General features: G+C 65.6%; 53 protein-coding genes and 1 pseudogene (1 of these 54 running past the window's edge). 23 read left to right on the top strand and 31 right to left on the bottom strand.

Features of this window, described 5'->3' with window-relative positions; translation table 11 throughout:
- Positions 1 to 152 carry the end of a mechanosensitive ion channel family protein gene (locus AC56LU_RS11820; protein WP_497175796.1) on the top strand. It extends 967 nt beyond the left edge of the window, so only the last 152 of its 1,119 coding nucleotides appear in the window; its start codon lies beyond the left edge, outside the window; the stop codon is at positions 150 to 152.
- 27 nt (positions 153 to 179) lie between these two features.
- Here the strand turns inward: AC56LU_RS11820 and AC56LU_RS11815 are convergent, their stop codons facing one another.
- From AC56LU_RS11815 to AC56LU_RS11780, 8 genes are all read right to left on the bottom strand, one after another.
- A complete protein-coding gene (locus AC56LU_RS11815; protein WP_497175795.1) occupies positions 180 to 599 on the bottom strand; it encodes a YgiW/YdeI family stress tolerance OB fold protein in 420 nt (139 codons plus the stop codon).
- A 69-nt stretch (positions 600 to 668) separates the two neighbouring features.
- Positions 669 to 1,643 (bottom strand): IS1595 family transposase, encoded by a 975-nt coding sequence (locus AC56LU_RS11810; protein WP_497175794.1) that lies wholly within the window; start codon positions 1,641 to 1,643, stop codon positions 669 to 671.
- 91 nt (positions 1,644 to 1,734) lie between these two features.
- Positions 1,735 to 3,096: an ATP-binding protein gene (locus AC56LU_RS11805; protein WP_497175793.1), complete on the bottom strand. Its 1,362-nt coding sequence runs from the start codon at positions 3,094 to 3,096 to the stop codon at positions 1,735 to 1,737.
- The gene (locus AC56LU_RS11800) at positions 3,089 to 3,751 is read right to left on the bottom strand and encodes a response regulator transcription factor (protein ID WP_497175792.1); all 663 of its coding nucleotides are present in this window, start codon (positions 3,749 to 3,751) and stop codon (positions 3,089 to 3,091) included. The genes AC56LU_RS11805 and AC56LU_RS11800 overlap by 8 nt, the downstream gene beginning before the upstream one ends.
- A gap of 52 nt (positions 3,752 to 3,803) precedes the next feature.
- Entirely contained in the window at positions 3,804 to 6,554 is a 2,751-nt protein-coding gene (locus AC56LU_RS11795; RefSeq protein ID WP_497175791.1) for a hybrid sensor histidine kinase/response regulator, read from the bottom strand.
- Positions 6,555 to 6,725: 171 nt separating this feature from the next.
- On the bottom strand, positions 6,726 to 7,568 hold the full coding sequence (locus tag AC56LU_RS11790; protein ID WP_497175790.1) for a metallophosphoesterase: 843 nt from the start codon (positions 7,566 to 7,568) through the stop codon (positions 6,726 to 6,728).
- Positions 7,569 to 7,581: 13 nt separating this feature from the next.
- Entirely contained in the window at positions 7,582 to 8,055 is a 474-nt protein-coding gene (locus AC56LU_RS11785) for an adenylyltransferase/cytidyltransferase family protein (RefSeq protein ID WP_497175789.1), read from the bottom strand.
- Positions 8,056 to 8,065: 10 nt separating this feature from the next.
- Positions 8,066 to 9,253 (bottom strand): PilT/PilU family type 4a pilus ATPase, encoded by a 1,188-nt coding sequence (locus AC56LU_RS11780; protein WP_497175788.1) that lies wholly within the window; start codon positions 9,251 to 9,253, stop codon positions 8,066 to 8,068.
- A gap of 149 nt (positions 9,254 to 9,402) precedes the next feature.
- Between AC56LU_RS11780 and AC56LU_RS11775 the strand changes: the two genes are divergently transcribed.
- The gene (locus AC56LU_RS11775) at positions 9,403 to 10,344 is read left to right on the top strand and encodes a hydrogen peroxide-inducible genes activator (RefSeq protein ID WP_497175787.1); all 942 of its coding nucleotides are present in this window, start codon (positions 9,403 to 9,405) and stop codon (positions 10,342 to 10,344) included.
- A gap of 132 nt (positions 10,345 to 10,476) precedes the next feature.
- On the opposite strand, the gene AC56LU_RS11770 is transcribed toward AC56LU_RS11775, so the two are convergent.
- Genes AC56LU_RS11770 through AC56LU_RS11760 form a run of 3 tightly spaced genes read right to left on the bottom strand, consistent with a single transcriptional unit; the run spans position 10,477 to position 13,144 of the window.
- On the bottom strand, positions 10,477 to 10,959 hold the full coding sequence (locus AC56LU_RS11770; RefSeq protein ID WP_497175786.1) for a YaiI/YqxD family protein: 483 nt from the start codon (positions 10,957 to 10,959) through the stop codon (positions 10,477 to 10,479).
- A 56-nt stretch (positions 10,960 to 11,015) separates the two neighbouring features.
- Positions 11,016 to 11,597: a PEP-CTERM sorting domain-containing protein gene (locus AC56LU_RS11765; RefSeq protein WP_497175785.1), complete on the bottom strand. Its 582-nt coding sequence runs from the start codon at positions 11,595 to 11,597 to the stop codon at positions 11,016 to 11,018.
- A 29-nt stretch (positions 11,598 to 11,626) separates the two neighbouring features.
- Positions 11,627 to 13,144: a PhoX family protein gene (locus AC56LU_RS11760; RefSeq protein ID WP_497175784.1), complete on the bottom strand. Its 1,518-nt coding sequence runs from the start codon at positions 13,142 to 13,144 to the stop codon at positions 11,627 to 11,629.
- Positions 13,145 to 13,327: 183 nt separating this feature from the next.
- Between AC56LU_RS11760 and ubiA the strand changes: the two genes are divergently transcribed.
- The 5 genes from ubiA to AC56LU_RS11735 all read left to right on the top strand — a co-directional run bounded on the left by ubiA (position 13,328) and on the right by AC56LU_RS11735 (position 17,515).
- On the top strand, positions 13,328 to 14,182 hold the full coding sequence (gene ubiA, locus AC56LU_RS11755; RefSeq protein WP_497175783.1) for a 4-hydroxybenzoate octaprenyltransferase: 855 nt from the start codon (positions 13,328 to 13,330) through the stop codon (positions 14,180 to 14,182).
- Positions 14,183 to 14,237: 55 nt separating this feature from the next.
- The gene (locus tag AC56LU_RS11750) at positions 14,238 to 14,558 is read left to right on the top strand and encodes an ElaB/YgaM/YqjD family protein (RefSeq protein WP_497175782.1); all 321 of its coding nucleotides are present in this window, start codon (positions 14,238 to 14,240) and stop codon (positions 14,556 to 14,558) included.
- Position 14,559: 1 nt separating this feature from the next.
- A complete protein-coding gene (locus AC56LU_RS11745) occupies positions 14,560 to 14,937 on the top strand; it encodes a phage holin family protein (protein WP_497175781.1) in 378 nt (125 codons plus the stop codon).
- Complete coding sequence (locus AC56LU_RS11740) at positions 14,927 to 15,229, top strand: hypothetical protein (RefSeq protein WP_497175780.1); 303 nt, start codon at positions 14,927 to 14,929, stop codon at positions 15,227 to 15,229. The genes AC56LU_RS11745 and AC56LU_RS11740 overlap by 11 nt, the downstream gene beginning before the upstream one ends.
- A gap of 198 nt (positions 15,230 to 15,427) precedes the next feature.
- Complete coding sequence (locus tag AC56LU_RS11735) at positions 15,428 to 17,515, top strand: putative bifunctional diguanylate cyclase/phosphodiesterase (RefSeq protein WP_497175779.1); 2,088 nt, start codon at positions 15,428 to 15,430, stop codon at positions 17,513 to 17,515.
- A 21-nt stretch (positions 17,516 to 17,536) separates the two neighbouring features.
- Here the strand turns inward: AC56LU_RS11735 and proC are convergent, their stop codons facing one another.
- Complete coding sequence (gene proC / locus AC56LU_RS11730) at positions 17,537 to 18,364, bottom strand: pyrroline-5-carboxylate reductase (protein ID WP_497175778.1); 828 nt, start codon at positions 18,362 to 18,364, stop codon at positions 17,537 to 17,539.
- A 10-nt stretch (positions 18,365 to 18,374) separates the two neighbouring features.
- Entirely contained in the window at positions 18,375 to 19,079 is a 705-nt protein-coding gene (locus AC56LU_RS11725) for a YggS family pyridoxal phosphate-dependent enzyme (protein WP_497175777.1), read from the bottom strand.
- Between the two features lie 59 nt (positions 19,080 to 19,138).
- Between AC56LU_RS11725 and AC56LU_RS11720 the strand changes: the two genes are divergently transcribed.
- The 5 genes from AC56LU_RS11720 to AC56LU_RS11700 all read left to right on the top strand — a co-directional run bounded on the left by AC56LU_RS11720 (position 19,139) and on the right by AC56LU_RS11700 (position 24,849).
- Positions 19,139 to 20,182 carry a type IV pilus twitching motility protein PilT gene (locus AC56LU_RS11720; protein ID WP_497175776.1) on the top strand — a complete coding sequence of 348 codons (1,044 nt, stop codon included), beginning with the start codon at positions 19,139 to 19,141 and terminating at the stop codon, positions 20,180 to 20,182.
- 7 nt (positions 20,183 to 20,189) lie between these two features.
- Positions 20,190 to 21,326, top strand: coding sequence for a PilT/PilU family type 4a pilus ATPase (locus AC56LU_RS11715; RefSeq protein ID WP_497175775.1), 1,137 nt, complete (start codon positions 20,190 to 20,192; stop codon positions 21,324 to 21,326).
- 94 nt (positions 21,327 to 21,420) lie between these two features.
- Positions 21,421 to 22,380, top strand: coding sequence for a MerR family transcriptional regulator (locus tag AC56LU_RS11710; RefSeq protein WP_497175774.1), 960 nt, complete (start codon positions 21,421 to 21,423; stop codon positions 22,378 to 22,380).
- 258 nt (positions 22,381 to 22,638) lie between these two features.
- Entirely contained in the window at positions 22,639 to 23,106 is a 468-nt protein-coding gene (locus AC56LU_RS11705) for a chemotaxis protein CheW (protein WP_497175773.1), read from the top strand.
- A 27-nt stretch (positions 23,107 to 23,133) separates the two neighbouring features.
- A complete protein-coding gene (locus tag AC56LU_RS11700; protein ID WP_497175772.1) occupies positions 23,134 to 24,849 on the top strand; it encodes a methyl-accepting chemotaxis protein in 1,716 nt (571 codons plus the stop codon).
- A 66-nt stretch (positions 24,850 to 24,915) separates the two neighbouring features.
- Here AC56LU_RS11700 and AC56LU_RS11695 read toward each other — a convergent pair whose 3' ends face one another.
- A complete protein-coding gene (locus AC56LU_RS11695; RefSeq protein ID WP_497175771.1) occupies positions 24,916 to 25,602 on the bottom strand; it encodes a pentapeptide repeat-containing protein in 687 nt (228 codons plus the stop codon).
- 75 nt (positions 25,603 to 25,677) lie between these two features.
- The gene (locus AC56LU_RS11690; RefSeq protein WP_497175770.1) at positions 25,678 to 28,008 is read right to left on the bottom strand and encodes a TonB-dependent receptor domain-containing protein; all 2,331 of its coding nucleotides are present in this window, start codon (positions 28,006 to 28,008) and stop codon (positions 25,678 to 25,680) included.
- A gap of 160 nt (positions 28,009 to 28,168) precedes the next feature.
- Here AC56LU_RS11690 and AC56LU_RS11685 point away from each other — a divergent pair, with 160 nt between their 5' ends.
- Complete coding sequence (locus tag AC56LU_RS11685; RefSeq protein WP_497175769.1) at positions 28,169 to 28,648, top strand: glutathione peroxidase; 480 nt, start codon at positions 28,169 to 28,171, stop codon at positions 28,646 to 28,648.
- A 134-nt stretch (positions 28,649 to 28,782) separates the two neighbouring features.
- Here the strand turns inward: AC56LU_RS11685 and AC56LU_RS11680 are convergent, their stop codons facing one another.
- The 5 genes from AC56LU_RS11680 to AC56LU_RS11660 form a co-directional block, all read right to left on the bottom strand.
- Positions 28,783 to 30,822 carry a glycoside hydrolase family 97 protein gene (locus tag AC56LU_RS11680; protein ID WP_497175768.1) on the bottom strand — a complete coding sequence of 680 codons (2,040 nt, stop codon included), beginning with the start codon at positions 30,820 to 30,822 and terminating at the stop codon, positions 28,783 to 28,785.
- 107 nt (positions 30,823 to 30,929) lie between these two features.
- A complete protein-coding gene (locus AC56LU_RS11675) occupies positions 30,930 to 31,244 on the bottom strand; it encodes a hypothetical protein (RefSeq protein WP_497175767.1) in 315 nt (104 codons plus the stop codon).
- A 40-nt stretch (positions 31,245 to 31,284) separates the two neighbouring features.
- Entirely contained in the window at positions 31,285 to 32,511 is a 1,227-nt protein-coding gene (gene glcF / locus AC56LU_RS11670) for a glycolate oxidase subunit GlcF (protein WP_497175766.1), read from the bottom strand.
- 1 nt (position 32,512) lies between these two features.
- A complete protein-coding gene (gene glcE / locus AC56LU_RS11665; RefSeq protein ID WP_497175765.1) occupies positions 32,513 to 33,556 on the bottom strand; it encodes a glycolate oxidase subunit GlcE in 1,044 nt (347 codons plus the stop codon).
- Between the two features lie 3 nt (positions 33,557 to 33,559).
- Positions 33,560 to 35,041, bottom strand: a complete 1,482-nt coding sequence (locus AC56LU_RS11660) for an FAD-linked oxidase C-terminal domain-containing protein (protein ID WP_497175764.1) — start codon at positions 35,039 to 35,041, stop codon at positions 33,560 to 33,562.
- A gap of 81 nt (positions 35,042 to 35,122) precedes the next feature.
- On the opposite strand from AC56LU_RS11660, the gene AC56LU_RS11655 reads away from it, so the two are divergent.
- Together AC56LU_RS11655 and AC56LU_RS11650 are read left to right on the top strand one after the other, a co-directional pair.
- Positions 35,123 to 35,677, top strand: a complete 555-nt coding sequence (locus AC56LU_RS11655) for a cob(I)yrinic acid a,c-diamide adenosyltransferase (RefSeq protein ID WP_497175763.1) — start codon at positions 35,123 to 35,125, stop codon at positions 35,675 to 35,677.
- Between the two features lie 10 nt (positions 35,678 to 35,687).
- Positions 35,688 to 36,383 carry a 2OG-Fe(II) oxygenase gene (locus AC56LU_RS11650; protein ID WP_497175762.1) on the top strand — a complete coding sequence of 232 codons (696 nt, stop codon included), beginning with the start codon at positions 35,688 to 35,690 and terminating at the stop codon, positions 36,381 to 36,383.
- Positions 36,384 to 36,493: 110 nt separating this feature from the next.
- Here the strand turns inward: AC56LU_RS11650 and dxs are convergent, their stop codons facing one another.
- From dxs to AC56LU_RS11635, 3 genes are read right to left on the bottom strand one after another with little or no spacing between them, the layout of a single operon-like run.
- Positions 36,494 to 38,365, bottom strand: coding sequence for a 1-deoxy-D-xylulose-5-phosphate synthase (dxs, locus tag AC56LU_RS11645; RefSeq protein WP_497175761.1), 1,872 nt, complete (start codon positions 38,363 to 38,365; stop codon positions 36,494 to 36,496).
- Entirely contained in the window at positions 38,366 to 39,247 is an 882-nt protein-coding gene (locus tag AC56LU_RS11640; RefSeq protein WP_497176011.1) for a polyprenyl synthetase family protein, read from the bottom strand.
- A gap of 26 nt (positions 39,248 to 39,273) precedes the next feature.
- On the bottom strand, positions 39,274 to 39,513 hold the full coding sequence (locus tag AC56LU_RS11635; protein ID WP_497175760.1) for an exodeoxyribonuclease VII small subunit: 240 nt from the start codon (positions 39,511 to 39,513) through the stop codon (positions 39,274 to 39,276).
- A 336-nt stretch (positions 39,514 to 39,849) separates the two neighbouring features.
- Between AC56LU_RS11635 and AC56LU_RS11630 the strand changes: the two genes are divergently transcribed.
- The 5 genes from AC56LU_RS11630 to AC56LU_RS11610 are packed head-to-tail and all read left to right on the top strand — an operon-like array spanning position 39,850 to position 43,754.
- Entirely contained in the window at positions 39,850 to 40,950 is a 1,101-nt protein-coding gene (locus tag AC56LU_RS11630; protein ID WP_497175759.1) for an aromatic ring-hydroxylating oxygenase subunit alpha, read from the top strand.
- 2 nt (positions 40,951 to 40,952) lie between these two features.
- Positions 40,953 to 41,873 carry a DMT family transporter gene (locus AC56LU_RS11625; protein ID WP_497175758.1) on the top strand — a complete coding sequence of 307 codons (921 nt, stop codon included), beginning with the start codon at positions 40,953 to 40,955 and terminating at the stop codon, positions 41,871 to 41,873.
- Positions 41,874 to 41,898: 25 nt separating this feature from the next.
- Positions 41,899 to 42,771 (top strand): sulfurtransferase, encoded by an 873-nt coding sequence (locus AC56LU_RS11620; RefSeq protein ID WP_497175757.1) that lies wholly within the window; start codon positions 41,899 to 41,901, stop codon positions 42,769 to 42,771.
- Between the two features lie 17 nt (positions 42,772 to 42,788).
- Positions 42,789 to 43,373, top strand: a complete 585-nt coding sequence (locus tag AC56LU_RS11615; RefSeq protein ID WP_497175756.1) for a DNA-binding protein — start codon at positions 42,789 to 42,791, stop codon at positions 43,371 to 43,373.
- Between the two features lie 6 nt (positions 43,374 to 43,379).
- Positions 43,380 to 43,754, top strand: coding sequence for a Fur family transcriptional regulator (locus AC56LU_RS11610; RefSeq protein ID WP_497175755.1), 375 nt, complete (start codon positions 43,380 to 43,382; stop codon positions 43,752 to 43,754).
- 127 nt (positions 43,755 to 43,881) lie between these two features.
- On the opposite strand, the gene AC56LU_RS11605 is transcribed toward AC56LU_RS11610, so the two are convergent.
- The 7 genes from AC56LU_RS11605 to polA form a co-directional block, all read right to left on the bottom strand.
- Positions 43,882 to 44,265 carry a MerC domain-containing protein gene (locus AC56LU_RS11605; protein WP_497175754.1) on the bottom strand — a complete coding sequence of 128 codons (384 nt, stop codon included), beginning with the start codon at positions 44,263 to 44,265 and terminating at the stop codon, positions 43,882 to 43,884.
- Positions 44,265 to 46,340 carry a TonB-dependent receptor domain-containing protein gene (locus tag AC56LU_RS11600; protein ID WP_497175753.1) on the bottom strand — a complete coding sequence of 692 codons (2,076 nt, stop codon included), beginning with the start codon at positions 46,338 to 46,340 and terminating at the stop codon, positions 44,265 to 44,267. Before AC56LU_RS11600 ends, AC56LU_RS11605 begins: the two co-directional genes overlap by 1 nt.
- A gap of 89 nt (positions 46,341 to 46,429) precedes the next feature.
- A complete protein-coding gene (locus AC56LU_RS11595) occupies positions 46,430 to 47,167 on the bottom strand; it encodes a ZIP family metal transporter (protein WP_497175752.1) in 738 nt (245 codons plus the stop codon).
- Positions 47,168 to 47,281: 114 nt separating this feature from the next.
- On the bottom strand, positions 47,282 to 48,163 hold the full coding sequence (locus tag AC56LU_RS11590) for a dienelactone hydrolase family protein (RefSeq protein ID WP_497175751.1): 882 nt from the start codon (positions 48,161 to 48,163) through the stop codon (positions 47,282 to 47,284).
- A gap of 71 nt (positions 48,164 to 48,234) precedes the next feature.
- Positions 48,235 to 48,984 carry a hypothetical protein gene (locus AC56LU_RS11585; protein WP_497175750.1) on the bottom strand — a complete coding sequence of 250 codons (750 nt, stop codon included), beginning with the start codon at positions 48,982 to 48,984 and terminating at the stop codon, positions 48,235 to 48,237.
- Positions 48,985 to 48,990: 6 nt separating this feature from the next.
- On the bottom strand, positions 48,991 to 49,977 hold the full coding sequence (locus AC56LU_RS11580; RefSeq protein ID WP_497175749.1) for an aldo/keto reductase: 987 nt from the start codon (positions 49,975 to 49,977) through the stop codon (positions 48,991 to 48,993).
- Between the two features lie 43 nt (positions 49,978 to 50,020).
- Positions 50,021 to 52,795, bottom strand: coding sequence for a DNA polymerase I (gene polA / locus AC56LU_RS11575; RefSeq protein ID WP_497175748.1), 2,775 nt, complete (start codon positions 52,793 to 52,795; stop codon positions 50,021 to 50,023).
- Between the two features lie 156 nt (positions 52,796 to 52,951).
- Here polA and AC56LU_RS11570 point away from each other — a divergent pair, with 156 nt between their 5' ends.
- The 3 genes from AC56LU_RS11570 to AC56LU_RS11560 are packed head-to-tail and all read left to right on the top strand — an operon-like array spanning position 52,952 to position 55,273.
- Positions 52,952 to 53,458, top strand: coding sequence for a hypothetical protein (locus AC56LU_RS11570; protein ID WP_497175747.1), 507 nt, complete (start codon positions 52,952 to 52,954; stop codon positions 53,456 to 53,458).
- 58 nt (positions 53,459 to 53,516) lie between these two features.
- Positions 53,517 to 54,476 (top strand): homoserine kinase, encoded by a 960-nt coding sequence (locus AC56LU_RS11565; protein ID WP_497175746.1) that lies wholly within the window; start codon positions 53,517 to 53,519, stop codon positions 54,474 to 54,476.
- A complete protein-coding gene (locus tag AC56LU_RS11560; protein ID WP_497175745.1) occupies positions 54,473 to 55,273 on the top strand; it encodes a BPSS1780 family membrane protein in 801 nt (266 codons plus the stop codon). Before AC56LU_RS11565 ends, AC56LU_RS11560 begins: the two co-directional genes overlap by 4 nt.
- Before the next feature lie 15 nt (positions 55,274 to 55,288).
- On the opposite strand, the pseudogene AC56LU_RS11555 reads toward AC56LU_RS11560, so the two are convergent.
- A pseudogene (locus tag AC56LU_RS11555) lies at positions 55,289 to 55,433 on the bottom strand (IS110 family transposase); the annotation flags it as partial.

The raw sequence follows: 55,433 nt of genomic DNA, 5'->3' as shown, positions 1-55,433 counted from the left end.
TGTTCGACCGCTTCGAGCAGGAAGGCATCGAGTTTGCCTACCCGACCCAGACCATCCACCTGGCCAACCCGGAAATCCGGCTGACGGGCCTGGAAGCGGCAAACCGACCGGCGGGCGTGCGCCACGCCGAAGGCCCCCACAGGGCGGCGTGATGCGGGCGCCGCCCGGGGCCAGGACGTTTATTTGCCGACGAGCTTGAGCTGCTTGACCTCGAAGCTCGCGTCGCCGAAGGTTTCCTTCTCGTATTCCCCGCTCAGCTCGACCAGCGTGTTCTGGTCGATGCTGCTGCCTGCCGGGAACAGCTTGGCGTCGATCTCGACCGTCAGCTTGCCGCTCTGGTCGGCGAACACGTAGTCTTCCCCGCCCTTGTGGCTGACCAGCCTGCCCTGCAGGCGCGCGTGCTGCTCGTCCTTGCCCTTGTCGAGTAAGTCCTTGGCCGTCATCAGCGGGACGCTCGATGGCCCGGTGTAGGCGCCGGGCGCTGCCTTGGCACTCGGCGCCGCTGTGCTCGGCCCCGTATAGCCGGCCGGCTGGCCGACGGCGAATGCCGATGCGGCCAGCAGGCCGGTGATGCAGGAAATGTGAAGAATGCGTTTCATGGTCGCTCCTGGTTGATGGGACACAGGCGCATTGGACCGGGCGAACATTAACCGTATCTTAAGGCGCTGTCACCGTTTTATGTTGATGACGTCGATTGCGATGCGCAGCCATTGTTCGACAGAAGTGGCCCTCTCTCCATCAAGTGCCCGATGCCAGCCCAGGTAGTTCGGCAGGTAGCGTGAAGCCACGCCATGAAACCGGAGCAGCCATTGGTGCAAGCGCTGGTGGTAGGCATTGACGCTCTGCACATGGATTGCGCCGGCAGCGCCGTGACGTACCCGCTGCCCTGCCCGCAGGTTGACCGCCTGGTGAGCGATGCCATGTTTGCGTGAAAATGCGCGGTAAGCCGCATTCGAATCGCTGACCAGGAGCACGTGATCATCCAACCTGGGCAACAGATGGCGCTCCAGTTGCGCCATTTTGAGAGCGCCGCGGCCGACCAGTGCACCGATCGTCTGCCTGCTGCGGTCGCGTGCCACCAGGATGCAGTCGAGTTCGTTCGAGATGCCGCGTTTTCTTGCACTGCCACCCCGTTTGCGCGGCGTCCGGTCCAGCTTGCGTGAACCCTTTTGCGATTCCAGGATGAACATCTCGTCGGCCTCGACAATGCCGTGCAGGCGCTGCGGCAGGTCGTGCTTGACCCGGTCGAGGAAACGGTGGCGCCAGCGAAAGGCGGTGTTGCGGTGAACGCCGGTGTCAACGGCGGCGGTGCGCACCGGCTTCGATTCGCGCAGCGCACTGAGATAATCGAGCCATTTCTCGCGCAGGCGCAGCCGCGCCAGCGGTGTGCCGCTCAGATCGTTGAAGGTGCGCCCGCAGTCACGGCAGCGGTAGCGCTGCAGGTTATTGGCCTGGCCATGGCGGTAATGGCGGGCGCTAGTGCAACGCGGGCAGCGGCGCGCCACTGCGCCGATTTGCCCGATGAGCGCGATTACCTGGTCGAGACCGGCGGCCGGATGCAGGGCGGCCAGTGTTTGCAGGCGCTGCGGCTGGTTGAGCGCAGGCAGTCGTGCGAACCATTTCTTGAAACTGGGTGCTTTCATGGCCGGCTCCCGTCGATGCAGACGGGTGTTCGACCGTTAAGGAGCTCAGCAGTTCAATCCTCATCCATAGCTAAAGGTGACAGCGCTTATCTTAAAGCTCGGTGGCAGGCCAGTCGAGCGTCACCCCCAGCCCGCGTCCGTCGAGGCCGGGACCGAAGCCGAGCGTCACGCCGTGCAGGTCGGCGATGCGCCGGACGATCGACAGGCCGAGCCCGCTTCCATCTGCCTCCTGCCCCAGCACGCGGAAAAACCGCTCGCTCAGGCGCCGCAGGCTGGCGGCATCGACGCCGGGGCCGTCGTCGCGCACGCTGATCCTGGCGCGCCCGCCGTGGCAGCGGGCCGCGAGCTCGACCCGGCTGCCGGCCGGGCAATAGCGCAGGGCATTGGCGAGCAAGTTGCGCAGCACGATGCCCAGCATCTGCGGGTCCGCGCGGACGCTCTCGATGTCGCTGCGCAGGCTCAGGGCGATGCCGCGCTGCGCCGCTTCGTCGGCATGCTCGGCCGCCAGCGCATCGAACAGGGGCCGCAGCGCGACCGGCTGGCCGGCCAGTTGCGCGCTGGCGAGCGGATCGAGGCGCGCCAGGGTGAGCAGGCTGTCGACCAGGGCCGTCAGGCGCGCCACATCCTGGCGCAGTTTCTGGAAAGGCGCCGCCAGCGCCGGATGCTGGCGTTGCAGCAGTTGCACGTGCATGTGCAGGCCCGCCAGCGGGGTGCGCAACTCATGGGCCGCATCGGCGGTGAAGCGGCGCTCGGCCTGCAGCGCCGCCTCCAGGCGCGCCAGTACACCGTTCAGGGCGCCGACGATCGGCAGCAGCTCGCGCGGCTGCCCGGTATCGGCCACCTGGGCCAGGTCGTCGGGCGTCTTGGCCGCGATCGCGGCGGCCGTGCGCCGCAGCGGCGCCAGCACGCGTCCGGTCAGCCACCAGCAGACCAGCGTCAATAGCAGCAGGAAGCCCAGCACCGGCAGCCACAGGGCTTCGCCCAGCTCTTCCAGGATATCGAAGCGCTTGTCGGCGCGCTGGCCCACCTGCACTTCGAAGCGGCGCGCCTCGTCGCGCACCACGAAGACGCGCCAATGGTCGCCATCCACGCGCAGGTCGGCGAAGCCGTGGTCGTCGTCGAAACCGCCGACGAAGGGCCGGGCCGGCGCGTCGGCGCTGCGCTGGACCACCTGGCCGCCGGCGACGACCTGGTATTGCATGTCGACCCGGCGCATCCCGTCGCCATCCGGCGGCGGCAGCGGCGCCAGCAGGCCGCGCGCATCGAGGTCGGTGGTGGCCCCCATCAGCATATAGGCCGACTCTTCGAGCGCGTCGTCGAACACCTCGCCGGTTTCGCGCCAGGCGATCGCGGTCAGCGTGGCGAGGCTGGCCAGCCACAGCACGGTACTGGCGGCCAGGATCGCGGCCAGCAGGCGCCGCCGCAGCGACCAGGCGCCGGCCGGGCTAGGCATCTTCCTTCATGCGGTAGCCGAGCCCGCGGACGGTGACGATGCTGTCGCTGCCGAATTTCTTGCGCAGGTTGTGGATGTAGACCTCGATGGCATTGCTCTCGACCTCTTCGCCCCAGCCATACAGGTTTTCCTCGATCTGGGCGCGGGTGACGATGCCGTGCTTGCGCTGCAGCAGTGCGGCCAGCACATGGTATTCGCGCGCCGTGAGCGCCACCGGCTGGCCGTGCAGGCTGGCCTGCCGCGTTTCCAGGTCGAGTGTGATGCCGGCATGCGCCAGCAGGTTGCTGGCCTGGCTGGCGCCGCGCCGCACCGCGGCCCGGATGCGCGCCGACATCTCCTCGAGCTCGAAAGGCTTGACCAGGTAATCGTCGGCGCCGAGGTCCAGCCCCCCGACCCGGTCGGACAGCGTATTGAAGGCGGTGATCATGATGACCGGCACGGTGTTGCGGGCCGCGCGCAAGGCGCCCAGCAAGGCGTCGCCCGACAGACCCGGCAGCCCGCGATCGAGCAGCACGCAATCGTAGCGGTGGGTCGCCAGCGCGGTTTGCGCCGAATCGCCACGGCGTACCCAGTCGACCGCATGCCCGTCCAGGCGCAGCCAGGACTGGATGGTGTCGCCGAGGGAGGCGTCGTCTTCGGCCAGCAGGATGCGCATCAGGGCTTGCTCGTTGTGTAGATGTCCGCAATATTGCCACGGAGCCGGCGATTCACTGCGCCCGGCGCGCGTCGATCAGGGCGCGCACCTTGTAGGTCAGCGCGGCGATCTCGAACGGCTTCGTGATCAATTCCATGCCTGGCGCCAGCTTGCCGTCACCGACGGCCGCCGTATCGGCATAGCCGGTCACGAACAACACCTTGAGGCCGGGACGCTGCAACCTGGCAGCATCGGCCACCTGGCGACCATTCAGCCCCCCGGGCAGGCCCACATCCGTCACCAGGAGATCCACCCGCGCGTCCGAGTTCAGTATCTGCAGGCCGGTCGGGCCATCGCGCGCCGTGAGCACGCGGTAGCCGGCGTCGCGCAGCACTTCTTCGACGATGTCGCGCAGCGCGTGCTCGTCTTCGATGAGGACGATCGTCTCGCCATGGCCCGAACTGACCGGCACAGGGTCGACGGCCGCCTCGGCCTGGTCCGCACCGGAATGGCGCGGCATGTACAGGCACATGCTGGTGCCGCGACCGACTTCCGACCTGACGCGCACTTGTCCGCCCGACTGGTGCACGAAGCCGTAGACCATCGACAGTCCCAGGCCCGTGCCTTCGCCCAGGGGCTTGGTGGTGTAGAAGGGATCGAAGATGCGCGCCACCACCTCGGGCGGCATGCCGGTGCCGGTATCGGAGACGCGCAGCGAGATGTACTGTCCGGGCGCCATGTCCTGTTCCTCGGCATGCGCGTCGATCCAGCGGTTGGACGTAACAAGTGTCAGCTTTCCCCCACTGGGCATCATCGCATCGCGCGCGTTGATGCACAGGTTGAGCAACGCGTTTTCAAGCTGGGACGGATCGACCCTGGTCAGCCAGAGATCGGGCGCGCCGACCACCTCCAGTTCGACCATGGGCCCGACCGAGTGGCGCACCAGCTCGTCCATGCCTGCGATCAGGCGATTGACGTCGACCGGCTTGGGATCGAGCGTCTGGCGGCGCGAGAACGCCAGCAGCCGCTGGGTCAGCGAAGCGGCGCGGCGTATGGAGGATTCACCGACTTCGATATATCGGTCCAGCCCACCGAACTGGCCACGCTGCAGCTTGAGTTTCAGGACCTGCAGGGCGCCGCTGATCGAGGCGAGCAGGTTATTGAAGTCGTGCGCCAGGCCGCCCGTGAGCTGGCCTACCGCCTCCATCTTCTGCGACTGGCGCAGGGATTGCTGGGCCTGTTCGAGTTCGGCCTCGCGCGCCTTGTTCACGCTGAGGTCGCGTCCGACGGCGACGAAATTCTCGCCATCGCGTTCCGGCGTGACGGTCCATTCGATGTACTTCCAGCCGCCTGCGCTGGTGGCGATCCGGTTTTCGAAACGGGCCGGCTGGTGCGTCTCGGCCATGCGCCCGATCGCTTCCAGGGTAGCCGGCATGTCGTCCGGATGCATGAAGCTCGCGTAGGGACGCGCCAGCAGTTCGGCTTCGCTCCATCCCAGCACCTGGGTCCATGCCGGGCTGACCGCCGACATGCCGCCCTCGAAGTTTGCCCGCGCCAGCATGTCCTGCGACAGCGTCCAGAGCTGGTCGCGCTCGGCGGTCCTGGCGGCCAGCTCGGCCTCGCGCTCCTTGTCGGCCGTGATATCGCGGCCGGTGGCATAGGTGATGTCGCCGGCGGGCACCGCCACCCAGGAGATCCAGCGCACCGAACCGTCCTTGTGCCGGTAGCGGTTCTCGATCGCCGGGCGGCCGCCCGCCGCCGCGGTCTCGTAGGCCTCGACCGTCGTGGCGTGGTCGGCCGGCACCACGAACTCGTTCACGTGCCGACCGACCAGCTCGTCCGATGCATAGCCGAGGATATACGTCCACGCCGGATTCACCCGCCTGAAATAGCCCTGGAAATCGATGATGAGCATGAGATAAGGCGAGGTGTCCCACATCCGGTCGCGCTCGGCCGTACGTTCGACGACCTGATGCTCCAGAGTCTCGTTCAACTCGTGCAGCCTGCGTTCCGCCCGCTTGCGCGCGCTGACGTCCTGGAAAATGATCGCTAGCTGTTGCTTGGAAGCGGGCTCGATGCGCGTGCACGCCACTTCCAGGTGCCGGTCGGTGGCTTCGAGCGCGCGTTCGAAACGGACCGGCTCGCCCGTTTCAAGCACTTTCCGGAAGATCGCGACCCAGGCATCGGCCTCGCCCTCGGTCAGCTTTTCACGCGCGGTCTTGCCGACGATGTCGGAAATCCCGGCGTGGCGCAGGTAGGCCGGATTCGCTTCCAGGTGCACGTAGTCAGACAGCGGACCGTGTGGCCCGTCAATGAACTGCACGACGCAGAAGCCCTCGTCGATGGAATCGAACAGGGTGCGATAGCGCGCCTCGCGCTCGCTCAGCCTGTTTTTGGTTTGGCGCCAATCGGTGACGTCGATCGACACACCCGTCATCTTGAGCGGCGCACCATTTCTTGCACGGTCGAGCTGCCCGCGAACGGCGACGCAGCGCACGCCGCCCCCCGGCGTCACGATCCGGTACTCGATGTCGTAGTCCGCCCCAGTAGCGATGCTGTGCTCGACGGCTTCGGCCATCCGCGCCCTATCGTCGGGGTGGACAGCGTCGCGCAGTTCGGCATAGGTGAAAGGCGCGTCCGGATCGCGGCCGAAATTAAGACGGCAGATCGCCGAGCTCGTGAGCTCACCCGTCGCCAGATCCAGGCTCCAGATGCCGAGACGTCCGGCCTTGACGGCGAAGTGCAGCTCGCGCTCGCTCGCTGCAAGGGGGATTTCGGCCGTGCGGGCTGTTTCCGTCGCAGACGCTTCAGGTCCAGAACGCATGAGGGCCCTTATGCATGAGTTGGGATTGTCGGCTTGAAGCGTCGATGGAAAGGAAACTGGAAGGCATGGCTCAATCGGTGTAGTGTGACCGAACCATAGCATATTTGACGAATATAACGATACGGACGTCCCCTCCCTCCCGGCATCGTGACGTGGAGTGATGGGGCGGTCTTAGTCTGGCATAGAGGGTTTTTCCTTCAACATCTGCGCCACCATGGGCGCGGTCGACGCGTCCCAATTCACGATCACCCGTTGCGGACAGCGGCCAAACAGCGTGGCCAGGTCGCCATCCTGCCAGCGGTGCAGCGCGAAGGCCGGCTCGCCCTGCTCCACCAGTGGCCGGCCGTCGGGCTGCGCGGCGTCCATGGGCGCGAATGCCAGGCTGAGGTCCGAGGACGATGAGGGACAGGTCACGACCGTCCGCCCCTTCCAGCGGAACAGGCCGCCCAGGTGGACGTGGCCGCTGCAGATGCCCGCAAGCGTCGCTCCCTGCAGGGCGCCACCGAGGCGGGCAATCCATTCCTGCCCCGCTCCCGGGTCGATCCAGGGGATGCCGACATCGACGGGCGGGTGGTGCAGGAAGACCAGCACGGGCGCCGCGCCGATGTCGTCCAGGGTCGCGCGCAGCCACTGCGCACGCGCTTCGCAGAAGGCGCCGCCATTGCGTCCTGCCTCGACGCTGTCGAGGACCAGCACCTGGAGTCCGCCGACGGCGCTGCGTCCCTGCACGAAATCGCCGGCAAAATGGCTGTCGCCGAACACGGCGCGAAAATGCCTGCGATCGTCGTGGTTGCCCAGCGCCAGGCGCACCGGCCCCGGCCAGTGCGCCAGTGCCGCCTCCAGGTGCCGGTAGCTCGCCTCGGCCCCGTCGTCGGCCAGGTCGCCGCTGAGCACCAGCAGCGCGGGCCGGGGCCGGAGCGACAGCAGGTGATCGAGCACGCGATGGAAGCGCGCCAGGTTCGGATGGGCCGGGTCGGCATGCAGGTGCAGGTCGGTGACTTGAGCGATCAGCATGCCGTCCCCCTGTTCAGCCCCGGATGCGGGCCACCAGCCTGGTGGTCGAGCGGTCATGCTCGAAGTCGATCGCCACCGCGCGTCCGCCGTAGGCCAGCACCGCCTGCCCTTCCGGGATCTGCGTCATGTCGTAGTCGCCGCCCTTGGCGTAGATCTCGGGTTTTGCTTCCAGCACCACTTCGAGCGCGGTGTCCTCGTCGAAGTCGACCACCAGGCTGACCGATTCCAGCGCCGCCAGCACCGCCATGCGGTCGGCCAGGGTATTGTGCGGGCGGTCGTCGCCCTTGCCCAGGCGTTTCACGGACGCGTCGGTATTGGCCGCCACCACCAGCGCGCCGCCCAGCTCGCGCGCCTGGGCGAGATAGGTCACGTGGCCGCGGTGCAGGATGTCGAACACGCCGTTGGTCAGCACCACCGGCTTGGGCAATGCGGCGATACGCTGCGCCAGTTCGGCGCGCGTGCAGATCTTGTTTTCGAATGCAGGCATACGGTTCTTCTTACGTGGTGGTGGGTGCGTCGTCTTCCGGTTCTTCCTCGATCTGCATCGACAGCGCGCTGGCCTTGCCGGCGCTGCCATCCGGACCCTTGCGCTCGCCCGACAGCTTGATCTGCAGGCGCAGGCCGTTGGCCGAGTCGGCGTTGCGGATCGCTTCGTCGTAGCCGATGAAGCCCTTGTTGTACAGCTCGTACAAGGCTCCGTCGAAGGTCATCATGCCCAGCTCGCGCGACTTGTGCATGATCTCCTTGATGTTCTGGAAGTTCCCCTTCAGGATCATCTCGCTGATGGTCGGCGTGTTGAGCAGGATCTCGATGGCCGCCTTGCGGCCCTTGCCATCCTCGGTACGGATCAGGCGCTGCGAGACCACCGCACGCAAATTGGACGACAGGTCCATCAAGAGCTGGTTGCGCCGTTCTTCCGGGAAGAAGTTGATGATGCGGTCGAGCGTCTGGTTGGCATTGTTCGCGTGCAAGGTTCCCAGGCACAGGTGGCCGGTCTCGGCAAAGGCGATCGCGTGCTCCATGGTCTCGGTGTCGCGGATCTCGCCGATCAGGATCACGTCCGGCGCCTGGCGCAGGGTGTTCTTCAGGGCGTTGTGCCAGGAATGGGTGTCGACACCGACCTCGCGGTGCGTGACCAGGCAGTTCTTGTTCTTGTGGACGTACTCGACCGGGTCTTCCACCGTGATGATGTGGCCATGCGAGTTGCTGTTGCGGTAGTCGATCATCGCCGCCAGCGTGGTGGACTTGCCGGAACCGGTGCCGCCGACCACCAGCACCAGCCCGCGCTTGGTCATGACGACGTCCTTCAGCACCTCGGGCAGGTCGAGCTTCTCGAAGTTCGGGATCTCGGAGGCGATCGTGCGCACCACCATGCCCACGCTCTGCTGCTGCACGAACACGTTGACGCGGAAGCGGCACACGCCGGGCAGCGAGATCGCGAAGTTGCACTCCATCTCGGCCTCGAATTCAGCGCGCTGGCGCTCGTTCATCAGCGACATGCTGAGGGCGCGCGTGACCTCGCCGGACAGGCGCTGCTGGCTCAGGGGCTTCATGGCGCCCTGGTGCTTCATGCTGGGCGGGAAATCGCTGGAGATGAACAGGTCGGAGCCGCCCTGGTGGTGCATCACCGTCAGCAGCTTGTGGATATAGGCCTGGGCTTCCGCCGGGCCGAAGGTCGACGACATGGAGTACCTCGTGAAAACACAGGCGGAAATCCTGTCCAGCAATTATATAGACTATGATTTCGACAGAATATGAAATCTTGGCTGACTAAATGCCAACATTGTGTCAGGATAAGCGTCAATACAGTCGTGGATCCTGGGACGGAAAGCCTATGACACTGACCGAGCTGAAATACATCGTCGCCGTTGCGCGCGCCAGGCACTTCGGCCATGCCGCCGAAGCCTGCTTCGTCGCCCAGCCCACCCTCTCCGTCGCCATCAAGAAGCTCGAGGACGAGCTCGGGGTGACGCTGTTCGAGCGCGGCGGCTCCGAGGTCTCGGTCACGCCGCTGGGCGCGCAGATCGTGGCCCAGGCCGAACGCGTGCTGGAGCAGACCGCCGCCATCAAGGAACTGGCCAAGCAGAACAAGGATCCGCTGGCCGGCCCCCTGCGGCTCGGCGTGATCTACACGATCGGCCCGTATCTTCTTCCTCCGCTGGTGAAGAAGCTGATCGACACCGTACCCCAGATGCCGCTGGTGCTGCAGGAGAACTACACCCACAAGCTGCTCGAACTGCTGCGCCAGGGCGAGCTCGACGCCGCCATCGTGGCGCTGCCGCTGCCGGAACACGGCATGTCGATGCAGACGCTGTACGACGAACCCTTCGTGGTGGCGATGCCGCGTTCGCACCCCTGGGCCAGGCGCCGCGACATCCCGGCCGACGACCTGAAGCTGGAAACCATGCTGCTGCTGGGGGCGGGCCACTGCTTCCGCGACCAGGTGCTGGAAGTGTGCCCGGAGATGGCGCGCTATTCGTCGCCAGGCAACGGCATGCAGCGCACCTTCGAAGGTTCCTCGCTGGAGACCATCCGCCACATGGTGGCGAGCGGGATCGGCCTGACCGTGCTGCCGCGCGCCTCGGTGGCCGACATGCACGACCCGAACGGCATGCTGACCTATGTGCCCTTCGCCCATCCGGCGCCCTCGCGCCGGGTGGTGCTGGTCTGGCGCAAGAGCTTCACCCGCCGCGCGGCGATCGACGCGGTGGCGCAGGCGGTCGGCGAGTGCCGCTTGCCGGGCGTGGAGATGATTTCCCTCGAAGCTGCCGCGTAGGGTGGGCGGCTCCACCCGGCAAGCTGCGTGGCCTACTGCCTGAGCGCCGCCCACGCGTTCAACCAGCGCGAGAACAGCCGTTGCGCCTGCTCATCGTGACTTGAACGCGTGGGCGGCGTTGAACGCCGTCGATTACTCCTGTCCCCCGGTGGAGCCGCCCACCCTGCGGGTGAGCGAACGGGCCAGCTGGCGGTCCAGCGCATTCGCAAAATTGCGGCTGTCGGCCTGGCTGAACGCGGCCGGCCCGCCGGTATCGACACCGCTGCCGCGCAGCTCTTCCATGAAGGCGCGCATGCTCAGCTGCTGGGCGATCGTGTCCCTGGTATACCAGTCGCCGCGCGGATTGAGCGGCAAGCCGCCCTTCTCCAGCACCTGCGCCGCCAGCGGAATGTCGCCGGTCACGACGATGTCGCCCGGGCTCACGCGCGCGACGATCTCGGCGTCGGCCACGTCCGGGCCGCTCGGTACCTGCAAGGCACGGATGAAACGCGAGCCGGGCACCCGGATCAGCTGGTTGGCCACGAGCGTGACCTCCAGCTGCAGGCGCTCGGCCACGCGAAAAAGGATGTCCTTGATAACCGCAGGACAGGCGTCGGCGTCGACCCAGATGTGCATGATAAAAAAAGAGCTTGTCGGTAAGAAGGCGATTGTACCGGCAAGCTCTTCCCCGCTCAGTCCTTCTTGCGGCGGCGTGCGGCGGCCATCAGGCCGATGCACAGCATCGGCAGCAGCAACGCGGCGGTCGAGGGTTCCGGCACGCTGGCGGTGATGCTGAAGCTGTCGCCGGCCTGCAGGCCGGTCGTGTCGAGCAGCCAGTCGGTCTGGCCCGGCATACCGAACACGTCGCCGAACTGGAACTCGGCGTATTCCGGGGTGCTGAAATTGATCACAGCGAGGCTGTCGTCCGCGTCGACCGCGCCCACGGTGCCGAAGGCCGGGGTGACGGTGCCGGCGCCGGCAAAGCGGATGCCCTGCAGGCGGAAGCTGAAGCGGTTCAGGTCGGCGCCGGCCAGGTTGCGCACCAGGGCGTCGAAGCTCAGCGGTCCTTGCAGGTCGCCGGCATCCAGCACGAAGTTCAGCGTGGTGCTGCTGAAATCCTGGAGGTCGAGGTTGAATGCCACCATGCCGGTGCCGCTGAAATCTTCGACAGGGTTCGCGCCGGAAGCGCTGGTCAGGACGACGGCGTTGGCGGCGCCGGACAATGCCAGCCCGGCGGCCAGGCACGCGGCGGCAAACAGTTTGTTCAGTTTCATGAGATTCTCCGTTTCGGTCAGGATCGTGCTTACAGCGGGCCCTTGGCCCAAGGGCCGGTGATCGCGAAGCTCACGCCCGGGGTCTGGATGTTGACGAACAGGTAGCGGCCGGTCGGGTCGAAGCAGGCGCCGGCGAATTCGTTGGCGCGGCGGTCACCGGCGAGCGAGACCAGCTTGCCCGCGTCCTGCAACTGGGCGCTGCTCAGGTTGATGTTGTTCTTGGCGAAGATGTAGGCGTCGCCCAGGCCGGTGAGGCCCATCAGGCGCTGGCCGAAGCCGAACTGGTCGGTGGCGGCGGTCGAGGCGTCTTCGCAGATCAGGATCGCATTGCGCGGGCTGACGGTCAGGTTGTCGCCCATATTGCCCACCAGGGCGCTCGGGCTCGAATAAATGCATTTCAAGACCTGCGTGGCCAGGTCGAGCTCCCAGATCGTGCCGCGCTGGACTGCGCCACCGGCGGTGTCCATCACGTACATCTTGCCCTGCGCGTACCAGATGCCTTCGCCGCGGTTCATGCGCGCGGCGCCCTGCACCCAGCCCTGCACGAAAGGACCGGCGGCGTTGCTGATGGCCACGCCGTTCAGGCCCGTCGCGTTGCCGCGGTTGGCGTCCGGATTGGCGATGTTCACCCACTCCAGTTCGACTTTCGCATCGACCGGCATGGTGGCCAGGTTGACGTTGTCGACGCCCTTGACCTTGGCCATCTGCAGCACGCCGCCCATGGCCAGGCTGCCCGGTGCGCCGGTCTTGACGTCCGGGACGTAGCGGTAGAAGCCCGACTTGCCCGACGAATCTTCGGTCTCGTACACGATGCCGGTGGCCGGGTCGACGGCGGCGGCTTCGTGCGCGAAGCGGCCCATGCCGATGATCGGCTGGCCGGTGGTGAGTGCCGGATTCGAATGCACCTCGAACACGTAACCGTGCTTCTTGCCCGCGGTGCTGACGGCATCCGAGCCGACTTCCTCGCAGGTGAGCCAGGTGCCCCAGGGCGTGATGCCGCCGGCGCAGTTGGTCGCGGTACCGCCCAGGCTCGGGGTCATGCTGACCCAGTTCCCGTCGCGGAACAGCAGGTTGGTGGTGCCGCCGCCGAACTTGTTGCTCGACGTGCCACTGGTGGTGCCGCTGTCGTAGACGGCGGGCGCGTCCAGGAAGCTGCCTGGCGAGGTTCCGCCGATCTCGTGGTTACGCACCAGCACCAGCTCGGTGCTGCGGCCGACCTTGCGCGACAGGACCACGCCCATGCCGTCATGGCCGCCCGGGCAGGTCTTGCCGTCGGTCATGAGGTCGCCGCGCCAGCCGAAGCTTTTATAGGTGAAGCCGGCCGGCAGCTGCAGCAGCGGCAGGCCGGTCGTGATGTCCATGGCCGGGGCGATCGGGCCGTAGGGGCTGTCGACCAGGGTGGTCGCGCCGTTGGCGGCCATGGCCTGCTGCGACTGCAGCGCGGCGAAAGCGCCCACGAAGGGCAGCGCGGTGGCGCCGGCCAGGCCCTTGAGCAGGTTGCGGCGAGTTGGGGAACTCATGTCGGGGGAGATGTCGTTGTCGGTCATGCTGTGCCTTTCCAATGCGGTGGTCGGAGGTGAATCTGATGCATTTAAACAAACAAACATGTCGTCTCCATGACAACAAAATGGCAACATTCCGCATCGGACGCGCGTCTCCGCCACTTCAGCCGACTGGCTGTAGAATCCCTGTCTTCTGCTCAACAGTTCTTGCCTGACAAGACGCGACTCATGAACAAGCTGGCGCTCTATTTCCGCCTGGTCCGTGCCGACAAACCCATCGGCATCCTCCTGCTACTGTGGCCGACCCTGTGGGCCCTGTGGATGGCATCGAACGGGGTGCCCGACATGACGGTGCTGGCGATCTTCGTGCTCGGCACCGCCCTGATGCGCTCCGCCGGCTGCGCCATCAACGACTACGCCGACCGCGACTTCGACAAGCACGTCAAGCGCACCGTCGATCGCCCGCTCACCAGCGGCAAGATCCGCGGCTGGGAAGCGGTGATGGTGGCGGCGGTGCTGTCGGCGCTCGCCTTCCTCCTGATTCTGCCGCTGAACCCGCTCACCAAGCAGCTGTCGGTGGCGGCCCTTGTCGTGGCCGGCACCTACCCCTACTTCAAGCGCTTCTTCGCCATCCCGCAGGCCTACCTCGGCATCGCATTCGGTTTCGGCATCCCGATGGCCTTCGCCGCCGTGCAGGGCACGGTGCCGGCGGTGGCCTGGTGGCTCCTGGTGGCGAACGTGTTCTGGGCGGTCGCCTACGACACCGAATACGCCATGGTCGACCGCGACGACGACCTCAAGATCGGCATCCGCACTTCGGCCATCACCTTTGGCCGCTTCGACGTGGCGGCCATCATGCTGTGCTACGGGCTGGCGCTGGCGATCGACCTGGTCTGCGGCTGGTACCTGGGCCTGCGCTGGTGGTTCGTGGGCGGCGTGGTGGTGGCGGCCGGCATCGCGCTCTACCACTACTCCCTGATCCGCCACCGCGACCGCATGGCCTGCTTCAAGGCATTCCGGCACAACAACTGGCTGGGCGCCGCACTGTTCAGCGGTGTCGCGCTCGACTATGCAATGAGGTAATATTGCACAAAAGGCATTCCCGCTCTTATCCCGTCCTTACTTAACGAGGCCCACCATGATGGAAAAGATCCCTACCCAAACCGGCACCCGCGACCAACTGATGTCCGACCTGAAAACCGTCATCCAGGACGCCGAGGCCTGGCTGCGCAACGGCGGCCACCTGACCGGTGACGAGCTCAAGGCCGCCAAGGCCAAGTTCGAGCAGACCCTCTCGGCCGCCAAGGAAAGCCTGGGCGACTACCAGCACACCGTTGTGGAAAAGACCAAGGAAGCGGCGCGCGTCACCGACGAGTACGTGCACGAGAATCCATGGAAGTCCGTGGGCCTGGGCGCCGCCGTCGGCGTCGTGATCGGCATGCTGATTTCGCGCCGCTAAGATGAGTATCACGGCGGGGCTCAAGCGAATCACGGCCAACCTGCTCGACCTGGCGCGCACGCGTCTCGAGCTGGCTGCGATCGAACTCCAGGAAGGCGCGCACCGCCTGATCGGCTACCTCGCCTGGGCCCTCGCGGCCGCGGTGCTGGGGCTGTTCACGCTGGGCCTCGTCATCCTGTTCGTGCTGGTGCTGTTCTGGGACACCCACCGCCTGGCGGCCGTGGGCGGCATGGCTGTCCTGTTCGGACTGGGAACCGCCTTCGCGGCGATGAAGCTGCGCGCCGGCCTGGCCGCGCGTCCGCCGATGCTGCCGGCGACCCTGGCGGAACTGCGCAAGGACGCCGAGGCGCTGAAGGGAGAACCGGCAGATGGCTACTAAATCCGCAGACCTGGCCGCCCGCCGCGAGGCGCTGGTGGCCAGGTGCGCCGACCAGCGCACGCTGGTGGCGCACGAAGTGGCGATGCTGGGCTCGCCGCAGACGCTGGGCCTGATTCCGGCCTATGCAGCACGGCACCAGAAGGCGGCGCTGATCGTGGCCGGCGTGGCAGCCGGTCTGTTCATCACCAAGCCGAAATGGGCGGTGGGGAGCGTGACGGCGGTGGTGTCGGCGTACAAGCTGGTGCAGAGGCTGCTGCCTGTGCTCAGGTGGAAGGGCTTCGAGGTCCACTGACACGCCGCCGGCCGGTTGACAGTCGTGTGAAACACCCTATACTCGGTCGTTCCAGCGCCGCCGGCCCGGTCGGTGGCGATCTACGCTGCTCGCACCGGTCGCCGCAACGTTCGCCGAGATGCGTCCGTCAGTGGCTCGGTTTGCCGGCGCCAGCCGGCCCGGACCGCGACAGCCGTGCGAACGACAGCCGGAGGCACCGTGCCCAGCCGAGTCCTCATCATTTCCTCCAGTCCGGACGATATCCGCACCCTGAAGCATGCCTTGGGCAATGCCCATGACGGCCCCTTCGAGGTGGAGAGCGTGGCTACCCTGGCGCAGGGCGTGGATCGAATCCAGCGGGGCGAGATCGATGCGATCCTGCTGGAGCTGGCGCTGCCGGACTGCCAGGGCCTGGCCTGCTTCGATCGATGTTACCAAGCAGCACGCCACATCCCGATCCTGACACTTTGCGCCCTCGACAACGAGAACGATGCCAAGGAGGCGGTCCAGCGCGGCGCCCAGGGGTGGCTGTCGAAGGGTTACTTCGACAATAACCTGGTGCCTCAGTCCTTGCGCAACATTATCGAGCGCATGAAGGTGGAGCAGGGTTTGTATGTCGCCCGGGCCCGTGCGGAAATCACGCTCAACTCGATCGGCGATGCCGTGATCTCCGTCGATATGCATGGCCGCACCGATTACCTGAATGTCTCGGCGGAACTGCTCACCGGATGGCCGCGGGAAGAGGCATGCGGGCGCCCCATCGCGGAAGTACTCAACATCGTCGACGGCATCACGGGGCGCCCGATTCTCAATCCGATTGAATATGTGCTGGAAAGCGATCATGCCCTCGGTTTTACCGGTGAGGCCATCCTTGTCGGCCGGCATGGCAAGCGCATCCCGGTTGAAGATTCGGCCACACCCATCCACGATCTGGATGGTCGGCTCGTCGGCGCCGTGATCGTCTTCCGCGACATCTCCGACACCGTCGCGCTGACGTCGAAAATGCGGCACCAGGCCCAGCACGATTTCCTCACCAACCTGCCCAACCGCGTCCTGCTGAACGACCGCATCACCCAGGCCATTGCGTCGACCAGACGCAGCGATACCAGGCCGGTGCTGTTGTTCCTGGACCTGGACAAGTTCAAGCACATCAACGACTCCCTGGGGCACGCCGTCGGCGCCCAGTTGCTGCAAGCGGTGTCGGAGCGCCTGCTCCATTGCGTGCGCACGTCCGACACGGTCAGCCGCCACGGCGGCGATGAGTTCGTGATCCTGCTGGCCGACGAACGGCGGCCGCAAGACGCGGCGCTGGCGGCGGACAAGATCCTGCATGCGCTGTCGACGCCTTTCCTGATCGACGGCCAGGAGCTGCATACCTCGACCAGTATCGGCATCAGCGTCTTTCCATCCGACGGAACGAATGCCGCTGTCCTGATCAAGAATGCCGACACCGCGATGTACCACGCCAAGGAGCGCGGGCGCAATAATTATCAATTCTTCCGCCATGACATGAACACCCGCGCCATGGAACGACAACTGATTGAAAGCAATCTTCGTCGGGCGCTCGAACGCCGCGAATTCAGGCTGCATTACCAGCCCAAGGTGGACCTGGAAACCGGCCGCATCACCGGCGTCGAAGCCCTGCTGCGCTGGGAGCATCCGGAATGGGGACTGGTGTTGCCCGAGCGTTTCATCGTGATTGCCGAGGAATGTGGCTTGATCGTTCCGATCGGGCGCTGGGTACTGGAAGAAGCCTGCGCGCAGGCAGTGCTTTGGCAAGGCAGGGGCATATCGCCGGTGTCGATCGCCGTCAACGTCTCGGCCGTGGAATTTCGTCATCGGGATTTTCTGGAGCACGCGATTGCCGTCCTCGGCGCAAGCGGCGTGGACCCGACCTGCCTGCAGCTCGAACTGACCGAAAGCGTGTTGATGCGCGATGTCGCCACCAGCGCCGCCCTGCTGGGCAGGTTCAAGGCCATGGGCGTGCAGATTGCCGTGGACGACTTTGGCACAGGCTATTCGAGCCTGAGCTACCTGAACCAGTTTCCGATCGACGTGCTCAAGATCGACCAGTCGTTCGTCAAGGCGATCAATGCGGGGGCGGAAACCAACGGGGTCATCGTCAGCGCCGTGATCGGCATGGGCAAGCACCTGCACCAGCGTGTCATCGCCGAAGGCGTCGAGAACGAAGGGCAGCTTGCATTTCTCAAGGCCCACCAATGCAACGAGGGCCAGGGCTACCTGTTCAGCCGTCCGCTCGATGCAGCCCGGATGCAGCTGATGCTCCACACCGGCGTATGCGCGTAATGTCCTGCATGAGCGCGCCAGTCAGTCTTTTCCGAGCTCTTCGCCCAACGCGCGCCCGCGCGCAGCTGCCGCCTTCATCGCTGCGACGATCGCTTCCTTCACGCCCGCCTGCTCCATGCTGGTGATCGCCGCATGCGTCGTGCCGCCTTTCGACGTGACGCGCTGGCGCAGCACTTCCACCGGGTCACCTGATTGCGCCGCCAGTTGCGCGGCGCCGGTAAAGGTGGCCAGCGCCAACTGCCTGCCCTGCTCCGCATCCAGCCCCATTTCCTGCGCCGCCTGCTGCATCGCTTCCAGGAAGTAGAAGACATAAGCCGGGCCGCTGCCCGATACCGCCGTCACCGGGTCAATCTGGCTCTCGTCTTTCAGCCACACGGTCTGGCCAACCGCGCGCATTACCTTGTCGGCGGCCGAGCGCTGGGTATCGTCGACGTCGGCGCCGGCCACCATGCCGGTGATGCCCATGGCGATCAGGGCCGGCGTGTTCGGCATCGAGCGCACGATGCGGCTGTAGCCGCCCAGCCAGCGCGACAGGTCGGCGATGCGGATGCCGGCCGCGATCGACAGCAGCAGCGGCTGTGCGCCCAACAGGGGCTTGAGGCTGGCTGCGACCTCGCGCATCTGCTGCGGCTTCACCGCCAGCACCACGACATCCGCGGCGCCCACCTGCACGTCGATGGATGCCGCCGTGCTGACGCCGTACTGGCTTGCCAGGCGCTCGAGCGCTTCGGTATTCGGGTCCACCACGTGCAGGCTGCCGTCGCCGCGAGTCTGGCTAATCCTTTGGCCGGCCAGGCCGGCAACGAGGGCCGTGGCCATGTTGCCGCCGCCAATGAATGCGATCTTCATGTTTTCCTTTTTATAACTCGTAATGGCGGGCGCCGAAAATGGCGCTGCCGATGCGGACGATGGTCGCGCCTTCCGCAATGGCCGATGTCAGGTCGCCCGACATGCCCATCGACAGGGTGTCCAGCGGCAGGCCGCCGGCACGCAGCTTGTCGAACAGGGCGCGCAAGCGCGCGAACGCGGCGCGCTGCTCGGCCGGCTCGCTGCTCGCTTCAGGGATCGCCATCAGCCCGCGCAGGCGCAGATTGGGCAGCGCGGCGACCTGGCGCGCCAGTTCCGGCAGCTCCCCTTCGCTGACGCCGCTCTTGCTCGCTTCGCCGCTGATGTTCACCTGCAGGCAGATGTCGAGCGGGCCGAGCTCGGGCGGACGCTGTTCGGACAGGCGCTGGGCGATCTTGAGGCGCTCCACCGTATGCACCCAGTTGAAACCGGCCGCGATCGGCCGCGTCTTGTTGCTCTGGATCGGGCCGATGAAATGCCAGGCCACAGCGGTATCCGGTTGCAGGCGCGCCACTTCCTGCATCTTGTCGAGCGCTTCTTGCAGATAGTTTTCGCCGAAGGCGCGCTGCCCCGCAGCCATCGCTTCGACCACCGCTTCCGCAGGGAAGGTCTTGGAAACGGCCAGCAACTGAACCTCGTTTCTCGCCCTTCCGCTCGATGCGCAGGCAGTCCCGATTGTCGCTTCGACAGCTTGCAAGTTGGCAGCGATTATGGACATAATGGTTTTCTATAGGAAATATTTAGGGTGCTTCGCGCACGCCACAGGATTATATATAAATGGACATCTCGGAACTGCTTGCCTTCTCGGTCAAGAACAAGGCCTCGGACCTGCACCTCTCGGCCGGCCTGCCGCCGATGATCCGCGTGCACGGCGACGTGCGCCGCATTAACCTGCCGCCGCTGGAGCACAAGGACGTGCACGGCATGATCTATGACATCATGAACGACGGCCAGCGCAAGCAGTACGAAGAAGTGCTGGAGTGCGACTTCTCGTTCGCGATTCCCGGCCTGGCGCGCTTCCGCGTGAATGCCTTCAACCAGGAGCGCGGCGCCTCCGCGGTGCTGCGTACCATTCCGTCCAAGATCCTGTCGCTGGAAGAGCTGAACGCGCCGAAGATCTTCAGCGAGCTGGCCCTGAAGCCGCGCGGCCTGGTGCTGGTCACCGGCCCCACCGGCTCGGGCAAGTCGACCACGCTGGCGGCGATGGTGAACCACCTTAACGAGAACGAATACGGTCATATCCTCACCATCGAGGACCCGATCGAATTCGTGCACGACTCCAAGAAGTGCCTGATCAACCAGCGCGAAGTCGGCCCGCACACCCTGTCCTTCAACAACGCGCTGCGCTCGGCGCTGCGCGAAGACCCGGACTGCATCCTGGTGGGCGAGCTGCGCGACCTGGAAACCATCCGGCTGGCGCTGTCGGCGGCGGAGACCGGCCACCTGGTGTTCGGCACCCTGCATACTTCCTCTGCCGCCAAGACCATCGACCGTATCGTCGACGTCTTCCCCGCCGAGGAAAAAGAGATGGTGCGCGCGATGCTGTCGGAATCGCTGCAGGCGGTCATCTCGCAGACCCTGCTCAAGACCAAGGACGGCGCGGGCCGCGTGGCCGCGCACGAGATCATGATCGGCACCCCGGCGATCCGCAACCTGATCCGCGAAGCGAAGATCGCGCAGATGTACTCGAGCATCCAGACCGGCAGCAATGTCGGCATGCAGACGCTCGACCAGAACCTGACCGACCTGGTGCGCCGCAACGTGATCAGCAGCGCCGCCGCCCGCTCGGCTGCCAAGATCCCCGAAAACTTCCCGGGTTAAGGACATCATGGAACGCGACCAGGCATCCAAGTTCATGTTCGACCTGCTGCGCCTGATGACCAGCAAGGGCGGTTCGGACCTGTTCATCACGGCCGGCTTCCCGCCGGCGATCAAGATCGACGGCAAGATGACGCCGGTGTCGAGCCAGCCGCTCACCGGCACCCACACGGCCGACCTGGCGCGCGCCATCATGAACGACAAGCAGGCCGCCGGTTTCGAGCTGAGCAAGGAATCGAATTTCGCCATCAGCCCGGGCGACCTGGGACGCTTCCGCGTCTCGGCCTTCATGCAGATGGGCTGCGTCGGCATGGTGCTGCGCGTGATCACCACCACCATCCCGAAATTCGAAGACCTCGACCTGCCGGAGACCCTGAAGGACGTGATCATGACCAAGCGCGGCCTGGTCATCATGGTCGGCGCCACCGGTTCGGGTAAATCGACCACGCTGGCGGCAATGGTCGGCTACCGCAACGAGAACAGCTACGGCCACATCATCACCATCGAGGATCCGGTGGAGTTCGTGCACCCGCACCGCAACTGCGTGATCACCCAGCGTGAAGTGGGCGTCGACACCGACAGCTTCGAGGCGGCGCTGAAGAATTCGCTGCGCCAGGCGCCGGATGTGATCCAGATCGGCGAGATCCGCGACCGCGAAACCATGGAACACGCGATCGCCTTTGCCGAGACCGGCCACCTGTGCCTGGCCACCCTGCACGCCAACAGCGCCAACCAGGCACTGGACCGCATCATCAACTTCTTCCCCGAAGAGCGCCGCCAGCAACTGCTGATGGACCTGTCGCTCAACATGAAGGGCCTGATCTCGCAGCGCCTGATCCCGAAGAAGGAAGCCAAGGGCCGGGTGGTGGCGATGGAGATCCTGCTGAACTCCCCGCTCATCTCCGACCTGATCTTCAAGGGCGACGTCCACGAGATCAAGGAGATCATGAAGAAGTCGCGCGAACTGGGCATGCAGACTTTCGACCAGGCCCTGTTCGACCTGTACGAGGCGGACAAGATCTCGTATGAAGACGCGCTGCGCAATGCGGACTCGGTGAACGACCTGCGCCTGAACATCAAGCTCAACAGCAAGCACGCGAAGAACCGCGATTTTTCGAGCGGGATGGATCACCTCGGGATCGTCTGAGCCCGAGGCCGGCGACGGGACGGCGTGGCCGTGCGCCACCGCCGTCCCGTTTGCATTATTGTGGCCCTTTCTAAAGGAAGAGCCCTGCTTGAGCATGCCGGACAATCCAGGCCTCGATGCGGACCTGCTGCCGATCACCGAGGTCGAGCGCCAGACTGGCATCCGCCAGGCCACCTTCCGCATGTGGGAAAAGCGTTATGGGTTTCCGCAACCCCTGCGCGACCGCCACGGCAACCGGGTCTATCCGTCGAGCCAGGTGGCGCGCCTGCATGCGGTGCGGCGCCTGATTGACCAGGGCGCACGGCCCGGCAAGATCTTTTCAGGGGCCATGGCGGAGCTGGTCCACGACAAGGCGGGCGAGCGCTTCGCCCAGCCGGGTGCCGGGTGCAACGAAGCGTTCAGACGCATTCTCGCCATGCTGCGCGCTTACCGCCTCGGCGAGCTGCATGGCTTGTTCCAGCATCGGTTGCTGGAAATGGGACTGCGCCGCTTCGTCGTCGAGTTCCTGGCGCCACTCTCGGCCGAGGTCGGCCTGGCATGGTGCCGCGGCGACCTGCCTGTGCGGTGCGAACATCTCTATGCCCAGGTCGCCATGTCGGTCTTGCACGCCAGGCAGGCGGCGGTGCGCGCTTCCGGCGATGGGCGTCCCAAGATTGTGCTGGCAACGCTGACCGGAGAGGGCCATGTGCTCGGCATCATGATGGTCGAAGCCGTGCTGGTCTCGCTTGGCATGGATTGCATCCAGCTCGGCGCGGAAGCGCCGCCGCACGAAGTGGCCGCAGCAGCCCACGAAACCAGCGCCGGCATCGTCGCGCTGTCCTTCAGTTCCTACTTTCCTCGCAAGAGCATGGCCCGCATGGTTGCCGCACTGCGCTGCGCGCTGCCGCAGGAGACTTGCCTGTGGGTGGGTGGCGAAGGCGCCCGCGGTCTGACCGTCCCGGGCCCGGGGGTCGAAGTCTTCGACACGCTGGAAGCAATCGATGCCGCCCTGGCGCGCCGGCATTTGCCGGACGAAAACGCAATGCCGTTACCTGCCCGGCACAAGGAATACTAAGCTGCCATCGTTTCGTTGCGCAGAAGAAACACAGCACTGCAGTAAATTGAAAAGACGTGTTTTCACTTTGTGCTACACAAACATCTCCCCCAGCACCGTCATGGTGGATCCTTGTGCTCCATCTGTATTACACAAAGCGAATAATCCCCTTCATTGAGCACGCAGCTCATTAATATTGACGCTTGGCACTATAAAAACCCACTGATATTGTCCTTCTGGTGAGGGGGCACATCGCCCGCTTTTTTCAGAGCAAGGACCATGACTATCAAAGAAACGACGCTGGAAGCGCTCGCTTTCAGGCTGGGAGATGAGGAGTACGGCGTGGACATCCTCAAGGTGCAGGAAATCCGCGAACACCAGCCGGTGACCCGGATCGCGAATGCGGCCGATTTCGTCCAGGGTGTCGTCAACCTGCGCGGCATCATCGTGCCGATCGTCGACCTACGCCAGCGCTTTCACCTGGCGTCTTCATGCACGGAGCAAGTAAGCGTCGTTATCGTGCTTAACATTGGCAGCCGTGTCATCGGGATGGTGGTCGACAGTGTCTCCGACGTGGTTCGCCTCGGACCTGGAGACATCCGTCCGGCCCCGCAAATGGGTAGCGCCTTCGACAGCGATGTCTTGCTCGGCCTTGGCACCATCGAGGGCCGCATGCTGATCTTGCTCGATATCGAGCGCCTGCTCTCCTCGAACGAACTTGGCCTGGTCGAACGCCTCGCCGCCTGAACCAACTGACAGAACCTGGAACTTATAATGCTTAACCGAATGAAAGTCGGCACGCGCCTGATCACGGGCTTCCTTGCCCTGGCCCTGCTCGGTGCCATCGTGGCCGCCATCGGCATCTACAACATGTCCCGCATCAACGACGCCACCGACGTGCTGTATGAACGCGAGCTGCTCGGTGTTTCTTATGTCAAAGAAGCCAACATCAACCTGATCTATATCGGCCGGGCCCTCCGTTCCGGCATGCTGGCCTCCGCCGACAAGGACCGCCAGAGTGCGTTCACCGCGATCGACACCGCGCGCACCCAGTTGAAAATGAACCTCGACAAGGCACGCCCGCTGTTCGTCACCGCGACCGGCAAGCGCATGTTTGCCGAGCTCGACCAGCACTTGCGCGGCTACGACAGCCACGTCGCCGAGGCGGTCAGGCTGGCACGCGCCGATACCCTGCAAGAGACCCGCAGTTCGGTCGACTATCTGTTCGTCACCCTGGCGCCAGTGGCGAACGAGGTCGACAACCGCCTGACCGAACTGACCCGCCAGAAAGAGCAGAATGCCAGCAGCGCCGCCAGTGACGCGACCGTGCTCTACGAGTCCAGCCGCGCCCTGATGCTCATGCTGGTACTAGGCAGCGCCGCCGCCGGCATCGGCCTCGGCGTCCTGATCACCCGCAGCCTGACGCGCCAGCTGGGCGGCGAGCCGGCCTATGCCGGCGAGATTGCCGGCCGCATCGCCGCAGGCGACCTGAGCGTCGACGTGGCCCTGCGCCGGGGCGACACCACCAGCCTGCTGTTCGCGATGAAGTCGATGCGCGACAGCCTGGCCCGCATCGTCGGCGAAGTGCGCAGCGGCACCGACGCCATCGCCTCTGCGTCCGGCCAGATCGCCACCGGCAACCTCGACCTCTCGGCGCGCACCGAGGAGCAGGCCAGCTCGCTCGAAGAGACGGCATCGTCGATGGAGGAACTGACCTCGACCGTCCAGCAGAACGCCGACAATGCACGCCAGGCCAACGGCCTGGCGACCACGGCGTCGGAAGTGGCGGAGCGTGGCGGCATGGTGGTTTCCAAGGTGGTCGACACCATGGCTTCGATCAATGACTCCTCGAGGAAGATCGTCGACATCATTGGCGTCATCGACAGCATCGCTTTCCAGACCAACATCCTGGCGCTGAACGCCGCCGTCGAGGCGGCGCGCGCCGGCGAACAGGGCCGCGGCTTCGCGGTGGTGGCCTCGGAAGTGCGCACCCTGGCGCAGCGTTCGGCGGCGGCGGCCAAGGAAATCAAGCAGCTGATCGACGACTCGGTGGGCAAGGTCGATGCCGGCGCCCGCCTGGTCGACCAGGCCGGCGACACGATGGACGAAATCGTTGCCAGCGTGCGCCGCGTGACCGACATCATGGGTGAGATCAGCTCGGCCAGCGTGGAACAGACCTCGGGCATCGAGCAGATCAACATGGCGATCAGCCAGATGGATCAGGTCACCCAGCAGAACGCCTCGCTGGTGGAAGAAGCGGCGGCGGCGGCCGAGTCGCTGCAGGACCAGGCCGGCAAGCTGGCCGGCCTGGTGTCGGTGTTCAAGCTGGATGCACAGGCGCAAACGGCGGCCGCGCCGGCCGCACGGGCCAAGCCTGCGACGCGCCTGGCAGCCCCCGCCAAGCCTCCCGCCCGTCCAGCTGCAAGTTCGGCTGCACGTCCGGCGCCACGCGCGGCGGCCGTGCGCGAGGAAGAATGGGAAAGCTTCTGAGCGAGGACGGGGCGGCCACTACGCCGGCCGCCTTCCAAACCCACTTCGCGTAGCGCCGGTTCTCGCTCACGCCACGTTCAATCCCATCGCCCGCACCATCTCGGCCGCCTGGCGCGCCGAGATGGTCGCCCCCGCGAACTGCTTTGCATTCAGCAGTCCCATTCCTCCCAGGTCGACCTCGCGCAGGTCGGCGCCCTCGAAGCGCGTATCCTTGATGTGTGCTTCGCGCAGGCTGCCTCCTTCGAACATCGCCTCGCGGAAGTCGCAGCCCGACAGGTCGGCGCCCGCGAAATCCAGGCCCTTGAGCCGCGCCTTGCGGAAGGACATGCGGCGCAGGTCGGCGCCGACCAGCAGCGTGTCTTCGAAGCTCAAGGCCAGGTGACTGGTGTCTTCGAACTGGGCGCCGGTCAGCTTGCAGTTGCGGAAAGAAGCAGACGCCAGGCGCGCGCGGCGCCAGCTGCTGTTGTTCAGGTCGGAGGATTCGAAGAGCGCGTCGACCAGGTCGGCGGATTCGAAATCGGCATGGCCGGCGCGGCAGCGTTGCCAGCGCGTGCGTGCCAGTTTCGCCGCGTAGAACGAGGTCTCGAGCAGCAGGCAGTTGCGGAACACGCTGTCCTGCAGGTCGAGGCGCGACAGGTCGGCGCCGGACAGATCGCAGTCTTCGAACACCAGCAGGTGTCCGGCGGAGAGCACGTGTTCGATCGCGGCGCGCGTAGGCGCGTCGCCGCTGAAGGTGGTGGTCTGGCGGGTCATGTGAGGCGCAACGGGGTTGGGCCGGACAGCATACACGCCCGGCGCCTGCTCCACATCCCCCTTTGAAGCGTTGCTCTAGCCCGGACCGCCCGGACCGCGGCCACCGCCCCCAGGACCACCGAACATCATCGGGCGACGCTGACCGCCAGGGCCGCTGAAGCCGCCGAAGCGGTAGTTCAGGCCAATGGAAGCAGTTCGGCCATTGCCGTAGCGCAGGCTGTACTCGCGCAGGCGGTCGGTCTCGGTGATCGTCTCCGTTTTCTGCGAATCGAACAGATCGTTGATGTTGACGACCAGGCTCAGCGCCGGGGTCACGTTGTGGCGGTAGGTGAAGTCGGCCGTACGCTGGGGCTGGCGGTAGCCTTCACCAAACAGGGTCTTGCCTCGGGCGTCCACGGAAAGCTGGAAGCTGTTGGCCGAGTTTGGCTTATACTCCACGCGCCCACGCAGGTTGACCGAGGTGGCGCTGCGCTTATCGTCGGCGGCGCGGCCCAGCACGGTCTGCTCCGAATAATTGACGTTGCCGTTGAGGTTGAGCGTCAGCTCCGGCGTGGCGCGGCCACTGAAGTTGAATTCCAGGCCGCCTGAACGGGCAGTGCCGGCGTTCTCGCGCGTGGTCAGGAGCACGTCGTTGGCCAGCAGGATGCGCCGCTCATTGATCAGGTCGCTTTCGTTGCGCATGAACAGGCGCACGGTAGTGTTGACCTTGCCCAGCTTGGTCTCGACGCCGAGTTCGAGCGAATCGGTACTGGATGGCTGAAGGTCCGGGTTACCCGAGGAGATGTTCAGCTCGTCGCGGTAGATCACGAAAGGGTTCAGTTCGTTCTGGCCCGGACGGCGAATGCGGCGCGCATAGCTCAGGCGTAGCGTGGTGTCGTCCGACAGGCCGTAGGTGACAAAGGCGCTCGGGATCGCATCGAAATAGTGGTTGCTCGCGCGCACGCCGGTGGTGACCTGGTTCATGTCGAGGTCCGCGTACTCCCCGCGCAGACCGCCCAGCACGCCCCAGTTCTCGTTGACGCGCCACTGGTAGGTGCCATACAGCGCGTAGGTCATGTCGGTCAGTTCGAAGCGGTTGGTGCGCGTGGTATTGGGGCGCTCGGTGCCACAGCATGGGTCGACGTCGAAGTAGGCGTTGTCGAAGCTGCTGCTGTTGCGCGCCACTTTATAGCCCAGCTTCAGCACACCGCGCTCGCCCGGCAGCTCGTAGTCGCCGGTGAAATCGGCAATCCGGGTATCGGTCAGGTTGGCTTGGCGGTCGCCGACGGTGCGCACGCTGGCCGGGCGCACGGTGTATGCGCTGGAATTGCGTGAGGCAATGTCGGCGTCGGCGCCGGACAGACGCAGGTCCAGCTTGAAGATCTCACCTGGTTCGTCGCCCTTGTGGTCGAGTCGCGCATTCAGTCCATAGTTGCGGTTCTTCGCCTCGCTCAGGCCACGGCGCAGATATTCATTGTCGACGGTGCCGGCTGCCGTCGTGCTGCGGTAGCGTTGCGACGATTCGCCCTCGCGCGAATTCTCAATGTAATTCAGGCCGGCGCCCACTACGTCCTTGTCGCCGAGGTTGTAGGTCACCTGGCCGTTCATGCCGGTCGCTTCGTTGCGGTTGACGCCGCTGGTCTCCTGATCACTGCGTGCGATCGAGCCGGTCACCGGATCGATGCGATCGCGGCGGTTGTCGCTGGTCCATTCATCCTTCCTCTCGTTCCGGAACAAGCCGCCCTGCACAGTGTAGCGGCCCTGCGTCCAGCTGCCGAAGGCGTTCGTGCCGTAACGGCCCTCGGTGCCGCGGTTCGCGTTCAGGCTCAGGAAACCGCCGGGACTGCGTTCGCGCCGCATCACCAGATTGATGACCGATCCGCCGCCGCCTTCGTTGCCGAACTGCGCACCCGGATTGTTGATGACTTCCACCGAGTCCAGGTCGGCTGCCGGTATCGCACTGATTGCGGCGGCGCGGTTATCGCCCTGCATCATCGCCGACGGCTTGCCGTCCACCAGGATCTGCACGTTGCGGCCGCGCAGCGTGACGTTGCCGTCCGCATCGACGGCGACCGAGGGTACCTTGTTCAGGGTGTCGGCCACGGTGTCGACGGAGGTGGCCGGGTCGGCCTTGACATCGTAGCTCTGGCGGTCGATACGGTTCATGGTGCGGACTGCGCTGACGGTCACGGTGGCCTCGACGGCCGGGGCCTGGACGGGTGCCGGCGTCTGCGCCGTTGCCTGCGCCTGTGCCTGCACCGGCGCCGCCGCCGGCTTCGCCGCTTCCTGCTTCGGCTGCTCATGCACGGCCGGCGCCTGCTGCGCGCTGGCCGCGAACGGGACCAGCAGCGTGCCGGCGACGAGGTGCGCGATCAGGGTGCGGCGCGGGTGGCGCGAGTGGCTTGCGGTGTGCGGAGTGGTAGGCATGAAGGGAGCTCGACAGTATGGGGCGAGCGGGATTGTCGCATGCAAGCTTCTTGACGTTTGTAACAAAAGATAACAAGCACCGAGTTGATCGTTTGACGCATGCATACGTATTGCGTCGGCATGACATACACTTTCAGTTTCACACCGGAGGAAAGACGACATGAACGTATTCGATTTCAGCGCGGCCACGCTCGACGGCAAGCCGATCGACCTGGCCGACTACCGCGGCAAGGTGCTCCTGATCGTCAACACCGCCAGCGCCTGCGGCTTCACGCCGCAGTACAAGGGACTGGAAGAGCTGCATCGCCAGTACGGCGAACGCGGCTTGGCGGTGCTGGGCTTCCCCTGCAACCAGTTTGGCAAGCAGGAACCAGGCACGGAAGCCGAGATCGGCGCCTTCTGCGAAAAGAACTACGGCGTAAGCTTCCCGATGTTCTCCAAGGTCGAGGTCAACGGCGACGAGGCGCACCCGCTGTTCAAGCACCTGAAGGGCGAAAAGCCGGGTGTGCTCGGCACCGAGGCCATCAAGTGGAACTTCACCAAGTTCCTGGTGGGGCGCGACGGTGAGGTGGTCAAGCGCTATGCGCCGCAGACGGCGCCGGAGGAAATCGCCGGGGATATCGAGAAGCTGCTGGGATAATCGGCAGCCGATCGCAGTTGTAGGGTGGGCGGGTCTCCCGCCCACGCGTTCAACCGGCTTCAAGATCATCCGGTCGCGAACTTCACCCGATAACTATCACCGCCTGGGCAGGAGACCTGCCCACCCTACGAAAATCATGGCTGCGGCGTAAAACGGATCGCCTGCCCGCCTCCCGGCGCAAGGCGCAGCTGCAGCGTATCCGCCGCGGTCACGGTCTTCGTCTCCGTCACCAGGTCGAAGCGTCGCTCGCTGCGGTAATCGGCGCGATCGCCGTCGCGATAGATCTCGGCGGTATAGCGCTTGCCCTTGTCGAGGAAATCGAGCGGCAGCGGCAGCGTGCGCGCTTCGCCATCGGTGACGGCGCCCACGTACCAGCCGTCGCCCGCGCGGTCCTTGCGCGCGATGGTGGCGTACTGCCCCACTTCGCCGTTGATCACACGGGTATCCGCCCAGTCGGTCGGCACGTCGCGGATGAACTTGAACGCGGCCGGGTACTTCTCGTAGTTCTCCGGCAGGTCGGCCGCCATCTGGATCGGCGAATAGATGACGACAAAATTCGCCAGCTGCTTGGCCTGGGTCGAGTTGAAGACCTTGCCGTCCGCGCCCACCAGGCTCAGGACGCCCGGGGTGTAATCCATCGGGCCGCTCAGCATGCGCGTAAACATCAGCTTGGCCTCGTGGTCGACGCTGTTGGGCGGATTGCCCCAGGCGTTGTACTCGACGCCGCGCGCGCCTTCACGCGTGAGCCAGTTCGGATAGGTGCGGCGCAGGCCGGTGTCCTTCACCGGTTCGTGGGTGTCGATCGACAGCTTGTACTTCGCCGCCTCGGTGACGGCTTTCAGGAAGTGATTCACGCCTTCCTGCGAATCGTAATGACCATAGCGCGGCTTGCCGTCGCGGCCGGTGAACAATGCGCTGCCCGCTTCGTGCACATAGCCAGACTTGATGCTGTCCACGCCCAGCTTTGCATACAGCTTGTACGCCGCATCCATCTGCTTTTCGTAGGCCACGATGTTGGCGCCGGTCTCGTGGTGGCCGATCAGGCGCACGCCCTTGGTCTTCGCGTAGGCGGCCAGGCCGGGCAGGTCGAAGTCGGGATACGGCTGGGTGAAGCTGAAGTCGGCGCCGCCATGGCCCCAGTCGCTTTCCCAGCCCTTGTTCCAGCCCTCGACCAGCACGCCGCGGAAGCCATTCTTCGCCGCGAAGTCGATGTACTTTTTCGTATTGGCGGTGGTGGCCGCGTGCTTCGGGCCGGCGTTCCAGGTGCCGCTTTGCAGGTGCATCTGCCACCAGACGCCGACGAACTTCGAAGGCTTCACCCAGGACACGTCGCCCAGCTTGTTCGGTTCGTTCAGGTTGAGGATCAGGTCCGACATGTAGAGGCCGGCCGCCTTGTCCGCGATCTGCAGCGTGCGCCATGGCGTGGCGAAGGCGCCCTTGCGCACCACGGCCGGGCCGCTCGGGGACGGCGCCAGCATGGCGCGCAGCTTCTGGCCATCGACCTTGCGCAGCCACATGGAGGCGTAGTCGACCAGCGCCGCTTCGTGGAAGGCGATGTGGGTGCCATCATCCAGGCGTAAGGTGAGCGGCGTGTTGGCGATGCCGATCTCCTTGAGCGGCGCCTTGCGGATCTCTTCTTCGAGTCCCGGCAGTTCGGCGGCCGGGATCCACCAGGCAGTAGCCGGCTGGGCCACCGTGAACTCGGTCAGTTCGTCCGTGATCTGGACTTCCTTCAGCTGCGGCTGGGCCGGGAATTCATAGCGGAAGCCGACGCCGTCGTCATAGATACGGAATACCACCGTGAGCTGGCGGCCGGCGCGGTTCTTCTGCTCCAGCTCCACGCGCAGCTCGCGGTAACGGTTGCGCACGAAGCGACGCTCGCCCCAGGGCTGCTCCCAGGTGCTGTCGTGCTCACTGACGGCTTGCCGGCGCAGGCTGAAGCCGCCGTCGAGCTTGTGCGCATTGGCCAGGTTGAAGCCGAGGCGCGAGGGCGTAATGATGTCCTTGCCCTTGCGCTTGACGCCGTAGGCCAGCTTGCCCATGCCGTCGAGCTGCACTTGCACGCTCAGCACGTCGCCTGGAGAGGTGGCACTGGCGATGAGCTGTTGCGCCCATGCCGGCAAGGCCAGCAGGCAGGATGCGGCCGCGAGGGCGGCGAAACGGTGGATGCGCATGGAGTCTCCTTGTCGTTATACGCGCCTACGTAGGAAAACTACTCCTCGTACGGATGATTACCATATAGTAAGACAAAAAGATGTAACTCGACTACCAGAACACGGAATCAGCGGGTCTGGATCCAGGCGGCGCCGTGCGTGATGCAGGCGCGGTTGACGTTTTCCAGAAAGCGGATGGCCTCGCCCTGCGAGACGCCGGGCGGCATCAAGCCAGCCAGCGAGCTGTCTTCCGTGACGCGGTCGAGGCCATAGGAAATCGCCCGCGAGACGTCGCGCGCGCGCCTGCCGTCGCTGTTGTAGAGCGCATCGTAGACGCCGGCTTCTTCCCATACGGGCACCAGGCCGGGGGTGGTGGAATCCTGGAAGACGACCATCGGCGGCAGGCCTTCGTCGTCGCGGATGAGCTGGAAAATGAAACTCACGATCGTTCCTCAGGTTGCAAGGGCGCGATGCTAGCACGCCTCAGCCGAGCGCGCGGTCGATCAGTTCGATCCAGTGCGTGACCGGGGTCTCCGTACCCGACTGCAGGTGGCTCATGCAGCCGATGTTGGCCGAGACGATTTCGTCCGGCTGGGTCGCCTGCAGGTTGGCCAGCTTGCGGTCGCGCAGTTCATGCGCGATCTCGGGGTGCAGCACCGAGTAGGTGCCGGCCGAGCCGCAGCACAGGTGGCTGTCGGCGCACAGGTTCACGTCGACGCCGGCAGCGCGTAGCACACCCTCGACCTTGCCGCGGATCTGCTGGCCGTGCTGCAGGGTGCAGGGCGGGTGGTAGGCCACGCGCTTCGTGATCTTCCCGTTCAGCTTCGCACCGAGCTGTTCTTCGAACTCCGGCAGGATTTCGGAGAGGTCGCGCGTCAGCATCGAGATGCGCCCCGCCTTGGCCGCATAGACCGGGTCGTGCGCCAGCAGGTGGCCGTATTCCTTGACGGTGACGCCGCAGCCGGACGCAGTCATGACGATCGCTTCGACCTCGTTGCGTTCCACGTAGGGCCACCAGGCGTCGATGTTGCGGCGCATGTCCTCCAGGCCGGCCGCCTGGTCGTTGAGGTGGTAGCGCACGGCGCCGCAGCAGCCGGCCTTTGGCGCCATAATCAGCTGCACGCCGAAGGCGTCGAGTACGCGCGCGGTGGCGGCGTTGATGTTGGGCGCCATCGCCGGCTGCACGCAACCCGCCAGCACCAGCATCTTGCGCGCATGCACACGTGTTGGCCAGGCGCCGGCGGCACGTGCCGGTTGCAGCTTGTCCTGCAGCGTTTTCGACAGCACCGGGCGCGCCAGCTGCCCTGCGCGGAACGCGGGCTTGAACAGCGCGGTACGCGGCAGGAATTCCTTCAGCGTCGTGCGCTTGACCCGGTCCTGCAAGGGCCGCGGCACGCGTTCGTCGACCACGCGGCGGCCGATGTCAACCAGGCGGCCGTATTTCACGCCCGACGGACAGGTGGTTTCGCAGTTGCGGCAGGTGAGGCAGCGGTCCAGGTGGAGCTGGGTCTTGCGGGTGGGCTCGGCGCCTTCCAGTACCTGCTTGATCAGGTAGATGCGGCCGCGCGGGCCATCGAGTTCGTCGCCCAGCAGCTGGTAGGTCGGGCAGGTGGCGGTGCAGAAGCCGCAGTGCACGCAGGCGCGCAGGATCGCTTCCGCCTCATTGCCGTCGGCGGTGCCCTTGATGAAATCGGCCAGATTGGTTTGCATGTCAGAACATTCGTCCCGGGTTGAAGATGTGCGCCGGATCGAAGGAAGCCTTCAGGCGTTCATGGATGCGGGCGACGGCGGGCGCCAGCGGCTGGAACACGCCCACCGATTTATCGCCGCCGCGGAACAGGGTCGCATGGCCGCCCACGCTTGATACGGTGCGGCGGATGGTGGCGGCATCGAGATCGGTGCGCAGCCAGCGCTGGGCCCCGCCCCACTCGATCACCTGCACACCGCCGAGCACGAGCGCACCGGTGGTGGACGGCACCGACAGGCGCCACAAGGCATCCTCGCCGCCGAAGAAAGGCTGGCGCTGCTCGCGCAGCTCTTCCCAGCGTGCGGCGTCGGGAACGATCTCGCCGCCGATCAGGCGCACGGCCGCGTCGACCGCCGCCTGGGCGCCGGACAGGCGCAGCGACAGCTGGCCGTTATGCCAGCAGCTGGCGGACAGCGGCAAGGGCTGGCCGCCCCACTCGTTCAGGCGACGGATCGCATCGATCTCGGGCATGTCCAGGCGCAGCGTGGTTTCGGCGAACGGGCGTGGCAATACCTTGACCGACACCTCCAGCAGCAGGCCAAGGGTGCCGAGCGAACCGGCCAGCATGCGCGAGACATCATAGCCGGCCACGTTCTTCATCACCTGTCCGCCGAAGCTCAGCACATCGCCCTTCCCGTCCAGCAGTTTGGCGCCCAGCACGAAGTCGCGCACGCCGCCGCTGGTGGCGCGGCGCGGGCCGGCCAGGCCGGCCGCGATCGCGCCGCCGATGGTCGCACCCTCGCCAAAATGCGGCGGCTCGAAGGCCAGCATCTGGTTGCGGTCCGCGAGCACGGCCTCGATCTCGGCCAGCGGCGTGCCGCAGCGCGCGGTGATCACCAGCTCGGTCGGCTCGTAGTCGACGATGCCGCTATAGCCGCGCGTGTCGAGGATCTCGCCCTCGAAACCCTGGCCGTACCAGTCCTTGCTGCCGCCGCCGCGGATGCGCAGCGGCGTCCTGTCGGCGGCGGCGCTGCGCACCCGTTCCTGGAATTGTTCGATCGATTGCATGTTTTAAAAACGCGGAAGGTCGGGGAACGGCAGCGCGCCGCCGTGCACGTGCAGCTTGCCGAATTCGGCGCAGCGGTGCGGGGTCGGAATCGCCTTGTCCGGGTTGAGCAGCATCGGCGCGTCGAACGCCCGCTTCACCGCGAAGAAGGCGTCGAGCTCCTTGCGGTTGAACTGCACGCACATCGAGTTGATCTTTTCCATGCCCACGCCATGCTCGCCGGTGATGGTGCCGCCCACCTCGACGCACAGCGCCAGGATCGCCGCCCCAAAAGCCTCGGCACGATCGAATTCGCCCGGTTGGTTGGCGTCGAACAGGATCAGCGGGTGCATGTTGCCGTCGCCGGCGTGGAACACGTTCGCGCAGCGCAGGCCGAAGGTGGTTTCCATCTCTTCGATCGCTGTCAATACCCGCGCCAGCTGCTTACGCGGGATGGTGCCGTCCATGCAGTAGTAGTCGGGCGAGATGCGCCCCGCCGCCGGGAAGGCGTTCTTGCGGCCGGACCAGAAACGCATGCGTTCAGCCTCGCTCTGCGATACCGCGATGGCGGTGGCGCCGGCGCCTTCGAACACGGTCTTCATGCGTTCGATTTCTTCCGCCACCTCCAGCGCGGTGCCGTCGGCCTCGCACAGCAGGATGGCCGCCGCATCGGTATCGTAGCCGGCGCGCACGAAGGGCTCGACCATGCGCACCGAGGTGCGGTCCATCATTTCGAGGCCGGCCGGGATGATGCCGGCGGCGATGATGCTGGCCACCGCATTGCCGGCCGTGATGACGTCGGCGAAGGAGGCCATGACCACCTGCGCCACCGCGGGCTTGGGCACCAGTTTCACGGTGACCTCGGTGACGATGCCGAGCATGCCTTCCGAACCGATGAATACGGCCAGCAGGTCCAGGCCCGGCGCATCCAGCGCCTCGCCGCCGAGTTCGATGATCTCGCCCTCGATGGTGGCCACACGCACGCGCAGCACGTTGTGCACCGTCAGGCCGTATTTCAGGCAGTGCACACCTCCCGAGTTCTCGGCCACGTTGCCGCCGATGGTGCAGGCGATCTGCGACGAGGGATCGGGCGCGTAGTACAGGCCGTAGTGCGCGGCCGCCTCGGAAATGGCAAGGTTGCGCACGCCCGGCTGGACCACGGCGGTGCGCGCGTAGGCATCCATCCCCACGATGCGACTCAATCGCGCGGTCGAGACCACGACGCCGTCGAGGATCGGCAGCGCCCCGCCGGACAGGCCGGTGCCGGCGCCGCGCGGCACGATCGGCACGCCAAGCTCACGGCAGAGGTTCAGGATCGCCAGCACCTGCTCCTCGCTGGTGGGCAGCGTGACCACCATCGGCAGCTGGCGGTAGGCCGCCAGGCCGTCGCATTCGTAGGGACGGGTGTCTTCGGGGTCGGACAGGACGACGCCTGCGGGCAGGCGCGCACGCAGGGCTGCGGCAACCTGTTCGCGACGGGAGACGAGGGTATCAACGGGGGCGATCATCCTGACATTGTAGGCACAATTGACGTGTTTTGTCGTATCCTCGCCCTATCGTTTTATTACAATATTTGATAAGGCTAGATCATGGGCAACCGACTTTCGAAAATCGCCACCCGCACGGGCGACGACGGCACCACCGGCCTGGGCGACGGCAGCCGCACCGGCAAGGACAGCGCACGCATCCACTCGCTCGGCGACGTGGACGAGCTGAACTCCTTCGTCGGCCTGCTGCTGTGCGAAGAGATGCCCGCCGAGCTGCGCGAAGAGCTGGTCTCGATCCAGCACGACCTGTTCGATCTGGGCGGAGAACTCTGCATCCCCGGCTACGAGATGATCAAGGACGAGCACGTGGCGCGCCTGGACGGGCTGCTGGAGAAGTACAACGCCGACCTGCCGGTGCTGAAGGAGTTCATCCTGCCGGCCGGCTCGCGCGCGGCCTCGCTGGCCCATGTGTGCCGCACCGTGTGTCGCCGTGCCGAGCGCAGCATCGTGGCGCTGTCGCACGCCGAGCAGATCCGCCCGCATCCGCGCCAGTACGTCAACCGCCTGTCGGACCTGATGTTCGTGCTGGCGCGCGTGCTGAACCGTTTCGCCGGCGGCAGCGACGTATTGTGGCAGCACGAGCGCAAGCGGGGCTGAGGAAACGCGCATGGAAGATTTCATCGGGATCTACGACAACGCGCTCACCGCCCAGCAGTGCGACGCGATCCGCGCGCGTTTTGAAGCCAGCAACAAGGTGGCGCGCGGCCGCACCGGCAACGGCGTGGATGTCAGCAAGAAGGACAGCTACGACCTGACCATCAACGGGCACGCCGAATGGGATGACGTCGGCGCCCTCCTCACCCAGGCCATGGCGCGCCACCTGGCGCAGTACATGATTAAATACCGCATGCTCCTGATCGGCGCGCTGTCGCCGCAGGTGGCGCATCCGCGGACGGGCGAGCCGGTGACGCTGTCGCTGTCGAATTTCGACGAGTGCGGCACGCCGAACATCGTGGAGCTGATGCAGTCGATCTACCGGGTCGGGCACGTCAACCTGCAGAAGTACCTGCAGGGCACCGGTGGTTACCACCACTGGCATTCCGAGATCTACCCGCAGAACGCCAGCGGCGAGACGCTGCACCGGGTGCTGCTGTGGCAGTTCTACCTGAACGACGTGGCGGATGGCGGGGAGACCGAATTCCTGTATCAGAACCGGAAGGTGGAAGCGCGCAAGGGACGGCTGATCATTGCGCCGGCGGGGTTTACGCATACCCACAAGGGGCATGTTTCACGCAGCGGGGACAAGTACATCGCGACCTCGTGGATTTTGTTCCAGCGGGCAGAAACGCTGTTTGGATCGTAGGGTGGGCGGGTTTCCCGCCCACGCGTTCAAACCAGGCCAGAGCAGCCCGCGCGGCACATCAGCCGCAAACGATCACCGCGTGGGCGGCATAGCCGCCCACCCTACGTGCATCAGGTATTGTTGACCACCAGCCGCGGCTCACCCGCCGCGAAACGTGCACGCACCGACGCTGCGATGCCCTTGGCATCCAGCCCGACGGACGCCAGCAGCGCCCCCGGATCGCCCTGGTCGATGAACTTGTCCGGCAAGCCTAGATTGAGCACCGGCTTGGCAATCCCCGCCTCCGCCAGCGCTTCCATCACGGCGCTGCCTGCGCCGCCCATCACGCAGCCCTCTTCCACCGTCACCAGGTAGTCGTGCTCCTTCGCCAGGCGCTTGACCAGTTCGACGTCGAGCGGCTTCACGAAGCGCATGTTGGCGACGGTTGCGCCCAGCTCTTCGCCGGCCGCGATGCTCGGCGCCACCATCGAACCGAAGGCCAGGATCGCGATGCCCTTGCCTTCGCGGCGCACCTCGCCCTTGCCGATCTCGATCGAGGTCAGCTCTTCCGACATCGCCGCGCCGACGCCGGCGCCGCGCGGATAGCGCACCGCGGCCGGACCTGGATAGTGGTAAGCGGTGGTCAGCATCTGGCGGCACTCGTTTTCGTCGGATGCGGCCATGACGACCATGTTCGGGATGCAGCGCAGGTAGGCCAGGTCGTAGTTGCCGGCGTGGGTGGCGCCATCGGCGCCCACCAGGCCAGCGCGGTCCAGCGCGAAGGTCACGTCCAGGTTCTGCAGCGCCACGTCGTGGATCAGCTGGTCGTAGCCGCGCTGCAGGAAGGTCGAGTAGATCGCCAGCACCGGTTTCAGGCCTTCGGTGGCGATACCCGCCGCAAAGGTCACCGAGTGCTGCTCGGCGATGCCGACATCGAAGTAGCGCTCCGGATACTGCTGGTGGAAGCGCACCATGCCCGAGCCTTCGCGCATCGCCGGGGTGATGCCGACCAGGCGCTGGTCACTGGCCGCCATGTCGCACAGCCAGTTGCCGAACACTTCGGTATAGGTGATCTTGCCCGGCGCGCCGGCCGGCTTGATGCCTTCGAGCGGATTGAACTTGCCGGTGCCGTGGTACAGGATCGGCTCGGCCTCGGCCAGCTTGTAGCCCTGGCCCTTCTTGGTCACCACGTGCAGGAACTGCGGGCCCTTGAGCTTCTTGATGTTCTCCAGGGTCGGAATCAGGGAATCCAGGTCGTGGCCGTCGATCGGGCCGATGTAGTTGAAGCCGAATTCCTCGAACATCGTGGCCGGGACCACCATGCCCTTGGCATGTTCTTCGAGTTTGCGCGCCAGGTCGAGCACTGGGCCCGGCAGCACGCTGCGGCCGACGTTCTTGGCGGCGGCGTAGAACTGGCCGCTCATCAGGCGCGCCAGGTAGCGGTTCAGCGCGCCCACCGGCGGCGAGATCGACATGTCGTTGTCGTTCAGGACCACCAGCAGGTTGCAGTCTTCCTCGACGCCCGCATTGTTCAGGGCCTCGAAGGCCATGCCGGCGGTCATCGAGCCGTCGCCGATGACGGCGATCGCATGGCGGTCTTCGCCCTTGATCTTGGCCGCCTGCGCCATGCCCAGCGCCGCCGAGATCGAGGTCGACGAGTGCGCGGTGCCGAAGGTGTCGTAGATGCTTTCGTCGCGCTTCGGGAAGCCCGACAGGCCGTTCAGCTGGCGCAGCGACGGCATGCGGCCACGGCGGCCGGTGAGGATCTTGTGCGAATAGGTCTGGTGGCCCACGTCCCACACGATGCGGTCGTGCGGGGTGTTGAACACATAATGCAGCGCGATGGTCAGTTCCACCGTGCCCAGGTTGGAGGACAGGTGGCCGCCGGTCTTCGATACCGAGTCGAGCAGGAACTGGCGCAGCTCGGTCGCGAGCGGGGTCAGTTGCGTGCGTGGGAGCTGGCGCAGGTCCGCGGGGTCGTTGATGGTCTCTAGCAGGTTCATTTATGCCTTCCGCTGCACGATGAGGTCCGCGAGTTCGCGCAGCCGCAGTGCTTGTTCTCCGAATGGCGCCAGCGCTTCGTGCGCTTCACGCCGCAGTTGCTCGGCCAGTTCCTTCGATGGTTCCAGCCCAAGGATCGACACATAGGTGGGTTTGTTGTCGGCCGCGTCCTTGCCCGCGGTCTTGCCCAGCGTAGCCGAATCGGCCGTCGCATCGAGCACGTCGTCGACCACCTGGAAGGCCAGGCCGATCGATTTCGAATAGGCTTTCAATGCTTCCAGCTCGGTGGGCGACAGGTCTTTTCCGCACAGCGCACCCAGGATCACGGAGACGCGCAGCATGGCGCCCGTCTTGAGCTGGTGCATGCGCTCGAGTTCTTCGCGCGTGAGTGCCAGGCCGACGCTATCGAGGTCGATCGCCTGGCCGCCGCACATGCCGCCCGAGCCGGCGGCTTCGGCCAGCAGGCGCAGCATGACGACCAGCCGCGCCGGCGGCAGGGTGTCGATCCCGGCCAGGGTGTCGAAGGCCTGGGCCTGCAGCGCGTCGCCGACCAGCAGCGCGGTGGCTTCATCGTAGGCGACGTGCACGGTCGGCTTGCCGCGGCGCAGGTCGTCGTCGTCCATGCAGGGCATGTCGTCGTGTACCAGCGAGTACACGTGGATCATTTCGACGGCACTGGCCACGCGCGCCAGCGCCTTCGGGTCGCCGCCGAACAGCGCGCCGCTGCCATAGGCCAGCAGCGGGCGAATGCGCTTGCCGCCGCCCAGCGTGGTGTAGCGCATCGCTTCGTGCAGCTTGTGGGGCAGCGTGGCGCCGGGCAGGAAGGCGTCGAGCGAGCGCTCGACGTCCGCCTGCACGCCCTGCATCCAGGTGCCGAATTCCATCACTGCGTCATTCACTGCAGACTGCGTCATTGATCGCCCTCGCCTTCGGCCGAGAACGGTTTGAGCATGTCGCCTTCGAGCACCTTCACCTGGGACTCGACCTTTTCCAGCTGGGCCGCGCAGTACTTCACCAGCTCGGAACCGCGCGCATAGGCGGCCACCGACGCTTCGAGCGGCATCTGGCCGGATTCCATCTGCGACACGAGCTGGGCCAACTCGGCCATCGCACCTTCGAACGACTCGGGTGCATTCGTATTATTTGACATAGCTTTTGCTTGGGAAAGGCGCAAGGGTGCGCCAAGGGTCAGTCCAATCGCGTATTTTAGATCAATCCTTCCCCTCAAGGGGCGCACATTGCACCATCCACAATTTGCCCGCATGCAACTTTTTAATGCGGCTGCGCCTTTTCGCATGAAAACCGTGAATTTTCAACAACTTATTCGCGCGCTTCGGTCGCTGGCACGCGACGGTCCGAGACCTTGAGCCTGTTTCCACGGTATAATCTCCGGTTCTGTCCGAAATACCGTATTCCTCATTCCAAGATACTGGTCTTTGGATCCTTTTTCTCTTCTTTGGTCGTACCTAATTAAAGGGGGGTTGGGATGTCCGATCTGGCTACCCACGCCAAGCTGGCGCGTTCCTGCGCGCAGCTTCCGGTAAACGTCTACTTTGACGACGCGCTGATGCAGCGCGAGTTACAGCAGCTGTTTCATAAAGGGCCGCGCTACGTCGGCCACGAATTGATGGTGCCAGAAGTAGGCGATTTCGCGACACTTGCATCTGAAAACGAAGGCCGCATGCTGGTCCGCAACGCGGGCGGCATCGAGGTGCTGTCCAACGTCTGCCGTCACCGCCAGGCGCTGATGTTCAATGGCCGCGGCAATGCGAACACCATCGTGTGTCCGCTGCACCGCTGGACCTACGACCTGAAAGGCCAGCTGATCGGCGCGCCGCACTTCCCCGAGACGCCCTGCCTGAATTTGTCGAAGACGCCGCTACAGAACTGGAACGGCCTGCTGTTCGAGCAGAACGGCTACGACGTCATGGAAAAGCTGAAGCACATGGAGGCGACGCGCGACCTCGACTTCAGCGGCTACATGTTCGACCACGTCGAGATCCACGAGTGCGACTACAACTGGAAGACCTTCATCGAGGTCTACCTCGAGGATTACCACGTCGAGCCCTTCCACCCGGGCCTGGGCAACTTCGTGTCCTGCGAAGACCTGAAGTGGGAGTTCGGCCGCGACTACAGCGTCCAGACCGTGGGCGTGAACCGCGCGCTGCAGAAGGCGGGTTCGCCGGCCTATAAAAAGTGGCAGGAACAGGTCCTGAAGTTCAACAACGGCCAGCCGCCGAAGTACGGCGCCATCTGGCTGACCCTGTACCCGAACATCATGGTCGAGTGGTACCCGAACGTGCTGGTGGTGTCGACCCTGTGGCCGATCGGCCCGCAGAAGACCCGCAATGTGGTCGAGTTCTACTATCCGGAAGAGATCAAGCTGTTCGAGCGCGATTTTGTCGATGCCGAACGCGCCGCCTACATGGAAACCGCGGTCGAGGACGACGAGATCGCGCTGCGCATGGACGCCGGCCGCAAGATCCTGGTAGAGCGCGGCGTCAACGAGGTCGGCCCTTACCAGTCGCCGATGGAAGACGGGATGCAGCATTTCCATGAGTGGTACCGCAGCAAGTTAGAACTGTAAGAATGGCCTCCCTCTGGATGCTGTTCGCCAGCTTCGCGTTCGCCGCCATGGGCGCGGGCGTGAAGCTGGCCTCCGAGTTCTACTCTACCTCCGAACTCCTGATGTACCGCGGCCTCATTGGCACCCTGGTACTGCTGGCGGCCGTGCGCCATCGCGGCGGCAGCTTCCAGACGCCCTTCGTCAAGGCCCACGTCTGGCGCAGCGTCGTCGGCGTCGTCTCGCTATGGCTGTGGTTCTTCGCCATTTCGCGCCTGCCGCTGGCCACCGCCGTCACGCTCAACTACATGGCGCCGATCTGGATCGCGGCCTGGATGTTCGCCCATGGCTGGTGGAACGGCACCAAGCTGCCCGATTGGCCGCTGGTGCTGGCGATCGCCATGAGTTTCTTCGGCGTTACCCTGGTGCTGCAGCCGGCGATCGCCGGCAACCAGTGGCTGGGCGGCCTGGCCGGCGTGGCCTCGTCCTTGATTTCGGCCGCGGCCTACATGCAGGTGCGCCGGCTCGGCCAGATGGGCGAGCCCGAATACCGCGTGGTGTTCTACTTCTCGCTCAGCACCACCCTGTTCGGTTTCGCCGGCGCGCTGGCCGGCGACGGCCCCGAGGGCGCCGTGTTCCAGAGCCACACCCTGTACAGCGGCGCCCTGCTGCTGGGCGTCGGCATCTTCGGCCTGCTGGCCCAGATGGCCATGACGCGCGCCTACCGGGTCGGCAAGGTGCTGGTGGTGGCCAACCTGCAGTACACCGGCATCGTGTTTTCCAGCCTGTGGGGCCTGGCGCTGTGGAACGACGCCTTCGACTGGCACGTCTGGATGGGTATTGGCGTCATCCTCGTGTCCGGCATCGCCGCGACGTTCTACAATACACGCAGCACGGCCAGGGGCGCCGTGGTCAAGGACACCGATCCCATCGCCAGCGAGACATGAAAACTGAGCTGAGGAGCACTATAGGATGAACAAATTCGCGACGCTGATTTCGGCGCAAGACCTGGCCGCACACATCAACGACCCCAACTGGGTCGTCGTGGACTGCCGCCACGACCTGATGAACCTGGCCGCAGGCCGCGACGGCTACGCCATCGGCCACCTGCCGGGTGCGGTCTTCGGCGACATCGAAACCCAGCTGTCCGGCGCCAAGCGCGGTGCGGACGGTGTGTTCCGCGGCCGCCACCCGCTGCCGGAGAAAGAGGCCCTGGTCGATACGCTGCGCGGCTGGGGCGTCAACGACGGGTCCCAGCTCGTCGCCTACGACGCGCACGGCGGCATGTTCGCCGCACGCCTGTGGTGGCTGATGCGCTGGCTCGGCCACGAAGCGGTGGCGGTGCTGGACGGCGGCATGGCCGCCTGGCAGGCGATCGGCCAGCCGCTCACGACGGAGGTGTCGACGAAACCACGCGGCGCGATCACGGTGCGCGCGCCTTTCGTGCCGACCGTGACGGTGGCCGAGGTCATGGACAACGTGCGCATTGGCCAGAACGGAGGCAAGCGCATCGTCATCGATGCGCGGGCAAGTGACCGCTTCCGCGGCGAGAACGAGACCATCGATCCGGTCGGCGGCCACATCCCCGGCGCCCGCAACCGCTTCTTCAAGGACAACCTGCAGCCTGATGGCCGCTTCAAGGATGCCGAGACCCTGCGCAGCGAGTTCGCGCCGCTGGTCGATGACCCGAAGGGGGCGATCATGCAGTGCGGCTCGGGCGTCACCGCCTGCCATAACCTGCTGGCGCTGGAAGTCGCGGGCATGCCGGGGGCGGCGCTGTATCCGGGGTCGTGGAGCGAATGGGTCAGTGATGCGAACCGTCCGGTCGCCAGAGGCGACGCCTGAAACCAGGAGGTGTCCTGATGAAACGAGCAGCAACGAAAGATAACGCATCAATGTCGAACAACGAGAGCACAAACAAGGGCGCGCCTGCGCTGGAGATTCCGGAGGCGGTTGCCGCCGCCCTGAGCGGCTGGGTCCAGCAGGTGGCCGAACAGACCGTCGCGCCGGTGCGCGAAGCGCTGGCTGAAGTGGAGGCCGATGCGGCCGCCCTGCGCGAGACGAGCGCCAGCTTGGCGTCCGCACGCGACCAGGCACTGGCCGCATCGAGCGAGCAGGCGGAAGAGATCGAACGCCTGACGGCCGAACTGCGCGACGCGCGCCAGCTTGCCACCGAGGCGCTGGTGAGCAAGGCAAAGGACCAGCTGGCGATCGACGGCAAGGACCGCCAGCTGGCCGACCTGCGCGCCCAGATCGAGCGCAATGTCGCCGCCCAGGCGCTCGAGTCGGATGCGCGCCTGGCTGCCGAGATGGAGCTGGTCGGCGCCACCACCGCGCGCGACAACATTGCGAACGAGGTGAAGACCTTGCGCGCGCAGCTGGACAAGTCCTACGCCGAGCGCAGCGCCCTGCGCGCCGAACTCGAATCGCTGCGCGCGAAGAAATAAGCCTCCATGGAACGCAACACGCGCCAGCGCAAGGCCATCCACCAGTGCATCGAAGATGCGGGGCGTCCACTCGCACCGCAGGAGATCCTCGAGCACGCCCAGAGTGTGGTGCCGGGCATCGGCATGGCCACCATCTACCGCAACATCAAGTCGATGCTGGAAGCCGGCGAGATCGCCACGGTATCGCTGCCGGGCGGCGGCGACCGCTACGAAATTGCCGGGCATGGACACCATCATCATTTCCATTGCCGTTCATGCGACAAGGTGTATGAGGTGCATGCGTGTCCGGGGGATATGCAGAAGCTGACGCCGGAAGGGTTCGTGCTGGAGTCGCATGAGCTGACCTTGTACGGCTTGTGCGCCGCTTGCCGTGGCGCGTGACGATGTTCGTAGGGTGGGCGGGTTTCCCGCCCACGCGTTCAACTACAATCTGCGTCGCGACAAGGCATCCGTAAGTTGAACGCGTGGACGGCGAAGCCGTGGTCTGGTCCACTGGACCAGATCACCCCTACGAACGGCAATCCTTGCAGTAGCGGTGATTGCGCAGGTGCGCCGCCAGCAGCAGCAGGCTGCTCGCCACCGCCGCCACCGTCTCCGCCATCTCGCCCCACTGCGGCCCGACGACGAATACCGCGGCCAGAAAGGCGCCGAGCCCCCCGATCCCGAGCGACAAGGCCACCGGATCGCGGTGCTTCACATACCCCGGCACCAGCGCCAGCAGCACCGGCACCGTCACGCCCAGCAGCAGCGCATCATGCAGCGCGTGGTGCTCCGCACCCAGCCCCAGCAGCGGAAACGCCGCGATCAAGAGCGGCATCGCCAGGCAGTGCACCAGGCACAGGGCCGACGCCGCCATGCCGGCGTAGTCGGCGAACCGGATCAGGCTTTTCATCAGAAAACGAATCGCAGCCCGGCGGTCACGTTACGTCCCGGAAGCGGCGCGGCTTCCTTGATGAAGGAGGTGTGGCTGAACACCAGTTCGTTCGTCAGGTTGTTGATGCGGGCGTAGAGCTGGGCCGGCACGCCAAGGATGCGGGTGGTGTAGTGGGTGCCAAGATTCAGCATGTTGTAGCCGCCGGTCGCACCCTCGAATTCCGCCACCTTGTCCTGCTTGCCGACGCGAATCAGCTCGATCATTCCATGCCAGGACTGCCAATCCGCGTTCAGGCGCACGCCGATGCGGCCGGCCGGGATACGCGGGATATTGCGGCTGCCCTCGCCGCCATCGAAGCGGGCGCGGACGTAGTCGCCGAACAGCGTGCCTTCCACGATATTGGAGAACTTGTGGCGCAGCTCCCCTTCCATGCCGGTGAAGATCGCATCGCGCTGCGCGTATTCCACCAGCTGGAAACCTTCGTGGTTGTCCAGCGTGTGCGCATAGATGTAGTTGTCGACCCGGTTGCGGAAGGCGCTCAGCGAGAAGGTGGTATCGCCCTCGAACTTGCGCAGGGTGACATCGATGTTGTTCGACGTCTCCTTGCCCAGGTCCTGGTTGCCGATCTCGTAGGTGGCGGTGGCCAGGTGCACGCCGTCCGCGTACAGCTCTTCGGAAGTCGGCAGGCGGTGGCTGCGCGCGATGCCGGCGCGCAGCGAGTACTGCGGCTGGAACTTCCAGACCGCGCCCAGCGCCACCGAGGTGCCGCGTGCATCGGTATCGTCCTGGGCAGCGCTGTCGACCGCGATGTCCTGCCACTCGTGGCGGGCGCCGGCTTCGAAGCGCCAGTTATCCAGCTTGTATTCCTCGGTGATGAAGGCCGCATGCTTCTTCGTGACCGTCGGCGGCACGTAGGCTTCGTCGCCGGAGGTAGCGAAGTCGCGGCGCGTGGTCTGCAGGCCGACGACGCCGCGCCAGCCTTTCACCTGCACGTGTTCCAGCTCGAGGCGGGCGTCATGCGCCTTGTTCAGGAAGCTGGTGGCGACCACGCCCTCTTCGAGTTCGTCATGGCGGTAATCGGTGAGCGAGGCGCGCAGGCGCGCCTTGGCGAAACCGGGCAGCGGGTTGCGGTATTCGCCGCGCAGGTCCCAGCGGTCGCTGTCCAGCTTCACAACCGGAACTTCCTCCGCGCCGTGTTCGTGATCGTGGTCATGGCCTTCTTCAGCTTCTTCGTGACCGCCGCAGTGCAGGTGGTCGCCGTGCGGATGGCAGCTCTCGAATTCGTGGTTGTGGCCCGGGATGCCGTATTCGCTGCGCTCCTTGGTGTACGCGGCCCCCAGGTAGCCGCGCTCGCCCACCCAGGACAGGCCGAAGGTAGCGCTCTCGCCTTCCTTGTAGCTGCCCGCCACGCGCTTGCCCTCCGCCCAGCCGCTGCCGACACGGTATTCGCCGGCATCGCGCTTCACGCCTTCGGCATGCACCGCGATGTTGCCGGCGCCGCCAGTCACCTCGAAGGCGCCGGTCTTCTCGCGCGCCACGGAGTTGGCGCGGACTTCCGCGCTGCCCTCTGGCTTGGCCGGCACCGTGGTCGGAATCTTGCGGTCGAGGATGTTGACTACGCCGCCCACCGCGCCGCCGCCATAGGCCAGCGCCGATGGGCCGCGCAGCACTTCGATGCGCTCCGCCAGCACCGGTTCGAAACCGACTGCGTGGTCAGGGCTGATGGTGGAAGCGTCCTGCACTTCCGCGCCGTCCGACAGGATCTTCACGCGCGGGCCGTCCATGCCGCGGATTACCGGGCGGCTGGCGCCGGCGCCGAAATGGCTCGAGTTGATGCCCGGCTGGTTGGCCAGGGTCTCGCCCAGGGTCGATTCGCGCACCCGCACCAGCTCACCGCCGCCGAGCGAAGTCACCGGCGTGATCATGTCGTCGCTCACCACGCCAAGCGCGCTGGCCGAGACCACCACGGTCGGCACGGTGTCGGGGTCGGCCTGGAGCCGGCTGTTGCTGGTCTGGGCAAAAGCGGACGGTGCGCCGAAGGCGAACAGGATCGCCAGCGCGAGCGGCGTGCGTGGGAAAGACGAGATGGACATGACGGGGCTTCCGTTGTTGGCTAGTTTGGTAATGATAAGTCATTATCATTAGAGACGCAACCAGCCCGTCATCGAAAAACCGCTGAGTTTCAGTAGGCGTGGTTGAGTGCCACCACGATCGCCACCCCGAGCGCGATCAGGGCCACCTGCGGCACCGATTCGCGCACCGTGGCGCGGCGCTGCATCTGCGGCATCAGGTCGCTCACCGCGATGTAGATGAAGCCCGACGAGGCGAACACCAGCACGTAGGGAATCAGGCCGCTGGCCTGGTCCAGGGTGAAGTAGCCGAGCAGGCCGCCCGCCACCGCCATCAGGCTGCACAGCAGGTTGAAGACGTAGGCGCGCAGGCGCGAGAAGCCGGCGTTGAGCAGCACGATGAAGTCGCCGATCTCCTGCGGGATTTCGTGGGCGACGATGGCCAGCGCGGTGACGATGCCAAGCTCCGGGTTGGCGAGGAAGGCCGCGGCGATCAGGATGCCGTCGGTGAAGTTGTGCATCGCGTCGCCCAGCAGGATCATCCAGCCCGACTTGCCGGCCTGGTGGGCGTCATGGCCGTGGGCGTGGTGGTGGCCGTCGCCTTCGTGGTGATGCGAATGTCGCAGGATCGCCAGCTTTTCCAGCACGAAGAAAGCCAGCAGGCCGCCCAGCAGCGTGGCGAACAGGCTGCGCGGGTCGGCGTTCGACTCAAAAGCTTCCGGCAGCGCGTGCAAGAGCGAGGTGGCCAGCATGATGCCGACCGACAGGCTGACCATCCGCTCGACCACCTTCGACAGCAGCGTGAACGAAAACACGGCAGCGCCGGTGATGCTGGCGGCGCCGGCGATCACGGTCGCCAGCAGGATGGAAGATAGGACGGGGTCGATTTGAAGGCCTCTTGTTCTGGTCTTGCGCAGAGCAGCAAACCGGGCATTGTACCCTGCCCGGTCCGCGGCCGTGCAGGATCAGGCGACGCCGTGGGTCGAGAACCAGTTCAGCGCCTTGCTCCAGCCGTCCTTGGCATCCTCGGCGTTGAAGCTCGGGCGGTAGTCGGCGTGGAAGGCGTGGCCCGAGTTCGGGTACACGTGGATCTTCGAGCGGCTGTTGCCGGCATCGAGGGTCTTGCGCATGCGCTCGACCGACTCCAGCGGAATGCCGCCGTCCTTGGCGCCGTACAGGCCGAGCACCGGCACCTTCAGGTTTTGCGCCACGTCGATCGGGTGTTTCGTTTGCAGCGCATTGGTCTCGCCCACCAGGCGGCCGTACCAGGCTACGCCGGCCTTGACGTCCGGGTTGTGCGCTGCGTACAGCCAGGTGATGCGCCCGCCCCAGCAGAAACCCGTGATGCCCAGCTTGTCGGTGTTGCCGCCGCGCTGCTTGGTCCATTTGACGATCGTATCGAGGTCGGTCATGACCTGGGCGTCCGGGACCTTGGCGATGATGTTCTTCATCAGCTCGGGCATCGGGGTCTTGGTGGCGTCGCCCTGGCGCACGAACAGGTCCGGGGCCACGGCCAGGTAGCCGGCCTTGGCGAAGCGGCGCGCGACATCCTTGATGTGTTCGTGCACGCCGAAGATCTCGGAGATGACGAGGATGACCGGCAGGTTGGTGCGGTCCTTGGGCTGGGCGCGGTAGACCGGCACGTCCTGGCCGTTGACGACCACGATGTGGTCGGCGGCGTCCAGGCCCTCGGCGCTGGTCTGGATCTGGGTCTGCGCCACCACCGGCAGCGCGGCGACGGCGAAGCCGCCGCCCATGGCGGCTTTCAGGAAAACGCGGCGGTCGACGCCGTCGCTGAAGGCACTGGCGGACAGCAGGCTTTCGGCATCGCTGATGAGATCTTTCATGTGCACCCCTCCGGTTGTGTTGGACAGGTTGCAATAGTAGCAAAGTCCGGATGGCGCACGCTTGGCTGAGCTTAGCGCTTTTCCAGAACCTCACCCAGCGACCTGGCCTCGGGCGCATACGCCTGCATTCCCCAGCCCGCTCCGGCAATGGCCACGGTCGTCAGGACGAAGGGCAGCAGGGTGCGCCTGAGCGCGGCGAACATCCAGTGGCTGGGATCCAGGGTCCGCAGGCGCCGGTACAGGCCCGCGGCCAGCAGGGCGTCCACCAGGATCTCGGCGAACAGCAGCGGCGCCGACCAGATCACGAACAGGGATGACAGCGCGATGCCGAGCGCCAGCAGGATGATCGCCAGTGGAATCGCACCCTCCTCGGCCTGCGCGATGACTTCAAACGGTTTCGCGGCGAGCGTCTCGCCCCCGCTGTCGCTCGTGCCGAAATCGACATTCCCGCTGGCGCCGCCGCCATCGAAGCCGCCCCCGCCCCCGACGAAATCGTCCGGGCCATCGGCGCTGCGGGCGTTGGGGCCGCTGGCGTCCACGGGGACGTCGAAGTAGTCCGCCGCGCTGGTGCGCAACCAGACCCACAGCAGCAGGAGGAAGACGATATAGGCGACGCCCATCGCGAGCGTATAGCGGAGCGCCATGCTGTTGACGCCCGCGCCGAGCATGGCCACCGAGGCTCCGAAACCGGCCAGGCCGGTCAGGGACACCAGGATGAACATCTGGATGCGCGGGAATCCCTGGCGCAGCAGGCGGGCGCGCATGCGCTCCACCGCCATGGAGCGCGAAATGGCGCGGGGATGTGCCGGGGGCGGTCGCATGGCCTGCTACCAGAGATGGTGCACGTGCGGTGCGATCATCTCGCGGTAGAGCGCACGCAGCTCGGACATGACTTCCGGGCGGATGGGCGCGAGCTCGGCCGCTGCGCTATTGACCATTGCCTGCGTGGCGTTCCTGGCGCCCGGGATGACCGTGCTGACACTCTCGTCCATCAGAATCCAGCGCAAGGCAAATTGCGCCATCGACGCGCCGCCAGGAACCAGCCTGCGGATATGCTCCACCGCTTCCAGCGCCACCGGAAAGGGAACCCCGGCGAAGGTCTCGCCTTTGTCGAATGCTTCGCCATTGCGGTTGAAGGCGCGGTGGTCGTCGGCGGCGAAGGCGGTCGACGCAGTCATCTTGCCGGTCAACAGGCCCGATGCGAGCGGCACGCGCACGATGACGCCCACATCGCGCCGCTTCGCCTCCGCGAAGAACAGCGTGGCGGGACGCTGGCGGAAGATGTTGTAGATGATCTGGACGGTCGCCACATTCGGGTATTCGATGGCTTTCAGGGCCTCTTCGACCTTTTCGACCGACACGCCGTAATGCCGGATCTTGCCCTCGGCGACGAGATCGTCCATCGCCTGGAACACCTCGGGTTGGTAATAGACGGCGGGTGGCGGGCAATGCAGCTGTACCAGGTCCAGGCAATCGACACGCAGGTTGCGCAAGGAGCGCTCCACGAAGCCGGTCAGGTCGGCCTTCGTATAGCCTTCGGCGGCATGGGGATCCAGGCGCCGGCCCACCTTGGTCGCAACGAAGGGCCTGGCGCCGCCGCGCTCGGCCAGCACCGCCGCGATGATCTGCTCCGAACGGCCATCGCCGTACACGTCGGCGGTGTCGATGAAGGTGCACCCCCCGTCGAGGGCCGCATGCAGCGCACCCTTGGCATCGTCCATGCTGACGTCGCCCCAGGCGCCGCCGATTGCCCACGCTCCGAAACCGATTTCAGAGACGGATACACCTGTACGGCCCAGTTTTCTTTGCTGCATTGAAGGTCCTCAGGAATTCAGTTCAATCCGTGCAGGCCCATTCTCAATGGGCGCGCTCCCAGTTCGGCCCCACACCGGTCTCTGCCACCAGCGGCACCTTCAGCGTGGCCACGCCCGCCATCAGCTCCGGCAGCTTGACGCGCACCAGTTCCAGCTCCGCTTCCGGCACCTCGAGCACCAGTTCGTCGTGCACCTGCATGATCATGCGCGTGCCCAGCTGGTCGGCTTCGAGCCAGCCCTGCACCGCGATCATGGCCAGCTTGATCAGGTCGGCCGCCGTGCCCTGCATCGGCGCATTGATCGCCGCACGTTCGGCGCCGGCGCGGCGCGGGCCGTTCGGCGAGTTGATCTCGGGGAGCCACAGGCGGCGCCCGAACACGGTCTCCACATAGCCGCGCGCCTTGGCCTGCAACCTGGTCTCGTCCATGTACTGCTTGACGCCGGCGAAGCGGGCGAAATAGCGGTCGATGTAGTTGGCTGCCGCGCCGCGCTCGATGCCCAGGTTCTGGGCCAGGCCGAAGGCGCTCATGCCGTAGATCAGGCCGAAGTTGATCACCTTCGCATAGCGGCGCTGCTCGCCCTGCACTTCGTCCGGGCCGATGCCGAAGATCTCGGCGGCGGTGGCGCGGTGGATGTCCTCGCCTTCGGCGAAGGCCTTCAGCATGGCCGGGTCGCCCGAGATGTGCGCCATGATGCGCAACTCGATCTGCGAATAGTCGGCCGAGACGATCACGCTGCCCGGCGGCGCGATGAAGGCTTCGCGGATGCGGCGTCCTTCGGCGTTGCGCACGGGGATGTTCTGCAGGTTCGGCTCGTTCGAGGACAGGCGGCCGGTAATCGCCACCGCCTGTGCATAGTTGGTGTGCACGCGGCCGGTTTGCGGGTTGACCATCTTCGGCAGCTTGTCGGTGTAGGTCGACTTGAGCTTGGACATGCCGCGGTGCTCGAGCAGGATCTTCGGCAGCGGGTAATCCTCGGCCAGCTTCTGCAGCACTTCTTCGTCGGTGGACGGCGCGCCGGTGGCGGTCTTCTTGATCACCGGCAGGCCGAGCTTGCCGAAGAAGATCTCGCCGATCTGCTTGGGCGAACCGAGATTGAAGGGACCGCCGGCCAGTTCATACGCCTGCTGCTCCAGCTCCATCATGCGGGCGCCCAGCTCGCCCGACTGCACCTGCAGCAGCTCGGCGTCGATCAGCACGCCGTTGCGTTCGATCTTCTGCAGCACCTCCATGGTCGGCATCTCGATCTCGCGGTAGATGCGGGTGAGACCGGCGTCGCTCTCGACATGGGGCAGCATGGTCTGGTGCAGGCGCAGCGTGATGTCGGAATCCTCGCCGGCGTATTCGGTGGCGCGGTTCAGCTCCACCTGGTCGAAGCAGATCATGTTGGCGCCCTTGCCGCACACGTCCACGAAGGGAATCGTGGTGTAGCCCAGGTGGCGCATCGCCATGGTGTCCATGTCATGCGGCTTGTGCGACTCGAACACGTAGGACTGCAGCAGGGTGTCGTGCACGATCCCTTTCAGCTTGACGCCGTGGTTCTCGAAGATGTGCATGTCGTACTTGAGGTTCTGGCCCAGCTTCGGCTTGGCCGGATTCTCCAGCCAGGCGCGCATCCGCTCCAGGACGTGTTCGCGTGCCAGCTGGTCGGGCGCGCCGGCGTAGCGGTGCGCCATCGGGATGTAGGCGCCCTTGCCCGTCTCGACCGACAAGGAGATGCCGACCATCTCGGCCGTCATCGGGTCGAGCGAGGTGGTTTCGGTGTCGACCGAGGTCAGTTCGGCGGCATCGACCAGCGCCAGCCATTTGTCCAGCTGTTCGTCGGTGAGCACGGTCTCGTACTCGCCCTTGATGATGGCCATACCCGGCAGGGTGCTTGACGCGCCTTCGGGCGAGTTCAGCGCTGCGCCACCGGGGCCGGCGCCGCGGGCCGGCGCCACCGCGCCGTCGGCGCGGCCGCCGCCGCCCAGTTCGCGCAGCATGGTCTTGAAGCCGTAGCGCTGGAAGAAGTCGCGCAGCGCCTCGGCGTTTTCGGGGCGGCCGACCAGGGTCTCCTCGAACGACACCACGTGCTTGACCAGGTCGCAGTCGGTCTTCACGGTGATCAGTTCGCGGCCCTTCGGCAGCCACTCCAGGGCCGCGCGCAGGTTCTCGCCGACCGCGCCGCCGATGCTGTGGGCGTTCTCGATCACGCCGTCGAGCGAATTGTGCAGGGTCAGCCACTTCACCGCCGTCTTCGGGCCGCACTTGTTCACGCCCGGAACGTTGTCGACGGTGTCGCCGATCAGGGTCAGGTAGTCGATGATGCGGTTCGGCGGCACGCCGAACTTGGCGACCACGCCGGCTTCGTCGAGCTTCTCGTTGCTCATGGTATTGATGAGCATGACCCGGTCGTTGACCAGCTGCGCCAGGTCCTTGTCGCCGGTGGAAATCACGGTCTTCATGCCGCGCGCGTAAGCCTGCACCGCCAGGGTGCCGATCACGTCGTCGGCCTCGACGCCGTCGACCATCAGGATCGGCCAGCCCATGTGGCGCACCACTTCGTGGATCGGTTCGATCTGCTTGCCCAGGTCTTCCGGCATCGAGGCGCGCGTGGCCTTGTATTCAGGATACAGGTCGTCGCGGAAGGTCTTGCCCTTGGCGTCGAACACGCAGGCGATGTAGGCCGCCGGATAGTCGGCGCGCAGGCGGCGCAGCATGTTGACCATCCCGTGCATGGCGCCGGTTGGGAATCCGTCGGCGCTGCGCAGGTCGGGCAGCGCGTGGAAGGCGCGGTAAAGGTAGCTGGAACCGTCGACGAGCAGCAGGGTATTTTCCATAGGGGAGCGCAGGTAAATAAGTGTCCAGCATTATCGCAGAATCGGCCGGAGGAAAGCGTCGAGCGCCGCGGAGACCACGCTTCGGGAAACCGCACACTTTTCACAGGGAAGCGTGTCTGTTTGTTACAATGAACCAAACGACACAAGGTGACCATCATGTTGCGCACTTCTTCCCGCCTGAAACTCCTGACGTTGTGCCTGATCGCACACGTGGGCCTGGCCGCGGCGCAGTCGCAGGCGCCGGAGACGGCGCGCTCGGCACAGACGCCGAGCCGCCCAAGCCAGCAGCCGCCGCAGCTCGATCGCATCGAGCCGGGCAGCGATGTGCCGGCCACCACCATCCCGCCGAAAGAACGCACCCGCATCACCGAAAAGCGGAACAACAGCGGACAGGTCACCGAAGTGGAAGTGCAAACCAGCCCGAACAACCGCTACATCATGAAGCCTCACAACCCGCCAGGCAACGCCCAACCAGGCGACGGCCAGAGCGGCGCGATCCGTGCCCCACAATGGCAGGTCATGGAATTCGACTTCGGTAACCCGAAAAAGCAGGCCGCCGATCCCGCGACTGCGGCACCGTCGCCGGCGCCGGCCAAGGCGGGCGTGCCCGTCCGCGCCGATGCCCCGCCCCCGCCACCTCTGGAACCGGTCGAAAAAAAATAACCCTGCCGCTGCCCGCCACGTCCCTGGCGGCAGCCGCCCTCACCTTCCCCGCTAGCACATGGCAGTTTTCACCGCGGTCTCGCTGGACGACCTCTCCCAGTGGATCAAGCAGTTCCCCCTAGGCCGCGCCCTCGCGCTGCAGGGCATTTCCTCCGGCATCGACAATAGCAATTTCTTCCTCACAACAGAGCGTGGGGAATTCGTGCTGACTATTTTCGAAAACCTCGGCATCGAGCAGCTGCCCTTCTACGTGCAACTGATGCGCCACCTGGCCGAGCGCGGCATTCCGGTGCCGGCGCCGGTGCCGAATGCCGACGGCGAACTGGTCGTCACCCTGCACGGCAAGCCGGCCATCATCGTCAGCCGCCTGAGCGGCGCTTCGCAGATGGATCCGCAGCCGGTGCACTGCGCCGAAGTCGGCACCATGCTGGCGCGCATGCATCTGGCGGGGCGCGATTTTCCACTGACCCAGCCCAACCTGCGCGGGCTCGACTGGATCAGCGCCACCGCGCCCACCGTGCTGCCCTTGATCTCCCAAGCCGAGGCCGACCTGCTGCGCAGCGAAGTGTGCTTCCAGGAAACGTTCGCCGCCGGCGCCACCTATGCCGCCCTCACCCGCGGCCCGGTGCACGCCGACCTGTTCCGCAATAACGTGATGTTCGAAGGCGAGCGCCTGACCGGCTGCTTCGACTTCTACTTTGCCGGCGTCGATACCTGGCTGTTCGACGTCGCCGTGACCGTCAACGACTGGTGCGTCGACCTGGGCACGGGCGTGCTCGATGAGGCGCGCGTGCGCGCCCTGCTGGACGCCTACCACGCGGTGCGTCCGTTCAGCGCGGACGAACGCAGCGCCTGGCTGCCGATGCTGCGCGCCGGCGCCCTGCGCTTCTGGCTGTCGCGCCTGTACGATCTCCACATTCCCCGTGCGGCCGAATTGCTCACGCCGCACGACCCCACCCATTTTGAACGCATCCTGCGCGCCCGCATCGAGCGTGGTGCGCCCGACCTGCCCACATGACTTCTATTCCCGCAATCACTGGTTGGCATTGGCTCAAGCAAGGCGCCGGCCTGTTCCGCAAGCAACCCGCCGCGCTGACCACGCTGCTGTTCGCGAACATCCTGATCAGCATCGGCATCAGCGCCGTGCCGCTGCTCGGACCGATGATCGCGGTGGTCCTGATCCCCTCGTTCTCGATGGCCTTCATGAAGGCCTGCCTGATGATCGAGAACGGCGAACGCGTCACCCCCGGCGTGCTGCTGACGGGTTTCCGCCAGCCGGTGGTCAAGGACTTGTGCAAGGTGGGCCTGATCTACCTGGGCGTGTCGCTGCTGATGGCCTTGCTCACCCGCTTCGCGGTCGATCCGGGCTTCTGGGAACAGGTGGCGCGCCAGGGACGCGAGGGGGGCCAGCCGCAGGGTGGCCAGCCGCAGGTGGCGGGATCGGACATCCTGACGATGTTCATGATTTTCGGGGTAGACGTGGCGGCCCTGATGTCGCTGTGCTTCGCCGCCCCGCTGACCTACTGGCAGAAGATGGGGCCGGGCAAGGCGGTGTTCTACAGCTTCTTTGCTGTGGTGCGCAGCGCGCGCGTGTTCATCGTGCTGCTGCTGGCGTGGTTCGCGATCTTCTTCGGGATCTGCATGGTGATTACCCTGCTGCTGGGCGCCTCCAACATGACGCGCGTGGTGATCATGTGGCTGATCTTCCTGTTCATCCTGCTGCTGCAGTGCGCGATGTATGCGGGGTATCGGCAGATTTTCGGGAAGCCGGTGGATGGTGGTTCGCAGGCCGGTCCGGTCAACCTGAACAAGTAGATACCGTCTCGGGTGTCAAGCAGCCTGGGCGTGATCCGGGGTGTACCTCGTTCTCGTCTTCACCACACCGAAGCAGAGGTGTACAAGCTTGCGCATAGCGGCACCGACGATCGCCATCGGCGTCTTGCCTTTGGCGGTCAACCGCTCCTTGAGTGCTCGT

Source organism: Telluria sp. PB2R4, assembly GCF_059685695.1.
This window is presented reverse-complemented; position numbering and strand designations above follow the sequence as displayed.

What these genes read in the sequence shown, in the direction of transcription:
- AC56LU_RS11815 (WP_497175795.1), bottom strand. Translation starts at nt 599, where the DNA reads ATGAAACGCATTCTTCACATTTCCTGCATCACCGGCCTGCTGGCCGCA.
- AC56LU_RS11810 (WP_497175794.1), bottom strand. Translation starts at nt 1,643, where the DNA reads ATGAAAGCACCCAGTTTCAAGAAATGGTTCGCACGACTGCCTGCGCTC.
- AC56LU_RS11805 (WP_497175793.1), bottom strand. Translation starts at nt 3,096, where the DNA reads ATGCCTAGCCCGGCCGGCGCCTGGTCGCTGCGGCGGCGCCTGCTGGCC.
- AC56LU_RS11800 (WP_497175792.1), bottom strand. Translation starts at nt 3,751, where the DNA reads ATGCGCATCCTGCTGGCCGAAGACGACGCCTCCCTCGGCGACACCATC.
- AC56LU_RS11795 (WP_497175791.1), bottom strand. Translation starts at nt 6,554, where the DNA reads ATGCGTTCTGGACCTGAAGCGTCTGCGACGGAAACAGCCCGCACGGCC.
- AC56LU_RS11790 (WP_497175790.1), bottom strand. Translation starts at nt 7,568, where the DNA reads ATGCTGATCGCTCAAGTCACCGACCTGCACCTGCATGCCGACCCGGCC.
- AC56LU_RS11785 (WP_497175789.1), bottom strand. Translation starts at nt 8,055, where the DNA reads ATGCCTGCATTCGAAAACAAGATCTGCACGCGCGCCGAACTGGCGCAG.
- AC56LU_RS11780 (WP_497175788.1), bottom strand. Translation starts at nt 9,253, where the DNA reads ATGTCGTCGACCTTCGGCCCGGCGGAAGCCCAGGCCTATATCCACAAG.
- AC56LU_RS11775 (WP_497175787.1), top strand. Translation starts at nt 9,403, where the DNA reads ATGACACTGACCGAGCTGAAATACATCGTCGCCGTTGCGCGCGCCAGG.
- AC56LU_RS11770 (WP_497175786.1), bottom strand. Translation starts at nt 10,959, where the DNA reads ATGCACATCTGGGTCGACGCCGACGCCTGTCCTGCGGTTATCAAGGAC.
- AC56LU_RS11765 (WP_497175785.1), bottom strand. Translation starts at nt 11,597, where the DNA reads ATGAAACTGAACAAACTGTTTGCCGCCGCGTGCCTGGCCGCCGGGCTG.
- AC56LU_RS11760 (WP_497175784.1), bottom strand. Translation starts at nt 13,144, where the DNA reads ATGACCGACAACGACATCTCCCCCGACATGAGTTCCCCAACTCGCCGC.
- ubiA (WP_497175783.1), top strand. Translation starts at nt 13,328, where the DNA reads ATGAACAAGCTGGCGCTCTATTTCCGCCTGGTCCGTGCCGACAAACCC.
- AC56LU_RS11750 (WP_497175782.1), top strand. Translation starts at nt 14,238, where the DNA reads ATGATGGAAAAGATCCCTACCCAAACCGGCACCCGCGACCAACTGATG.
- AC56LU_RS11745 (WP_497175781.1), top strand. Translation starts at nt 14,560, where the DNA reads ATGAGTATCACGGCGGGGCTCAAGCGAATCACGGCCAACCTGCTCGAC.
- AC56LU_RS11740 (WP_497175780.1), top strand. Translation starts at nt 14,927, where the DNA reads ATGGCTACTAAATCCGCAGACCTGGCCGCCCGCCGCGAGGCGCTGGTG.
- proC (WP_497175778.1), bottom strand. Translation starts at nt 18,364, where the DNA reads ATGAAGATCGCATTCATTGGCGGCGGCAACATGGCCACGGCCCTCGTT.
- AC56LU_RS11725 (WP_497175777.1), bottom strand. Translation starts at nt 19,079, where the DNA reads ATGTCCATAATCGCTGCCAACTTGCAAGCTGTCGAAGCGACAATCGGG.
- AC56LU_RS11720 (WP_497175776.1), top strand. Translation starts at nt 19,139, where the DNA reads ATGGACATCTCGGAACTGCTTGCCTTCTCGGTCAAGAACAAGGCCTCG.
- AC56LU_RS11715 (WP_497175775.1), top strand. Translation starts at nt 20,190, where the DNA reads ATGGAACGCGACCAGGCATCCAAGTTCATGTTCGACCTGCTGCGCCTG.
- AC56LU_RS11710 (WP_497175774.1), top strand. Translation starts at nt 21,421, where the DNA reads ATGCCGGACAATCCAGGCCTCGATGCGGACCTGCTGCCGATCACCGAG.
- AC56LU_RS11705 (WP_497175773.1), top strand. Translation starts at nt 22,639, where the DNA reads ATGACTATCAAAGAAACGACGCTGGAAGCGCTCGCTTTCAGGCTGGGA.
- AC56LU_RS11700 (WP_497175772.1), top strand. Translation starts at nt 23,134, where the DNA reads ATGCTTAACCGAATGAAAGTCGGCACGCGCCTGATCACGGGCTTCCTT.
- AC56LU_RS11695 (WP_497175771.1), bottom strand. Translation starts at nt 25,602, where the DNA reads ATGACCCGCCAGACCACCACCTTCAGCGGCGACGCGCCTACGCGCGCC.
- AC56LU_RS11690 (WP_497175770.1), bottom strand. Translation starts at nt 28,008, where the DNA reads ATGCCTACCACTCCGCACACCGCAAGCCACTCGCGCCACCCGCGCCGC.
- AC56LU_RS11685 (WP_497175769.1), top strand. Translation starts at nt 28,169, where the DNA reads ATGAACGTATTCGATTTCAGCGCGGCCACGCTCGACGGCAAGCCGATC.
- AC56LU_RS11680 (WP_497175768.1), bottom strand. Translation starts at nt 30,822, where the DNA reads ATGCGCATCCACCGTTTCGCCGCCCTCGCGGCCGCATCCTGCCTGCTG.
- glcF (WP_497175766.1), bottom strand. Translation starts at nt 32,511, where the DNA reads ATGCAAACCAATCTGGCCGATTTCATCAAGGGCACCGCCGACGGCAAT.
- glcE (WP_497175765.1), bottom strand. Translation starts at nt 33,556, where the DNA reads ATGCAATCGATCGAACAATTCCAGGAACGGGTGCGCAGCGCCGCCGCC.
- AC56LU_RS11660 (WP_497175764.1), bottom strand. Translation starts at nt 35,041, where the DNA reads ATGATCGCCCCCGTTGATACCCTCGTCTCCCGTCGCGAACAGGTTGCC.
- AC56LU_RS11655 (WP_497175763.1), top strand. Translation starts at nt 35,123, where the DNA reads ATGGGCAACCGACTTTCGAAAATCGCCACCCGCACGGGCGACGACGGC.
- AC56LU_RS11650 (WP_497175762.1), top strand. Translation starts at nt 35,688, where the DNA reads ATGGAAGATTTCATCGGGATCTACGACAACGCGCTCACCGCCCAGCAG.
- dxs (WP_497175761.1), bottom strand. Translation starts at nt 38,365, where the DNA reads ATGAACCTGCTAGAGACCATCAACGACCCCGCGGACCTGCGCCAGCTC.
- AC56LU_RS11640 (WP_497176011.1), bottom strand. Translation starts at nt 39,247, where the DNA reads ATGGAATTCGGCACCTGGATGCAGGGCGTGCAGGCGGACGTCGAGCGC.
- AC56LU_RS11635 (WP_497175760.1), bottom strand. Translation starts at nt 39,513, where the DNA reads ATGTCAAATAATACGAATGCACCCGAGTCGTTCGAAGGTGCGATGGCC.
- AC56LU_RS11630 (WP_497175759.1), top strand. Translation starts at nt 39,850, where the DNA reads ATGTCCGATCTGGCTACCCACGCCAAGCTGGCGCGTTCCTGCGCGCAG.
- AC56LU_RS11625 (WP_497175758.1), top strand. Translation starts at nt 40,953, where the DNA reads ATGGCCTCCCTCTGGATGCTGTTCGCCAGCTTCGCGTTCGCCGCCATG.
- AC56LU_RS11620 (WP_497175757.1), top strand. Translation starts at nt 41,899, where the DNA reads ATGAACAAATTCGCGACGCTGATTTCGGCGCAAGACCTGGCCGCACAC.
- AC56LU_RS11615 (WP_497175756.1), top strand. Translation starts at nt 42,789, where the DNA reads ATGAAACGAGCAGCAACGAAAGATAACGCATCAATGTCGAACAACGAG.
- AC56LU_RS11610 (WP_497175755.1), top strand. Translation starts at nt 43,380, where the DNA reads ATGGAACGCAACACGCGCCAGCGCAAGGCCATCCACCAGTGCATCGAA.
- AC56LU_RS11605 (WP_497175754.1), bottom strand. Translation starts at nt 44,265, where the DNA reads ATGAAAAGCCTGATCCGGTTCGCCGACTACGCCGGCATGGCGGCGTCG.
- AC56LU_RS11600 (WP_497175753.1), bottom strand. Translation starts at nt 46,340, where the DNA reads ATGTCCATCTCGTCTTTCCCACGCACGCCGCTCGCGCTGGCGATCCTG.
- AC56LU_RS11590 (WP_497175751.1), bottom strand. Translation starts at nt 48,163, where the DNA reads ATGAAAGATCTCATCAGCGATGCCGAAAGCCTGCTGTCCGCCAGTGCC.
- AC56LU_RS11585 (WP_497175750.1), bottom strand. Translation starts at nt 48,984, where the DNA reads ATGCGACCGCCCCCGGCACATCCCCGCGCCATTTCGCGCTCCATGGCG.
- AC56LU_RS11580 (WP_497175749.1), bottom strand. Translation starts at nt 49,977, where the DNA reads ATGCAGCAAAGAAAACTGGGCCGTACAGGTGTATCCGTCTCTGAAATC.
- polA (WP_497175748.1), bottom strand. Translation starts at nt 52,795, where the DNA reads ATGGAAAATACCCTGCTGCTCGTCGACGGTTCCAGCTACCTTTACCGC.
- AC56LU_RS11570 (WP_497175747.1), top strand. Translation starts at nt 52,952, where the DNA reads ATGTTGCGCACTTCTTCCCGCCTGAAACTCCTGACGTTGTGCCTGATC.
- AC56LU_RS11565 (WP_497175746.1), top strand. Translation starts at nt 53,517, where the DNA reads ATGGCAGTTTTCACCGCGGTCTCGCTGGACGACCTCTCCCAGTGGATC.
- AC56LU_RS11560 (WP_497175745.1), top strand. Translation starts at nt 54,473, where the DNA reads ATGACTTCTATTCCCGCAATCACTGGTTGGCATTGGCTCAAGCAAGGC.